The sequence below is a fragment of the Xanthomarina spongicola genome, from assembly GCF_003148645.1.
Taxonomy (GTDB): domain Bacteria; phylum Bacteroidota; class Bacteroidia; order Flavobacteriales; family Flavobacteriaceae; genus Xanthomarina; species Xanthomarina spongicola.
Genome location: NZ_QGGP01000011.1, coordinates 1 through 57,671 on the forward strand (window position 1 = coordinate 1; position 57,671 = coordinate 57,671).

The following is a 57,671-nucleotide window of genomic DNA, read 5'->3' on the forward strand; positions in this document are numbered from 1 at the left end:
AAGTGAAACAAAATCACAAGATAGGATTGAATAATTTATTTGATCAACATTACGCCTTACATAAAGTAAGGTAAGGGCTTACAAATACTGCGTCTTTCTAGACAGGAAGTTAATAAGAAAAAGACATTTGTACTGTAATATTGTAAGTAGATTAAATATATTTATAATAAATTTAGAGGTAAATGGATACATCCACAATAATTAATACCGTTGGTTTGATTTTCGATATCACTGGGGCAATACTCATGTTTAAAAATTCTATGCCAGTAAAATTTGGTTCTTACTTATACAGCTCAAAATATTTAAAATTGCAAAAGATTAAAGCCAAAAAGATGAATAGAAATATAGGGTTGGGTGCCTTGTTACTTTGTATTGGTTTTATTTTACAGCTTGTAGCAACTTTTTTAGGATAATTCAGTTTGTTAGATAGCTTTGAACTTAAAGCAAAACAGCAACCCGATTAAAGATTGTTGCTGTATTTAAAACCCGATATTGGGGGATGTTTGTAGTAGTTTAAAATAGTGAGTGCTGTTTAAAACTAAACAGGCTTTTCATAAAAAACCACAACTTTTACATTGTGGTTCTCTGTTTTAATTATTAGTTATTGCTTAATAGTTCGAAGTTATAAACCTCGAAGAGGTTCTTTGTTTTTATTACTCTTATCGGCACTCGTTACAAACGAGCAGTAGCGAGGATTTTATCTTGTTTTACAATCTAACCCCTTTATGCTTGGAAATTCATAACCATATAAAGCTTCAGCTTTTTCAGGAATTAAGCACTCAATTGATGATTTTTTAGTTTTTAAAGGATTATGAGTAATAGAAATTACTTTTAAACTATCCATGGTACTAAGATTTCTAAAATAGCGTATTTTATTTCCTTCTAAATCTAAAACTTTCAGGTTTTTAAAATTCAATATCTCTACAGGAATTGAATCAATATAGTTATCTGACAAATAAATATTCTCTAAATAAGTAAGTTGAGACAGCTGTAATGGAAACTCTATAAATTTATTATTTCTTAAATTTATAGTTTTTAAGTTTCTATATTTAAGTATTCTTTCAGGTAGTTTTTTTAGGTTTTTCCCTGAAAGATCTAATTCTTTTGTTTCATACCTCTTTGAGCTACCACAAGCTAAAAAAATAAAAAACAGCACCAAAATTACATTTTTCATATTTATTTGTCTTTAATTGCCTGAATTAATAAAGTAGGAGGTAAAGATTTATTTATTGAAACATCTAAACCATTCATGGTTCTATAGCCGCTATTCGTTTCTGAACTATTCAACCAATTATTAGCCGACTTAAAATATTGTTTGCTATTAAAAGCGCCAGATTTATAAATAGCTCTTCCATAGTTGCCTGAAATTAAATCACCTCCTTTTCTATACCCTATTCCTCCTTGTTGATGAATTATCCCTGATAATGCTTTTGCTTCAAACTCAAAATTTCCATTGTTAAAGTTTGACCCTACAAAATCAATATAAAATTCCGAAGTAGTCATTCCTGATTTAGGAAATAAAGTTTCCCATTGAGCGGCATGAACAAATTCTTCAACCAATGAGTTTTTTACAATCTCACTTTTACTTTTTAGACCTTTAAATTGCTCGAAATAATCAAAAGGTAATCTAATAGTACCACCTTTATTAGATGATTCATCGTAAGTTTCTGTAGTCTCTAAAGTATCTTCATCAAATTGAACATCAGATACTCCTGTATCAGGGTCAAAACTTGCATCTGCACTTATACCCTCATTACCAACCGTATATATATTTTCACTACTATGTAATGTTTCAAAAATATTATTAAAAACTTTTGAGTTTTTCCTTAAGTTATGTATAAAACTACCTACTATCTGCTTTTCTTCAGGACTTAAATTTTCTCCCCACTCTACTCTTTGTCCGTCAGGGTCAGTAAACACTATTGGGTTATTTAAAGTATAATTATACCCTGAATATTCATGATACTTCTCTGCCAACGGGTCGACATTCATCCAACGTCCTAAACTCGCATCATAATTCCTAGCACCATAATCATGCCAATTTAAATCTAACTCATCTTGGAACTCTTTTCCATTATAGGTTTTCTTTAAAGCTATGTTAGTAGAAGTAGCCACGTTATTATACCCTTTATGTTTGAGTCCAAAGGGATAACAGCTACCCCTCTTTTTTGAGGGCTTTTGTACTTTTTTCAACAGTAACTCATACTTCTAGCCACCTATTTTAAAGAACGTTTTTCTATTATTTTTCCTTTTACTAAAATAACTTCTTTTATGTTTTCTTCCTAATCTTTATAACTAAAAAAGAAAGATGACTTATTAGGTCATCATTTTATTCTTTACATAGATCATCTTTTCTTAAATCATTTCTTTTTCTATTATATCGGACATTTATCGGACATTTATTATCTATATCAGTCATATATCGGACATTCTAATATTTAATCTCATAACGTGTACCTTTTTTTTCTCCAACTTTTATAAGAATTTCAAGGTTAACAAGTTCATCAAGATGCCTATATGCAGTTTTATCAGAAACTTTATAAAGTTCTTTATAAATACCATTTGTTATATATCCATTTTCACGAATATATTTAACAGCATTTAATTGATTATCATTTAAATCCAATTTAGAAAGATATTCATCACTAGCTTTATCTTTAAATAATGTAACAGCAACACCTCCAGTTAATTCTTCTATTTTAGGCTCAAGTAATCCTGCCCTTTTACATTCTTCAATAATCTTAATTGTTCCTCGTCCCCAAGATTCAACATAACCTGCTCTAAAGAATGTTCTAGCAATATTTGGATTTCTAGTGATAGATGTATGATCAATTTTTAATTTTTCAGGAGTTAGTGGACTTAATAATTCTCCTTGATTCCAAAACCTAATTCGGTCAGGGTAAACGCTAATTTGTATTGGAGAGTTTTCATAAGTTCTATGGGTAAACGCATTTAATAGTATTTCACGAACTGCTTCGTATGGGTATTCATAGGTTTCTATCCTTTGAATTCCATCATAGTTAATAGAGCTATTAATAAATCGCGTGAATAAAATTTTGAGAGCTTCATCAAGTTGCTCAAAAAGATTTCCTTCTATAACTTCTTGAGAAAGTAACTCTGAACTTGATTTTCCAAATTTTCCAATTTTAAGAAATGAGCTTACATAAAACCTTAAAGGTTGTTTACCAAATAATAATATTGCTGACCGAGTTAACTTGCCGTCATTTATGATAAGTAAATTCTCAAGAACAGTCTTTGTATCTAGGTTTTCTGTTTCAGGAGGTAATCTCTTTGAAGCAATACCTAATTTTACAAATTGACGAACGGTACCTTCGTTAATATCATCAAACGAGGCATTTTCCTCTTCAATATCGTCCCACGTTTTCCCTGTTTTCCTTAATAAAAATTCTGTCAGTTCATTTCCTCGAAGCTCTTGATTGGTAGTACCTGAACGATAATAATATTTTCCATTATACGAAATACCATTATTGTAAGGGTTTGTAGTAATTTCTATATAAAATAGACCTTCTTCTTCGTGTAGATTGATATCACAAAGTACTCCTAACTTACTAGAAATTTTATTTGGAAGGTCATCCATTAATTTTTTGTAGTTACTCACTCCAACTACATTTCCCTTATCATCTTTTCCAATATATAAAACACCTCCTTTGGCATTAGCGAAACCACTAATCCATTGCAAGTATTCATCTCTCCAAGATTGTTTCCATTCTATGTTTTGTTGTTCGGGCATATCCTATTTTAAGGCATTTAAAAAGAAATTCAAAGTTAAATTTTTTCTATTAAATTAGTTCCTTCTTTTTTTTAATTCTACAGCATATGCTTTAAGAATTTCAAGGTCAGCATTTACTTCCTCTGTATCAGGCAAACTTTGTATTAATTCCCCAGCACTATCATGTCCAGAAAACATTGTAGAACACTTGGACATATTAGCTTTGATTTTTTGATAGTCTTCCTCAGTAAGGTCTATTACCTTCTTCAAGCGTAGGGTTTGAACTTCTCTCCCAAATCTTTGTATAGTACCGTTTAGAAGCAGTTCTTCCACAAGGCGTTCCCACGTTTCTCTCATTAGTCCATACATTAGTTTTACTTTTTCTCTATAGACTTCTTCGGTCTCTGTATTCTCTATTTTTTCCAAAGTCTGAAATTCTGCATTAAGAACACCAACTCTAGCTTTAACTGGCAGTGCATCCCAAGGTGGATTTTTAGCCAAAATACCTGTTTCTGTTTTCTTTCTTGTTAAGCTTTTGATTTCTATATCGCAGTCTTGTTTGTTAGCAAATTCTTGAAGTCTCATCAAAAAAGTGATGTCGTGAGTAAAAACAATAACTTGTCTTTCCTGTGATTCTTCAATAATTCTTTTAGAAATTTTATCTCTCCACCTATGGTCTAAAGAAGATACAGGGTCATCAAATATTATTGCAGATTTATGTTCTGATATTGAAAGTTCAGAGAAAAATGTAGCAAGTGAAATACAACGATGCTCTCCTTCACTTAATATATCTTTTAAACTTATATTAACTCCATAAGATGTATCCAATTGTAAATAATGATATTGTTTCCCTTTAGCTCCTTTAGTATTGGCAACAACATTTATATTCTTAAAACCGAGCTTTCTCAACTCAGCTTTAAAATTTTCTTTCAAGTTACTTGTTATATAAGTATCTGTGATACCATTACTACATATCGTAATATTTGTTGTTCGGCATTGAGATGTGCATTTTTTTAGAGATTCAATACTTCGCTTTCGATTGATTTCATCAGTAATTTGCTTTTCATACTTCTGAAGTTCTTTGATAGCTGACAAATTTCTGAACTCACTTTCTAATAATTTCAATTCTTCTTCAACGGATGCTTTACTTAATTTTATGTTTTCTTCTTGTAGTGTCTTCACAAGAGTTTCAATAACTGTAATTGGTGTACTCTCAAATTCAGGAATTTCTATAACCTCAATTATTTTAGGTGTTTCATAGAGCTTTAGTATTTTTTTTTGCTCTGTATTCAGGGCATTAATAAAACTAGCCTGTTTAACAGTAAACCCTTCAATTAATTCTTCTATCTCATCAATTGTTGGAGTGTATTCTGTAAAATCAAAATCTAGGTTCGCATAATAATTTTTCCATTCTTCTAGTTTTGTTGATGCCACATCTAATTGCTGTTGTAAATCAGCTTTTACAAAAGTTTCGAAGTTGTTAAACCTTTCTTTGGCATCATCTCCAAGGTCTTGAAGACATAGTGGGCAATTTGAATTTTCATCCGTATTAGGAAATATAGTATCTCCAACGGAATGATTATAAAACTTCCTGGCACTTTCCCATAATGTTTTCCAATATTCATTCCCAACATTTTCTATTGGTAAATTAGAAAAAGCTTTCTCAGAAGCAGTTTTTGATATTTCAGATGCTGAAAAAAAAGTATTTATAATTGTTTTTGAATCAGTGAGTGTCTTTTCTGTAAAACCAGTTTCAACAGCTCTATATCTATCTTTCAGACTATTAAATCGTCTAATCTTTTTATTATTATCTTCAATTACTTTTTTTGGGTCTTTTGCTTTGAGTTTAATAATGCTAGTCCCCAGTTCTTTAATTCGTGCTTCTGATTCTTCAGTATGATTAGTGTGTGTTTTTAACTCTTCAATTTTTGTTTTGTTACTTAATGTTTGTAGAAATTTAGAAACCTCTGTTTCGTATTCGCCAATAAGAAAGCTAAAATCAAAGGAAGAAGCTATTAATGTTCCTTTGTCTGTATTTATTCTTTCTTCAACTTTTTTACAACATTGAGCCAACTTTTCAAGTACTATTAATCCTGAAGGAATAAATGCAATTTCATCTTCATCTTCTATATAATGATTGGCACTTTGCGTATCAAATACATCAACGACTTGAAGTATACGGTCATTCAAATGGTTGTCTTTCCATACTACAGAACCAGACGAACCACTTTCGGTGTTATATTCAAGTTCAGCAACTTGTTGTTTTTGGTCACTGTTCTCAACGAAAAGATTTGAATTGATTGTTGGTCTTATTCCACGTGTATTACATATATGTTTTAAAACACTAACATAACTAGATTTTCCAGAACCATTATCTCCATAAATAACTGTTAGTCCATTGGGAGCAAACTCTAATTCCTCACCTTCTTTTAGAGCATTAATATTTTCGGTATTACATATTTTTGAAAGTGTAACTGTTTCCTCACTATCTGAATTTTCTACTAAAGCTTTAAGTTCTTCAATATCAACAACATCAAACTCTAGATCAGAAATTCCATTTTCAGACTTACAAATATTGACTAAGTCATTAATATCTCCATCTGTTAAATCATTGTTCCGAATGATTCTATTAACTGCTTCTTGCCAAAATTTAGGCTTATCTTCAATCCATTCAATTATATGTACTAGAATAGGCATATATTATTATTTTAATTATATACGAAAAAAAACAATTTAGATAAAATGAGCATCTAAATATTATGGATTTCCGTAATATCCAATAAATTAATTAGTGTTTTCTTCTAGGGAGATTAATTAAGTGCAATATACTATTTTTTATGAAATTGGATGCAAACTCTTAATAACCTCTATAGGAAGTGGAGATGTTTTGTTGTTTTTAGCTTTATGTCTTAGTTTTTCGAGTATTTCATTCATCACCTGTTTTGTCCTGTCGCTTACTTTTTCTTTAGTATTACATCTGTTTTTCAAAAAACGAGATTCTATAAAAACAGTCCCTTTAGCTGGCTATATGAGTTTGTTTTTTGCACTGGTCTATCTAGGATCTTGGACAGGTCTTATTGATTCCTTATACATCATCTAATGATAGACACATTAGATTTCCATATAGACACCAGGTTAAAGCAACTCTTAAATAGTGAGCAAGCCTATCATTATCGAATTATACCCATTGCATTTGAAAATAATACGATTGTTTTTAAAACCGATAACATAACCAATGACGTTTTACAGGAACTTCAAGTTGTTTTCGATAAAAGCGTAAAACTTGAAGAAGAAAGCCCTGAGAATATTCAAAAATATCTAGCAACTAATTTTAGAAAACAATCCAATGCTATTAAAACAGATTTGCATTATAGTACTGATTTTTTAGAAAAATTGTTAGTGTCTGCAAAAAATATAGGGAGTAGTGATATTCATTTTGAGCCTTATGAAACTCGTTGTCGCGTCAGGTTTCGACTAGATGGAAAATTAAAAGAATACTATATTATTTCATTAGACGAGTACCCTGTAATTATTAATAAGATTAAGATAAAAGCTGGACTAGATATTTCTGAAAAGCGCTTACCTCAAGATGGTCGAATAACCATAAAAGCCAACAACCAAGAATTTGATATTCGTGTGTCCACACTTCCTACACTTCATGGTGAAAAAATAGTCCTCCGTCTGTTAAGTAAGGATGCTGAAAACATTAACCTTGAAGATTTAGGTTTTACCCAAAAGGAATTAAACAGCTATTTAGAAACCATTAAAAAACCTAATGGTATCATCTTAATTTCAGGCCCTACAGGTTCTGGAAAAACAACCACACTTTATGCGACCCTAAAACTTTTAAACGATGACAAAACAAATATTCTAACCATTGAAGACCCTATTGAATATACCTTAGAAGGTGTTAATCAAGTACAGCTAAAAGAAAATATTGGACTAGACTTTGCAAGTACTTTAAGAACCTTTTTAAGACAAGATCCAGATGTTATTATGGTAGGAGAAATACGAGATGCTAAAACAGCTAATATGGCCATTCGTGCTGCATTAACAGGGCATTTAGTATTATCTACTATTCACACAAATTCAGCTTGGGCAACCATTTCTAGGCTTATAGATATGGGAATTCCTTCCTTTTTAATTGCCAGTACTCTAAATGTTAGTGTTGCACAACGTCTTGTAAGGGTTTTATGTACTCATTGTAAAGAAAAACACAAAACAACAAAAAATATACTACCTGAGAATTTTGAAATCCCAGTAGGATTAGAATATCACTTTAAAGCTGTAGGATGTCATACTTGCCATCATACAGGTTATCAGGGTAGAAAAGCGATTTATGAAATCATTCCTATTACAAAAACTATCATCTCACATATAAAACAAAACGAATTAGAAATTGATGATTATATCGGCAATCAGAATATAGCCACATTAAAAAGTAATGCTATTGAATTGCTTATTCAAGGACAGACATCCATTGAAGAAGTTTATGCCTTACTAACAGACTAAAAACCAACGCTCTATATGTATATAAAAAAGATATTCCTTTTATTATTATTTTTTAATATAACTCTGGCGTATTCGCAAAAGGAAGATCCACGTATTGACCAAATTAGAAATCAATTAACCGCATTATCTGTTGAAAATGCAGGCCTTACTGAAAATGTAAAAACTGATATTACAGTCAACAATATGACCTTAGCAAAATTTTTGCTAGCTATCTCTGAAATCCATGAAATAAACATTAGTGTAGACCCTCAATTAAATCAAATTACCATTGCTAATAACTTTCAGAATGTTCCAGTAGCTGATGTCTTGGTTTGGTTATGTAAAGAGTATGACTTAACTATAGATTTCACAGGGATTATATTATCTATTGAAAAATATAGTCCTCCAATTCAAGAGGTCGTCCAGAAAGAAATCTATGTGGCATTCGACCCTCCATCAAATTTAATATCAATCGATGTAAAAGGAGATAAACTCTATGATGTTTTTAAAACTATTATAGATAAAACAGGGAAAAATTTGGTTTTCTCTCCAGGTCTTGAAAATAAATTATTAACGGCCTATATCCTTCAAACGCCATTAGATGTTGCCATGAGCAAATTAGCCTATGCCAATAATCTGTATTATGAAAAAACGAAAGATAATTTTTATCTTTTTGAAAGTAACACAAATCCTGATATCGCGAATGGCACAGATCAAAACAGTCAGCAAACAACTATAAGACCAACTAGGAGGCGTAACTCAAATATTTATTTTAAAGTATTAGATGCAGAAAATAAATATGTTGAAGTCGATTTTGAAAACGCTCCAATCGTTGACATTATAAATGATATTGGCGTTGCGCTAGATATAAATATTTTTACTGCTTCTCCTTTAGATGCTGCTGGAACTGCCACTTTTAAAGCAAAAAACATTCATTTTGATGAATTATTAGTCAAGATTTTTGAGATGCAAGCTGCTACAAATAACCCTCAAAATACAACTTCTGGGCAAAGACCTGACAAAAGCCTTTCATCTGTCAATACCTCACCCTTTACATTTAAAAAAGAGGACAATATTTATTTTTTCGGAACGGAAGAGCAGTTAAGTGTTAGAAAGGTGGAAATTATTTATATGAGGCATCGTTCCGTATCCCTCTTAGGTGATGCTTCAAATAGTTTTAGTAATTATACAGGGTCTAATAATTTCAGTATGTCTGGGAATGATTCATTTAATCAATTTGACAATACAAATTCAAGAAACCCAAACAACTCAAACAATCAGAACAATCAGAATAATCAGAATAATACGAATAACGATTCTATGGCTAGAAGTACTTTAATTGATATTGTGCCAGTTGAAATTATTCAGGAATTAGACATAAAGGTAGATTATGAGCTTAATTGTTTTTATGTTAATGGAGCAAGTACAAATATTGAACGTCTTAAAGAGTTTTTAGTTAATATTGATAAACCTGTTCCTGTTATATTAATTGAGGTCATGTTTATAGAAGTAAACCAAAACATGAACCTTGAAGCCGGAATAAGTTGGGGTATTGGTGAAGGACCTACTACAACTCAAGGGAATATCTATCCCACTACAGATTTAACTTTAGGAGCTCAAGCTGTGAATAGCATATTAACAGGGTTTAGTGCTTTTAGTGGTTTTAATCTTGGAAAGGTTGTGCCAAACTTTTTTGCCAGTATTAAATTAGCTGAATCAAATGGAAATTTAAAAATACGTTCTACTCCTAAATTAGCTACACTAAATGGTCATAAAGCCATGTTTTCTAATGGACAAACGTCTTATTATGCTGTGACACAACGTAATATTTATGGAACGGATAACCCACAAACATCAGAAATCACCAACTATTTTCCTATTGAAGCACAATTAGGATTGATTATTAGACCGTCTGTTTCTGGTGATGGTCAAGTATTGTTAGATATCAATGTTATTCAATCTGCTTTTGGAGTAAGGATCGCTGAAGATGCGCCACCAAATATTAATTCTAGGACGTTTAGTTCGATCATTCGTATGGAAGATCAGGATATTGCCATATTAGGTGGTTTAGAAGAACAGTCACAAAATAAATCAAGTACAGGTGTTCCTGTTTTAGCCAGGATACCTATTGTAAAATGGTTGTTTAGCAAACAAACTAGAGAAGGCTTTAAATCTAAATTAACGGTTCTTATTAAACCGACTGTGATATATTAATGTTAGAAAAATTAAAACAATATCTCTTATTTGGAAACACCTTTTATGGTGTCGAGCATACCATTATTGAAAATAAAGAAACAATTATTGTTGTTTCTCTGAAGAAAAAAAAGAATGATCTTGATATTGTTTTAAAAAAAACAACAGATTCAATTGAAAGTGTATCAAGTTATATTCCAAAAAAATCTGGTGTTACTATAGTTATAAATAATGACAAGGTACTTTCTAAAAAAGTACCATTTTCAAAGGATGAAGATTCAAAATTAATTCAGAATGCTTTTCCTAATATTAATCTCAATGAGTTTTATTTTGATGTATTATGTCAAAAAAATGCTTGTTTTATTGCTATTTGTCGTAAGCAATATGTTGATACGCTTATTGAAGATTACCGAAATAAAAACCTTTTTGTTTTAAATGTTTCTTTTGGAAATCACGTATTCTCTAATATTAGTGAGTTTTTAGATTCTGAAGAGGTATTTACTTCGAATGCCTTAATTGAAAAAAACCGATTAGGCATTGAGAATATTAACAAACAATCAAATACAATAACACAGGAGTATGACATAAATGGATTGAATGTGTCTAATATGTTTTTGCTATCATTTGCAGCTATATTGGAACTGGTACTATCTAAAAAAGTGAATGAACAATCAAATTTTGATTCCAAATATGCAGCTTTAACAAATGATTATCAACAGCAACGATTTTTTAGTCAGTTTTTAAAAGTTGGATTATTGTTTGTCCTAACTATATTATTCATCAATTTCTTTATTTTTAACCACTATTTTAACAAAGTTTCAGACTTAAGACAAACGTCACAAGTCAATGAGACTTCAAGGCAACAATTGATAGCTATAAAAGAAGATGTTGACAAAAAAGAAAAGTTTATTACTGATATTTTAAAGAGTGAATCTTCAAGAAGTTCGTTCTATGCGAATGCCATTATGATTAGCTTACCTCAATCAATCAATATCTCAGAATTTAACTTTCAGCCTTTGACCAAGCGTGTAAAAGCAGAGAAACCTATAGAATATGAATTAAATACTATTTTATTGAAAGGTATTAGTTCAGTCACATCTGATATTTCAAATTGGGTTACTGAACTAGAACGATTAAATTGGGTTGAGAAAGTAATTATTACCGAATATAGTGAATCGAACATGTCATTAACAGAGTTTAGTTTATTAATCACAATCAAATGACCTCAAGAAATAAAAATATCGTTTTAGTCGTTGGTTTCATTATCATTCTTTTTGTTTGTTATCACCTGGCTATTTCAAAAACAGTCGTTTTAATTGGAGAATCAAAATCACTTAAAATAGAAGAGCTTCTTTTTAAAAATACGCCAAGAGAACTTTCGCTGTTAAAACAAAAGCAAAAATATTACGATTCCATATTTAATAAATACCAACTTAATGGATCGTCAATCCAGAATAATTTATTGAAAACGATTAACACAACTGCTGAACAAAACAATATTCAAATCATTAGCTTTTTAGAACCTCACATAGAGTTGAAAGAAGATTTAACCATAAAAACCTATCAATTTGTAATTGAAGGCGAATATAATGATATGGTACAGTTAATCTATCAATTGGAACAGAAAAGTAAATTCGGAGAAATCATAAATCTGCATTTTGAGAAGAAAAAGAACTTTAGAACTGGAAAGTCATTTTTGGAAGCCAGTGTTTTATTGAAGAGTTTTGGGTGATTATTTAGTTTCCTATAAATTATCACAAATGTTTAATTCCTTTTGTCAACAGACTTTGAATCAAAACTTATTAAGTTAAACATTTGTCGCATTCTAGAACGCACACGATTGCCATATCTCTCTTCTAATTCTTGAGCATTTAAGTTGGTTGTTGAATGGGTTTTAATGTTTCGTTTTAGGAATAAATCGTAACGAGATAAGAGAATTTCTCCCATAACATTGCAGTCTTTACCAAAATGACGACCTGTAGTTTCAACACCCAAATCATCGAAACAATAAAAATTACTATTACCATATTCTTCAATAGTTTTATATCCAAGGTTGTTAAAAGCAAATGTGATGTTACGAGCTGGTATAAGTTCATAGGCTTTTTGATGAGGTACTATGTAACGTAATAATTTCATTAAACTGGTTTTTCCACAGCCTACAGGACCAGATAACAAAATTCCTTTATTGGGATCTATTTTTAGCTTTTCGCAAGCCTCAAAATCTCTAATAAAATAAATGCATAGCTTGTAAAGAATGATCTCATCTTCCTCGTAAATTTTAAAGTGTTTGCCGAAGATCAACTTTCCTTTGGCATCGAGGTAAATTAATATTTTTTTGAAATCGTATTGAATCATGTTACCATTTAGAGACCCAAGATGGAACTCCACTCCTTTTTCGATTATTATATGTGGTTTGTTACTGCTCATGCTTTCTATTAATGAGATCTTGGATTAAAACTTCGACAAGCTCTGTGTAAAATATCTTTTTGACCTCTGGTTTATGAATCCAGAGGTCACAAGGGTTCATTGTAATTTTTATTTTTAGTTGTCTTTAGGTTGTCTTTAAAATGAGACTGTTGCTTATTGTTTGTGATTTCTTCAGCTTTTAGCATCCAATTTTTGGCTGTAGCTTTCCAATTAACAATTTTAGTTTTACCTCCTACTTTCCAACCAATGCCTTGGTAATGATTGTAAAATTTTTGTGCTTCAGTTTTTGCCCAGTTTTTCATTTCAAAAAAATCGATGACTTCTTTTTCATTTTTTGGCTGGTCAAGTTTATTTATGTTTTTATTGTTTTCTATTGTTTGTATATGTTTATATTTAGGTACCAGTGCTTGTCCAGTGCTTGTCTCATTTTTGGGACGGTTGTGTACCTCTGCTTGTCCAGAGCTTGTCTCGAATTTGAGCATCTTAATTTTACTCCCTCGATATGGATTATGAGATGGGTCATAAACAACATATTTCCAATGATGCAATTCTTTAATACATCTATGATAGGTGGATTTTGAGCCTATTTTAGAGAGTTGCATCACTTCATCACGAACTACAAAAAACTTTTCTTTAAATCGGTTTATGTTCCATAACTGAAACAAAGCCATATATAAACTTATATGGGTTGGATTTAAACGACTGTCTTTTGAGAATTGCTCGAAGACAGCGTTTAGATGTTTGATGTAATTTACTTCTTTCATAAGGCCTCCACAACCCCTCCAAAGGAGGGGCTTTATATGGGTGTGCTAAAATTTGTTATGAATTTTATTGTCCTCCATTACTTGTTGGATTTCTTCATAATCGTAATAGATAACGCCACCTACTTTGGTATAAGGTAGTGTTCCATTGATTCTAAGGTTTTGTAGAGTTCCTGGTGAGATGCTTAAATAGTCACGAACTTCTGGTGACTTTAACCATTTTTTAGTCGCGAAATCAGTTTGATTATTCACGATTGCTTTGATGTCTTCCAATAATTCATGTTTAAATTCTCGAAGATCTTCGGTAGTAATAATTGTTGCTGCCATAGTAAAAGGTTTTGATTAAAATAGCTACCACATCAAACTTTCGTTCTCAATGGCAGCTATTAAATGATTTGACTTTCGTTTAGCAAACTTGGTACTATTTGATATTAATTTATCACCATATGACCAGAGGTCAGGTCAAATTTTAACACTTTAACCCAACTATTGATATGATTTGGTGATGAACTCCTGTAAATTATATGCAAGTTCCTCCAGAAACTTAGTCTTGGTTTTTTGCCTAGTTTTTATTTCTGAAAATACTTTGTAATAATCGCCTAAATCACAATTGAAGATGTTTTGAAACATATCGGCAATCTGTTTGATTTCTGTTTGTTCGTTGTTAAATACATTCGTACAGTGAAGCGCATACACTAGCTCTATCAATGCTGATTTAGGAGCTGTCCAAACAAGTTTTGATTTCTGATTGATTAGCTGTTTTCGCTTTAAGTAAGGGTTGTCAATAGCATCATATCTGTTTCTGAGGTATTTCATAAAATATTTATAAGCTTCTATCCTTGCATACAATTCGTCATGAGAGGTATTAAAAACCGTATCATAATAACAAGCGCCATTATGAATTAGTAAGTACAGATCCTCTTTATTTCTTAAAAAATAAAGCCTGTCCAAATGCGTAAAATTCTGGTCGATGTATTGCAAAAATTCAAAGTGTTGCTTAAAGAATTTATCGATAAGATTCAATTGCTTAGAAATGTACCTTTTCTTTATATCTTGTGTTGTTTTAGGTATTGACATCTCGAAAGACCTAACTTCCTTAAAATAGATGAGTTGAGCCAGTGGTTTACTTTTAATGTTTTTAAAAAAGAATATTTCTTCTTCAGGGGTTTTGAATTTTGTAATTTCAAGGGTTTTTCTAAAACTATTTAGACAATTGTTACTTAATACGATTGCTAGATTAGATTGTTTTAGAATGTCTTCACCAGATGAACAAATTGTTTCTAAGTCATTTTGGTAGGTCTGCAAAATTTCTTTTAATTTTATCATATCGATTTGGTTTAAGTTAATGTCATAGTAAGTTACTATTAACCTTCAAAACGATAATTATCTGGCTTCCCTAATCTGATCTTTTATTTTAATTTTTTGTCTTAGGCTATTCATGTCATCGCTTACTTTTTTCTCAATTACTTTTGCATAAATTTGAGTAGTTGATATTCTTGAATGACCCAAAAGTTTAGAAACGGTTTCGATAGGTACTCCGTTTGAAAGTGTTACTGTGGTTGCAAACGTATGACGTGCCAAATGAAAGGTTAGGTTTTTTCTGATTTTGCATAAGTCGGCAATCTCTTTTAGATAAGAGTTTAGTTTTTGATTTGACATTTTAGGAAAAATAGTCCCATTGGCTAAGGATTTAGCGGTTTCTTTATATTTATTAATTAAATCCAATGCTTTAGGCAAAATTGGGATTCGTAAAGCATTATTTGTTTTCTCTCTTTTCATGATTAGCCATAGTTCACCATCTATTCCGTGATTGATGTCATTAGCAGTCAAGTTAACGACGTCTATATAGCTTAAACCCGTATAGCAGGCGAATACGAATAGATCCTTTACTAATTGTAATCTCTCAATGGAATAATTTTTATCTTCGATGTCCATCAATTCGGCTTCTGTTAAAAACCCTCTTTCTACTTTTTCAAATTTGGATTGGAAATTAATGAAAGGATCTCTATCAATCCATTCTAACTTATAGGCAAGTGTTATCATTTTTCTAAAACGCTCGATATGCTTCATTACCGTATTATTGCCCATCGGCTTTTGATGGTCTGTTGGTATGTGGTTTCTTAAATACGTTTCAAACTTTAAAATGAAGTTATAATCAAGTTGCTTTAAGTACATATCAGTTACTTTAAACTTAGTAAGTAAAAAATCTGTTATATAGCCTTGAGTCGTGTAGTAATTTTTTTGAGTGCCCCACTTTAGTTTCCCGACCATATCTTCATTATGATATTTTGTAATATCATTTATAGAATAGTTCTGCTCATCTTCTTTTAAATAGCGTGCCTTGATCGTTAGAGCTGAAATAATTTTACCTTCTGATTTTAATTCGTTTTTGGATTTGTGAAATTCTGAAGAAACCTGGTCCAAAAATTCATTAATGATTCTAGCCTCTTGGTTGGTGCCTTTGACCTTATTCTTGGCAGAGCTCCAGTATTCAATTTTGATTTTCCTTTTAAGGCTTATTTCTGCTCTTTTTCCATTTACTGTAATTCGAGCATAAAGGGGTGCTTTTCCATTTTTGGCTTTCGAAAGTTTTAGCCAAAACAGAATACTAAATGTGGTTGAAGTTTTCATGTCTTTCGTCTTTTAATTAAACATTTGTTTACTGACGAAAGTCAAATCAATTATTCGGTTACCTTTTCAATTAGTATTAAATGGTAACCGAATAGGTCACTTATTTAACCAAATAATATCAATTCTTATGATTGCTTAAAAACCATAAAACCTCGATAATCTTACGATTACCAAGGTTTTGATATTAATTGATTATTAAATTTGTCGGGGTGGCAGGATTCGAACCTGCGACCTCCGCGTCCCAAACGCGGCGCGATAACCGGGCTACGCTACACCCCGAAACAGTTATCTGTTTTAAATCAATAAAATTGCGGAGAGTGTGGGATTCGAACCCACGCGACAGTTACCCGTCGACAGTTTAGCAAACTGCTCCATTAACCACTCTGGCAACTCTCCCAATATTTAATGAACTTTGCAATAAAATTGCGGATGCAAATGTAGTGTATCATCTTTAAGAACGCAACTATTTTTTTTAATTTTTTAAATATTTATTCTGGATATTCTATACGCAAATGATAAATGTTTGCAAGCTTGTGTTTTAGTACTTTTTTAATAGACTGGATTTCTTTAAATGTAATGTTAGCATTTAAAAATTGCTCATCAACCATTTGCTTATTTATTATATTTTCTACAAAGACATCTATTTTACTTGAAGTTGGCTCCTTTAAGCTTTTAGATGCTGCTTCAACACTATCGCACATCATTAATATTGCTGTTTCTTTACTAAATGGTTTAGGTCCTGGATAAGTAAATAGACTTCTATCAATGGTACTATCTATTTCTTTTTCTTTCATATAGAAATAATAAACAACACTTGTTCCATGATGGGTTCTAATAAAATCTATTACTCTATCTGGAAGGTTATACTTTTTGGCAATTTCAATTCCGTTAATTACATGGTTTATAATAATATTTGTACTTTCTTTTGAAGATAATTCATCATGTGGATTAATTCCTGTTGACTGATTTTCTGTAAAATATGTTGGATTCATCATTTTTCCAATGTCATGGTATAATGCTCCTACTCTAACCAACATAGCATTTGCTCCAATTTCATTTGCTGAAGCTTCAGCTAAATTGGCAACGTTTAATGAATGATGAAATGTGCCAGGTGCTTTATTTGATAGCTCTTTTAATAGTTTTGTATTTGTATCAGACAATTCTAATAATGATACATCTGAAACTAATCCGAATAACTTTTCATAAGCATAAATTAATGGTTGCACGAATAAGGTGGCTAAACCACATAAAATAAACATACCAAATGTCTCCCATTTTAAAGTTTCAATACTTCCTTCATGAATTACAAAAAATGCAAAATATGCAATAATATAAATAAGCGTAATTTGACCTACAGAAATAAACAAATTAGCACGCTTATATAGTTCAGAAACGGTTAAAATAGTTACAATTCCAGCTATTATTTGAAGGAACATATACTCGTAACTGTTAGGAACAATGGATCCTAATAATAAAACGGTTATAACATGTGCAAACAAGCCTAAACGAGCATCAAAAAAAGCTTTTAACACTAATGGTAGTATACAAATTGGTACCACATAAATATATTGTGAATTGTAATTAACAACCAAGGTTGTTATAAAAACCATTAAAAACACATTGAAAAATATAAATGTGACTTTTGTGTTATTTTCAAAAATATCTATTCTATATTTTCTTAAAAATAACAATAACATCAACAGGGCTAAAGACACTAATAAAGTATATGCAAATAGAATCCAATTGTAATTAGATTTTGTCCAAACTTGCGACTCGTATTCAGATTCTAATGATTTAAGAATTTGATATTTATCTCCTTCAACAACTTCCCCTTTTGATATTATTAAAGTTTCTCTCTCTACACTTCCTCTTGTAAACGAAATTTTATCTAAATCACTTAATAATGCTTTTTCTGTAAACTCTTTATCATAAATAAGGTTAGGCTCAATAATATCGAAAAACAATGACACATAAGGCGTTACAAATTGATTAAGACTCTCTTTAGTTAATAAATTATTTATTGTATTCTTTATATCTCCTTGCTTAATTAATTGAGAGAATTTTACAGTTTGTTTTTCGGTTCTACCTTCTAATAAAACGACCTTTTTATCAATCGGTAAATCGTAATCTTCATTTAAAACACCATTAACATATAGATCATTAATTAAATCCAAGCCAATATTAAATAACTTCTCTTTATCTTGTTTTACTAAAGAATCTGGTAATTCTAATTTAAATTCAGCCTTATAATCTTCAAGAACACGCTCCTTTATTTTTGGTTCTACATTAAAATAAAGAATAGCATTATTCTTAATCTCAGTTTTTTCAGTTTCAATATCCTCTTCGGATTTTTTAATTGCAAAATCGAATGGTGCGTATAAATTTTCAGACTGCCAAGGTTTGCCTTTTTCGAAGTTGTATTTAAACTTGCCACTTTTTGGAAATAAATAAACGATTAAAAAAGTTGTACTTATAAATAGTATCAGTTTATATGCCAGAGAATGGTTTTTATATAGGAAATTAATAAAGTCTTTCATGAATAGAGTTCAGTAATTCAAATGTAATAAAAATATCACCGAAATAGATGACTTATAATAATGTAAAGATTCTAGATTCTACTAAAAATTGATTAATTTTGCAGCAATTAAAATTAAACACACTTAAAATGAGTAAAGAAGTAGTTATTGTATCTGCAGCAAGAACGCCTATTGGGAGTTTTTTAGGAGCTTTATCAACAATTCCAGCGCCAAGATTAGGTGCTATTGCTATTAAAGGAGCATTAGATAAAATTAACTTAAACCCAAACTTAGTACAAGAAGTTATTATGGGACATGTTGTGCAAGCTGGTTCAGGGCAAGCTCCTGCAAGACAAGCAGCAATCTATTCTGGTATTCCAAATACAGTACCATGTACAACTGTAAATAAAGTGTGTGCTTCTGGAATGAAAAGTGTTATGCAAGCAGCTCAAGCTATTGCTCTAGGTGATGCAGATATAATTGTTGCTGGTGGTATGGAAAACATGAGTTTAATCCCTCATTATTATCATGCACGTACAGGAACAAAATTTGGACCTGCCACATTAGAAGATGGTATGCAAAAAGATGGTTTAGTTGATGCTTACGATAAACAAGCTATGGGAGTATGTGCTGATGCATGTGCAACTGAATATAAGTTTTCACGTGAAGATCAAGATGCTTTCGCTATCCAATCATATAAACGTTCTGCTGAAGCTTGGGAAGCAGGGAAATTTGATAATGAAGTTGTTCCTGTTGAAGTACCTCAACGTCGTGGTGATGCTATTGTAGTTTCAAAAGACGAAGAGTTCTCAAACGTTAAAATAGAAAAAATACCTGCCTTACGCCCTGCTTTTACAAAAGAAGGAACAGTAACAGCTGCAAATGCTTCTACTATTAATGATGGAGCTGGCGCTATGGTATTAATGAGTAAAGAAAAAGCATTAGAATTAGGCTTAAAGCCTTTAGCAACTATAACAGGTTATGCAGATGCAGCTCACGAACCAGAATGGTTTACAACTGCTCCTGCTAAAGCTTTACCAAAAGCATTAGATAAAGCTGGTGTTTCTATAGACGATGTTGATTATTTTGAATTTAACGAAGCATTTTCTGTTGTAGGCTTAGCAAATATGAAAATCTTAGGACTTAATGATAGTAACGTCAATGTAAATGGTGGAGCAGTTTCTTTAGGTCATCCCCTAGGTTGTTCTGGTGTAAGAATACTTATTACGTTATTAAATGTCTTAGAACAAAACAATGCAAAAATTGGTGCTGCTGCTATTTGTAATGGTGGTGGTGGTGCATCTGCAGTTGTTATTCAACGAAACTAAACCTGATATTAAAAATTCATGCAATACGGAATTTGTAATCTAAGCATTGTTCCTTTAAGACTAGAGCCAACAGATACTAGCGAGCTGGTTTCGCAAGTCTTGTATGGCGATTATTTTAAAGTTCTTGAACAACGGAAGTCTTGGAGCAAAATCCGTTTAGGTTTCGATAAATATGAAGGCTGGATAGATAATAAACAATATATTGAAATTTCTGTAGAACAGTACAAATCCATTCATCAAGAAACACCCATTCTTTCAACCGATTTAGTTGAATTTGTAGAAGATACAAACCAACAACTTTACGCCATTCCATTAGGTGCTTCGTTAAATGGTCTTTCTCTTTTAAACCACACTCATGATGGTAATATAATTAATGAGCAAAGATCAAAATCTCATTTAATTGAAACAGCTTTTCTTTATTTAAATGCTCCATATCTTTGGGGAGGGAAAACGCCTTTTGGTATTGATTGCTCAGGCTTTACTCAAATGGTTTATAAATTAAATGGTTATAGACTGTTAAGAGATGCATCGCAACAAGCAACACAAGGTGAACCACTAAGTTTTATTGAAGAAAGTGAGCCTGGAGATTTAGCCTTTTTTGATAATGATGAAGGACAGATTGTTCATGTTGGGATTATTATGAAAGATAATTATATTATTCATGCTCATGGTAAAGTTAGAATAGACAGACTAGATCATTCTGGAATTTACAACCAGGAAAAAAGAATGCATACTCATAAGTTAAGAGTTATAAAAAAAGTAATATAAAAAAAGCCGCAAATTGCGGCTTTTTTATTTTATGCTTTAGTTTTTATTAACCTCCTAAAGACTCAACAGTAGCTTTCATTGCTTTAAACTTATCTGTATCTCCAGTTGCACTATAAATATTCATTAATGTTTTAGCTGCATCTACATTACTTGGATCAGATTTTAGAGCTGACTCTAAATATGGAATAGCACTTTTATAAATCTGTGCTCTTTCTAATTTCAATTCATCGTAACGCTTATTATCTGCAGGAGAACTACCAAGGCTATTCATTTCTTCAATTAACCCTTTTTCTTGGTCTAATAACATAGCAGCCATATTAATTTTTGCATTGGTATAATTTGGATCTAACTCTATAGCTTTATCATAATATTTCTTAGCAGAATCAAGGTCTCCAGATTCCTGAGATATAACTCCTAAATTAAATTGTAATTCTGGGTTTTTAGGATCTCTTTCTGTAGCTTCTTGTAATAAATCTTTAAATTTATCTTTATCTCCTAATTTGAAATATAAATTAGCTTCAGTTATTAATAAATTTAAATCGTCTGGATTTGCTTTTCTAGCTCTAGATAAAGCAGCAAGTGCTTTTTCATTATCTCCTTGATTTGTATAAATTAAAGCCATGTTTTTAACTATCTCTCCTTGTTTAGATTCAGTTTGACGTTGAGTAGGTTTTAAGTGAGTACCACCTTTTACAGAAATATCTCTAATATTTTTACTCTGAAAAACTTCTATTTCACCAGTTTCTTTATCTATAGCTAAATATTCTGTTTCAATTCCAGTATAGTTTAATTCTTCTAATTCTTCATAAAGAACTAAAGCTCTATCGAATTCTTGAACACCAGTAGCAGTTACAGCTGCATAATATAGATATAAAGTATCTTGTGGTGAAACTCTATAAGCATTTTCAAAATTCTTTGAAGAAACGCTGTAATCTTTACTTTCGTAAGCTTCATTTCCTTTTTTAACAAAAGATTGAATCATACTGTTTTTTAAGACCTTAGATTCTTCAGCATATTCACCTTGAACCAAGCCTAAACTTTTTAATGCTTTAGCAACATCGTCGTTATTTGCTGACCCATTAGCATACAAAGCTTCAGCATTTAAATAATAATATTGTGCCTTATATTTATCATCCATAGAAGACAGCATTGGCTCAACTTGACTTAATAATGTTTTAGCTTCAGCAAAGTTGTTGTCTTTAATTGCTTTTTCAGCTTCTTTTAATTCTTTTTTTTGTGCAAAAGAAAATGTAGCTACCATGATTGCTAGAGCAACTATAAATTGTTTTTTCATGTTATTAATATTAAATTATTTTGTTTTATTTATTCTTCTTCTTGGGAATTATCAAGAGTTGTGCCATCCTCATTTTGGTTACTGATTTCAGTAGATTCAGGGATTATTACATCTCCATTTTCATCTACTTCATCTTCATCATGCATAACTTTGGCTACAGCTGCAATAGAATCGTTTCCTTTTAAGTTAATGAGTTTTACACCTTGTGTTGCTCTTCCCATAACTCTTAAGTCTTCAACTGCCATTCTAATAGCTATTCCAGATTTGTTAATAATCATCAAATCATCACTATCAGTTACATTCTTTATTGCTACTAAATTACCCGTTTTTTCTGTAATAGAAATGGTTTTTACTCCTTTTCCTCCTCTATTTGTAATTCTGTAATCTTCTAGACTTGATCGTTTTCCGTAACCATTTTCTGAAACTACTAGAATGTCACTTTCCATATCGTCTACAGCTATCATACCTATAACTTCATCCGTTTTCTCATTTTGTAAACGAATGCCACGAACTCCAGAAGCATTTCTACCCATTGGTCTGGTTTTCGCTTCTTCAAATCTAATAGCTTTACCAGATTTTAAAGCTAGCATAACTTGACTTTCTCCAGTAGTTAACTTTGCTTCTAATAACATATCATCGTCCTTAATAGTAATGGCATTAATACCATTTGTTCTAGGTCTTGAATATTGTTCTAAAGACGTCTTTTTAACTTGACCTTTTTTAGTAGCCATAATTACATAATGATTATTTATGTAATCTTCGTCTTTTAGATCTTGAGTACAAATAAATGCCTTAACAGCATCGTCCTGCTCAATATTTATTAGATTTTGGATAGCTCTACCTTTTGATGTTTTACTACCTTCGGGGATTTCGTAAACACGCATCCAGAAACATTTTCCTTTTTGTGTGAAGAATAACATATATTGATGATTAGTACCAACAAATAAATGTTCTAAGAAATCTTCGTTTCTAGTTGTTGAAGCTTTTTGTCCAACTCCTCCTCTATTTTGTGTTTTGTATTCTGTAAGCGATGTACGTTTAATATAACCAGCATGAGATATAGTAATCACTACTTTTTCATCTGGAATCATATCTTCAATACTTAAATCTCCACCAGCATATTCAATTACAGAACGACGTTCGTCTCCGTACTTATGCTTAACTTCTTCAAGTTCTGTTTTAATAATTTCCATACGACGTTCTTTTTTATCAAGAATGTCTTTTAAATCTTCTATGGTAATCATTAACTCATCGTATTCAGTACGTAATTTGTCTTGTTCTAATCCGGTTAATTGACGCAAACGCATTTCAACAATTGCTTTTGCTTGGATTTCTGAAAGTTTAAAACGTTCAATTAATTTTTCGCGAGCTTCATCAGCATTTGATGACGCACGAATAAGCGCAATTACTTCGTCTATATTGTCTGAAGCAATTATTAATCCTTCAAGAATATGAGCACGTTCTTCGGCTTTACGTAATTCGTATGTGGTTCTTCTAACTACTACTTCGTGTCTATGCTCAACAAAATAATGGATTAACTCTTTTAAATTAAGCATTTGTGGTCTTCCATTTACTAGTGCAATATTATTAACACTAAATGAAGATTGTAATGCTGTATATTTATAAAGTTTATTTAATACAATATTTGGAATGGCATCTCTTTTTAATACGTAAACAACACGCATTCCGTTTCTGTCTGACTCATCACGTATAGTAGAAATACCTTCAAGTTTCTTTTCATTTACCAAATCTGCAGTTTTTTTAATCATGTCTGCTTTATTCACTTGGTAAGGAATTTCTGTAATGATGATACATTCTCGACCTTGAACTTCTTCAATATTTGCTTTTCCACGCATTACAATACGTCCACGACCTGTATGAAAAGCTTCTTTAACACCATCGTAACCATAAATAATTCCACCTGTTGGAAAATCGGGCGCTTTAACGTGTGTAATTAACTCGTCAATTTCAATGTCGTTATTATTAATGTAGGCAATAGTTCCATCTACAACCTCACTTAAATTGTGTGGTGGCATATTGGTGGCCATACCTACAGCAATACCAGATGCTCCATTAACCAATAGCCCAGGAATTCTGGTTGGTAAAACAGTTGGTTCTTGTAAAGTATCGTCGAAATTTAATTTATGATCTACAGTCTCTTTGTCAATGTCTGCTAGCATATCTTCCGATATTTTACGCATACGTGCTTCTGTATAACGCATTGCTGCAGGACTATCTCCATCTATAGACCCAAAGTTTCCTTGTCCATCTACAAGCATATAACGTAAACTCCACTCTTGAGCCATACGCACCATTGCATCGTAAACAGAGGTATCTCCATGTGGATGATACTTACCCAAAACTTCCCCAACTATTCTCGCTGATTTTTTATGTGCTCCTGTGGCTCTAACACCTAATTCATGCATACCATATAATACACGTCTGTGAACTGGTTTTAAACCATCTCTTACATCAGGTAAAGCACGTGACACAATGACCGACATTGAATAATCAATGTAAGCCGATTTCATTTCATCTTCAATGTTAATTGGAATGAGTTTTTCTCCTTCTGCCATATATAATTTTAATTAGTTTTTTTCAAGTTTTTCAAATCGTGCTAATATAACCATTTCAGTAGTAACAGTAAGTGTTTCTTGTTGTTATTTTAAAGTTTTTTATTAACAATTTTTAGGTTTTATATTTAATAAGTATGCTGTTAAATATTTTGATTTTATTAAGTTTTTTTTGTCTATTAGCATATTACCCATAAATTAAGGTATGATTTTTGTTTTTAGTCATATGAATTTATTATTTTTAATGTAGAAAGGAACAAGTATATGGACGATAATTTTTCCCCAAGAGTAAAAGATGTTATTGCTTATAGCAAAGAAGAAGCACTACGTTTAGGTCATGATTTTATTGGCACTGAACACTTAATGCTTGGTTTATTACGCGATGGTAGTGGCAAAGCAATAAATATATTAAATGCGTTAGAAATAGATTTAAATCATTTAAGACGAAAAGTAGAAATTTTAAGTCCTGCAAATCCTAACATTGCTGTAGTGTCAAACGAAAAAAAGAATTTACATCTAACTAGACAAGCAGAACGTGCTTTAAAAACAACATTTTTAGAAGCTAAACTTTTTCAAAGTACTTCTATTAATACAGCACATTTACTTTTGTGCATTTTAAGGAACGAAAATGATCCCACTACAAAACTTTTAAATAAACTTAAAATTGATTACGATAACGCTAAAGAACAATTTAAACATATGATTACTAATGACGACGAATATATAGAACCAAAAGCTGAATCTTTTCAAGACGATGATGATGCATCTTCAGAAGACGATGGTTCTAAAGAGAATTTATTTAATTCTCCAACTTCTAAAACAAATAAAAAATCTAAAACTCCTGTTTTAGATAATTTTGGACGTGATCTTACAGCTATGGCTGAAGAAGGCAAACTTGATCCTGTAGTTGGAAGAGAAAAAGAAATTGAACGTGTCTCACAAATATTAAGTAGAAGAAAGAAAAACAATCCTCTTCTTATTGGAGAACCAGGTGTTGGTAAATCTGCTATTGCAGAAGGTTTAGCAAACAGAATTATTAGCAAAAAAGTTTCAAGAATATTATTTAATAAACGTGTTGTAACTCTTGATTTGGCAAGTTTAGTTGCTGGAACAAAATACAGAGGACAGTTTGAAGAACGAATGAAAGCTGTAATGAATGAACTTGAAAAGAATGATGATATTATTCTTTTTATTGATGAAATACACACCATAGTTGGTGCAGGTGGAGCTACTGGAAGCTTAGATGCTTCAAACATGTTTAAACCTGCTTTAGCTCGTGGAGAAATTCAATGTGTTGGAGCAACAACTTTAGACGAATACAGACAATACATTGAAAAAGATGGCGCTTTAGAACGTCGTTTTCAAAAGGTAATAATTGAGCCTACTACTGTTGAAGAAACAATCGAGATACTAAATAACATAAAAGATAAATACGAAAGTCATCATCATGTAGATTATACACCTGAAGCTATTGAAGCTTGTGTAAAATTAACTAATAGATACATGACAGATCGTTTTTTACCAGACAAAGCTATCGATGCTTTAGATGAAGCTGGTTCTCGTGTTCATATTAAAAACATTAATGTTCCAAAACAAGTTTTAGATTTAGAGAAACAATTAGAAGCTGTTAGAGAAACAAAATCTTCTGTTGTTAAAAAGCAAAAATATGAAGAGGCAGCTAAATTAAGAGACGACGAGAAACGTCTTGAAAAAGAATTAGCTATTGCTCAAGAAAAATGGGAAGAAGAAACTAAGTTGCATAGAGAAATTGTTACCGAAGATAATGTAGCAGATGTTGTTTCTATGATGACTGGTATTCCTGTTAATAGAATAGCGCAAACAGAAAGCAATAAACTAGCACTTTTACCAGATTTAATTAAAGGAAAAGTTATTGGACAAGATGAAGCTGTTGCCAAGGTTGTAAAAGCAATTCAAAGAAACAGAGCTGGACTTAAAGACCCAAACAAACCAATTGGTTCGTTTATATTTTTAGGGCAAACTGGTGTTGGAAAAACGCAATTAGCTAAAGTGCTTTCTAAACAATTATTCGACAGTGAAGATTCTTTAATTAGAATTGATATGAGTGAATACATGGAGAAATTTGCAATCTCAAGATTGGTTGGAGCTCCTCCAGGATACGTAGGTTATGAAGAAGGTGGTCAATTAACTGAAAAAATAAGACGTAAACCTTATTCAGTTGTTTTACTTGATGAAATTGAAAAGGCACATCCAGATGTATTTAATATGTTACTTCAAGTATTAGACGATGGCTTTTTAACAGATAGCTTAGGTAGAAAAATTGATTTTAGAAATACGATTATTATAATGACTTCGAATATTGGTTCTAGAAAATTAAAAGACTTTGGAACTGGTGTTGGTTTTGGAACTGCTTCGCAAAAAGCTCAAGAAGATGCTAATGCAAGAAGTGTTATTGAAAATGCACTTAAAAAAGCATTTGCTCCAGAATTTCTAAACAGAATTGACGATGTAGTCGTGTTTAACGCATTAGAAAGAGAAGATATTGATAAGATAATAGATATTGAGTTAGAGCAATTAGTTAATCGTATTAAATCTCTTGGCTATACGCTTAAATTAACAAAAAAAGCTAAAGATTACATTGCTAATAAAGGTTTCGATAAACAATATGGAGCTAGACCTTTAAAGAGAGCTATTCAAAAATATATTGAAGATAAATTAGCAGAAGAAATTATCAACGCTAAAATCCATGAAGGAGATATAATAAATATGGATTTAGACTCAAAAACAAAAGAATTAACAGTTAAAATTGAAAAGGCAAAAAATACAACTAAATCTTAACTGTTAGACCTTACTATACTTGAAAACGTCATTAATTACTTTTAATGGCGTTTTTTTATATTTACATAAATATATTCTGTAATTTTGCAAATAAATTAATACTTACAAACATATGTCAAATATGTTATCATTTTCATTTGGCAAAGTAACCATTTATGACAATTACTTAGTATTTGTTATGAACGAAGGCATTACAGTAACCCCAGAATATAACGATGTTTTAGTGGACATTGCTGATACTTACTTTAGTAATAAGAATTTTGTTTATATTACTCATAGAATTAATTCTTATTCTGTAGACCCTAATATCTATTTTAAAACATCTCAAATAAAAAACCTTATTGGTTTTGCTGTAGTAACTGGAGATAAAATTTATAGAGATAATATCTCGTTAGAAAAGACCTTTTTCTCGAAACCATTTAAAAGCTTTAATAAGCTAGAAAAAGCTATAGAATGGGCAAATAAACTTTGCGAAGAAAGCAGTAAATAAATTACATTAATTCATTGGCATCAATAGAAAGCGTCTCAATAAAGTTTATAGATGCTTCAATATCTTTAAATAACTCTCTATCGAAAGCTACAAAAGGGACTTCGTTTCTATAGACAGTTAAAAAAGACTCAATGAATTCTGAAGATTTTAAAGGCGTTCTTAAACTTAATGCTTGAGACCCATTAAATAATTCTATTGCTAAAACTCGTTTTACATTTTCAATTAATTTAGAGGCTTGTGTTGCAGCATTGGCTCCCATACTTACATGGTCTTCCTGTCCATTACTAGAAACAATACTATCTATACTTGCTGGAGTTGCTAATTGTTTATTAGCACTAACAATACTTGCAGCTGTATATTGAGGAATCATAAACCCAGAATTTAGCCCAGGACTATCAACTAAAAAAGCTGGTAAACCACGTAAACCAGACACTAATTGAAACACACGTCTTTCAGAAATGTTTCCTATTTCAGCCATAGAAATTTTTAGATAATCTAATGCCAGAGCTAAAGGTTGACCATGAAAATTACCACCAGAAATAATTTCATCTTCTTTTGAAAAAATATTTGGGTTATCTGTTACCGAATTAATCTCTGTAATAAATGTTTTTTCCACAAAAGCTAAAGTATCTTTTGTTGCTCCATGAACTTGAGGGATGCATCTAAAAGAATAAGGGTCTTGAACATGAACTTTCTCTTGTTCAATCAATTCACTTCCTTCAAGAAACTCTCTAACTCGTTCGGCAGTTTTTAATTGCCCATTATGAGGTCTCACTAAATGAACTAACTCATTAAACGGTTCTATTCTACCATCAAAAGCATCTAAAGAAACACTTCCTATTAAATCTGCTAAATAAGATAATTTATAAGATTCTAAAAGTAAATGAATACCATAAGCACTCATAAATTGTGTTCCATTTAAAAGCGCTAATCCTTCTTTAGATTGCAGTGCTATTGGTTCCCAATTAAAAGTCTTTAAAATTTCTTCACCAGAAAAAAGTTTGCCTTTATAAGTTACTTCTCCCTTTCCAATTAATGGTAATGCCAAATGTGCTAAAGGTGCTAAATCTCCTGATGCACCCAAAGATCCTTGAGTGAAAATTATTGGCGTAATATTATTATTATAAAAATCAATTAAGCGTTCAACAGTAAGTAATTGAACACCACTATGTCCATAACTTAAAGACTGTATTTTAAGCAAGAGCATGAGTTTTACTATAGCTTGAGGCACCAAATCTCCTGTGCCACAAGCATGAGACATCATTAAATTCTCTTGAAGTTTTGTTAGATTTTCTTTAGAAATCTTCACATTATATAACGATCCAAAACCAGTATTAATACCATAAATAGGTTTATCTTGATTCTTTAATTTATCGTTTAAATAATTTCTACAATTTGAGATTTTTTCAATCGATTCTTCAGAAAGTTGCAACTTTTTTTCTTCATAAATTATAGTATGAAGAGTTTTTAAATCTAGAGTTTTCGAAGATATATAATGAATGTTGTCCATAGTATTTGTAATAGATTCCAAAATTCAACATTACAAACCTTTTATGCAAACATTTGTTAATAATTAATGGTTTTGATGAAAAATCTAAAATATCTTCTATTTTTGATGAAAAATAAACAAACACAATGAAAAAAATTCTATTTCTATTTAGCTTAATTGCTGTAATTTCTTGTAAAGAAGAGCAAAAACCAAAAGACTTCATGACTTTCTCAGGAAAAATCATTGATAAAAATAGTGATTCTATAGTCATTAGAAATGAAACCTATTCTAAAACCATAAAAGTAAATGAAGATGGAACATTTAAAGATACTTTAAAGGTTAAAACTGGTAATTATAGTTTTTATGATGGAGGAGAAAGTACTAGCTTATTCTTACAAAATGGTTATGACCTTTCAATGTCTTTAGACACCAAAATGTTTGATGAAACTATTAAATACACAGGCATTGGCTCAGAATCTAATAACTATTTAGCTGAAAAATCTTTAATGCAAGAAACACTTTTTCCTCCAAGCCTTTTTGATTTTGAAGAAACTGAATTTAAATCTGCACTTTCTAATATAAATTCTAAAAGAATTAGCTTTTTGAATGAAAACAAGAATATAGATTCAACACTATATCGTATTGAAAAAGAAAATATTGACAAATTCGAAGGTGAATACTTAGAATACTACTCGAAGCAAGAAGAAATGAATAAGGCAAGAGCAGCTAAGTTTGCTGACTTTATTGGACAGCCTTCACCAATTTTTACTAATTATGAAAATTATGAAGGAGGCAATTCATCCTTAAACGACTTAAAAGGTAAATATGTATATATAGATATATGGGCAACGTGGTGTGGACCATGTATTGCTGAGATTCCTTCTTTGAAAAATGTAGAAAAAGAATATCATGATAAGAATATTGAATTTGTAAGTATTTCTGTAGACAATGGAAGAGGATACAAAAACAGATCTAAAGAAGCTGCCAAAGAGGGTTGGAAAAATATGATTGCTGAAAAAGAATTAGGAGGTATTCAATTATATGCTGATAAAGATTTTGAATCAGATTTTATACGTGAATATAGAATTAATAGTATTCCTCGTTTTATCTTAATTGATCCTGATGGGAATGTTGTAAATGCCGATGCGCCTAGACCATCGAGCCCTAAATTAAAAAAGTTATTTGATACCTTAAGTATCTAAAAAATATAAGTTCACAACTAAAAAAGCCACTCAAATTGAGTGGCTTTTTTTTATTTTTCTTTAGCTTCTGATTCTGAATTTGGTTGTGGTTGCTCTGGTTGTTTAAATAAATCTAAATAAGCATTACCAATTGTTTCAATAACATGACTAGCAATTAAACTTTCAAAACCTTTTTCCTCAACTGCAATATCTGCCGATTTTCCGTGTAAATAAACACCAAATATACTAGCTACTAATGGATTATATCCTTGTGCAATTAATCCAGTTAAAATTCCAGTTAAAACATCTCCAGTTCCTGCTGTAGCTAACCCTGGGTTACCTGTTAAATTAACATACAACTTGTCTTCTAAAACAGTAATAGTATGTGCTCCCTTTATAACAATTATAACCTTATGTTTTTTCGAAAATGCTTTGACTTTCTTTAGTTTATCAAAATCGTCTTTCCATGTTCCAATTAAGCGTTCCAATTCTTTTGGATGCGGTGTTAATACAGAGCCTTCTGGAATGTGCTTTAAAAATCCTTTATTTTCAGAAAGTATATTTATGGCATCTGCATCAATAATTAAGGGCACTTTATTTTCCTTTAAGAAATCACCAAATGCTTTTGCAGTTTTTGTATTTGTACCTAACCCAATTCCTATACCAATAACTGTTGGACTTATATTAAAATCAATATTGGTAATTATATTTTCATCTATATCTGTAATTACCATAGCCTCAGGAAAAGAAGATTGGAGAACATTATAACCACATCTAGGAATATAAGAAGTTACTAATCCAGCTCCAGTTGATAATGCTGAACGACTTGCTAAAGTAACAGCTCCTATTTTACCATAACTTCCACCAATAATCAATGCATGGCCAAAATTACCTTTGTTAGAAAACTTATTTCTTGGAATGTAATTTGGAATTACTTCTTGCTTTCCTATTAACTCAGCCTCTGTATGTATTTTGATTAAAAAGTCTCTGTCTATACCAATATCTAAAACTTCCCATTGAATAGAATATTTAGCTGTGTCTGGTAAAAAGAACACCAGTTTTGGCGATTGAAAACTAAGTGTATGATTTGCCCAAACTACGCCATTTTCATCTTCTGGCACTTGATTAGTATGTAATCCTGACGGAATATCTATTGCTAATGTAAAGGCTTTCGATGCCTTAAAATGCTGAAACAATTGTTTTACCCATGAATCTACTTCTCTATTTAATCCAATACCAAAAACGGCATCAATTATTATATCATCTACTCCAATTGGTGGAAAATCGCCTTTACAATCTAATAACGTTGGCCACTCTTTTGTAACGTGTTTAATTTTATCATAATTAACTAAAAAATCTTTCGAACGTTTATCGCTACAATTAACCACATAAGTATTTACATTATAACCATGTATTACCAAATGTCTTGCTACAACTAAACCGTCTCCACCATTATTGCCAATGCCACAAAATACATGGATAGGTACTTGAGCTCCTTGCATTCTTACATGAAGCCAATTAAAAATTTGTAATCCAGCACGTTCCATCAATTCTGTAGATGTAATGTTCTGCCTCTCTGCAGTTAATCTATCTCCTTCGTAAACTTGCTCTTTAGATAATATTTTCATTTATATTCAATTGATTTATATGAAGTAAAAATAATACTTTTGAAATCATAAACATATTTATTCTGTTTTTCTAATGACAACAATTGTAAAAGCAACTATCAAAGATGCCAAAATACTTTCAAAAATTGGAACACAATCTTTTATAGAATCTCATGGTATAAGTGCTCCAGAAAAAGATATTTCTAATTACGTAGCATTAAAATTCACTAAAGAAGTTTTTGAAACAGAATTGAAAGATTTGAATAACGTATTTCATGTTTTGTATTATAATGAAAAACCTATTGGATATTCTAAAATTATATACAATATTTCACAAGATAATATTCCCTTTAAAAACGTTACAAAATTAGAAAGACTCTATGTTTTAGAAGAATTTCATCATTTAAAATTAGGCTTACAACTTTTTAATTTTAATATCCAAGAGTCTAAAAAACATCATCAAAATGGCATGTGGTTATATACTTGGATAGAAAACCAAAAGGCTATTAATTTCTATAAAAAAGCTGGTTTTAAGATTGTTGGTAGTTATAATTTTAAAATTTCTGAAACCCACTCAAACCCAAACCACCAGATGCTTTTGGAGTATTAACCTTACTTGACCATTTCAATAAAATAGACTAACTTGGTTCCTGCCTATCAATAAGATAATACACTATTTATTAATTAATTGCTGACCTTATTTCAGTATTAAAATGGATTTATATTTGTATGTTATAAGTATATTTGAAAAGAAACATTGGAACAATTAATTCACATAAGCGAAAAATTCAAAATTCCGAAAATTGGTAAAATACCTTTGTATTTGATTATTGTAATTTTTATTTTTCTATTGGCAGTCCTTCAAGACTATATATACAGTAGTATACAACAAACTGGGTTTTATCTATCAGAATCATTACTCTATAATACGTTTTGGGTGTTTTTTATACCTCTTACCATTTTCATAAATCAACTCATTAAAATCATTAATCCTAAAAACAAATTAGTCAAACTACCTTTAAATTTAGGAGTTGGAATAACTTTTAGTTTTCTGCATTTAGTATTGTTCACATCTTTATTTGTGTTCGTTAGCCATTTGGTATTTACACCTCCACATTATTTTTCAAATATTTTTAATGCTGCTTTTTCAAATCAATTTTATATTGCTTTATTATGGTATGTAATTTTTCCTGCAATTTATATTTCAAAGCTTAAACAAACCAATTTAAACAATATTTATCCCGAAGAAATTAAACTAAAAGTTGGTTCAAAAATTATAATTGTTCCAACTTCATCAATTCAGATTATTTCGACTGACAAACCATATTCTGTTATTCACACAAACGACCAAAAAATTTTAGACAATAAAAGTTTAAAGGAATTTGAAACCAAACTCGACCCAACTATTTTTTTAAGAGTACATCGCTCAATAATTATAAACGCTTCATACATTAAGGAAATAAAGTCAAGAAGTAATGGCGATTATGACGCTAAACTTGAAAATGGCCAAATTATTAGGTTAAGCAGACATTATAGAAGTAATTGGCAGCAACTACTCCAGTAAACTATTTATTCACTCCACACAGATAATTAACAGCAAAATGCAAAGTAAACAGCCTATTAAATAACTACATTTATTGAAAAACTTCAAAAATGCTACGAATATTTAAAATTGGATTTCTACTATTAACGTGTATAAATTTGTTAAACTGTAATGGACAAACTCCCAAAAAACAGACAAATATACTACCTGATGATTTTGATAAATCGCCACCATTTTATTATAAAATGCCAGAAAATTTATCTTCAAGTGATACAAGTCCTGCTTTAGACCAAAAAGGACAGAAAATTTTGCTAACAGGGACAGTGTATCAAATAGATGGAAAAACACCTGCTCCAAACGTCATTTTATACTATTATCAAACAAACATTAACGGGGTTTATGCCACAAAAGAAACTGAGAAAAGAAATATGCCTAAAAATAAATTGGGACAAACTCATGGCTATATTAGAGGCTGGATAAAAACTGATGAACAAGGTAAATATTCTATTTACACAATAAAACCTGGAACATATCCAAGTAGAGACGAACCTGCACACATACACATCACTATTAAAGAGAAACATATGAAAGATATCTATTATATAGATGATTTTGTATTTGATGATGATTCTCTATTAACAACACAAAGGAGAAAAAAAATGAAAAATCGTGGTGGAAGTGGTGTCATTCGATTTGTTGAAAAAGGAGATATGTGGATTGGCGAACGTAATATTATTTTGGGTCTAAATATTCCTAATTACCCAAAACAAAATACAAGTTTTATCAATTCAGGTAAAAACATTGGCGAAGAAATAATTTCCTTTACGCCATTTCATGCTTATGGAGCAGATAAAGGCACAAAAACCTGTCCAATTTGCAAATACGGTTGGTTTCATGGCATTATATATTTTGTGGGTAATAAGCCTAATTGGAAAGACGTAAAAGAATGGCTTGTTTTTTTAGAAAACGAAAGCGAAAAAAGAGAAAAATATTTGAAAGTTTATTTTGTATATGGTAATGAAGCAAACTATGATAAAACCCAAAGAATACAAGAATTGGAAAAACTTGGAACTAAACTTGATTTAAAAAAAGTAGCCTTAACTTTTGTGCCCTCTTTTAAAGATAAAACGTCAGAAATATATTTGAACAAAATCAATCCAAATGTAGAAAACACCTTTCTAGTATATAAAAGAAGTAACATTATTGATAAATACGTTGACCTTAAACCCAATCAAGAGAATTTTAAAAAAATAACAAATCAACTCGATAATTCAGCGAACGAATATTTTAAGTTTTCAAGACCAAAACAGGAATAAAGCTAGCGTACAACAAAGCAATGTTATAAAAAAACAGAATATTTTATTTTAAGAAGTTATAAAAATTCCCTTCATACAGCCTTGGAGCTGCAATCATTTTCTGCTTTTCTTTTGCCTCTTTATCTTCCCAAATCAATTTTACGCCTAATTGCTTACTCATGTCATAAGAGTCATAACGTGAGGTCAATAAGGCATAAATATAGTTTTTCAATGGAGTGTCTCGAAAAAACTTAAGTACTGCTCCAATTATAAAAAAAAAGTTTTCGTTACAATCTGCAGTTATACTATGGCAATAAAAAACGGGTGTTTTTTGGTGTTTATAATTTACTAAATCACCAACATTTAATTGTTTTTCTTTAATCTCACGTCTTTTTATTTTTTCATAAGTTTCGAGACTTAGAGGTAAATAAACACAATGCCCAGCATAATTTCCAGAAGTGTCAGACACAATAATATTAAGCTCTGGCAACATGTTGCTTGCAGCTCTAATTAACTCTTTAGAAGTTGCTTTTTGATTATTATTCTGAAGATTTGTAAACCGAATGATATAATCAATATCTACATCTGTATTTATACTTCTAATTCTATCTGTAGTTTTATCAATTTTATCCTTAATCCAATCTGCATCTGGTAGGTCTTTAGAGATTGAAGAAAGAGAATATTTTCTAAGATCAAAATCGTAATAAGTAGGTATAGCAACAGGAGCATTTAAGTTTCTAATTACTTGATATGGAATAAAAGTGATGTCTGCTAACAGTTTCTCTTTTTCTGGTTTTAAAAGAGTTTCATTTTTTTCCCATCTTAAAATAGTTCGTATATCTACATCAAACAAAGTTGCTAAATCAATTTGAGACATCATATTGATTCGCCTATACTCCATAAGTAACTCTCCTAAAGTTGAATATTTTTTCATGAATTTAAAACCATAAACCTATTTATAGACAATTTTAATTACTTAATCTAAACTAGGTAAAGTAAAATCGTCTAAAGCACTTTTTTCTTTCATGAGTTTTTCTATTTCTTCAGATTTACGTGGTGCTTCAGCAGAAAGGTTTATTGGTCCATTTTCAGTAATTAGAATATCGTCTTCAATTCTAACTGCAATTCCCCACCATTTCTCATCACAATCGCTTCCTTCAGGAATATAAATTCCTGGTTCCACAGTAATTACCATATTTGGTTCAAAAGCACCATAAAGTCCAGCGTCATGCACATCTAGCCCTAAATAATGCGATGTTCCATGGGGAAAGTATTTCCATGATTCCTCATTGCTTTTTATTAAACCAAGCTCAATTAAACTGTCAGTAATTACTTTTCTACATGCAGCATCTGTAGCAGAATATGCGTTCCCAACTGTAGCAGCTGCAATACCAGCTTCTTGAGATTGATAAACAATATCATATATTATTTTTTGCTCTTTTGTAAACTTACCATTTGCAGGAATGGTTCTAGTAACATCTGCTGTATAACCATGATATTCTGCACCTAAATCCATTAACACTAAATCGTTTTCCACTTTCATTTTATTATTTTCAATATAATGTAGCACACAACCGTTATTTCCAGCTCCAACAATACTTGGATAGCCTTCATACTCGCTACCATATTTTTTATAAACATACTCATGTACACCTTGAACTTCAGTTTCTGACATCCCAGGATGCATGGCTTTCATTATTTCACGTTGTCCCATAGCAGAAATACGAATGGCTTTAGTAAGCAACACCATTTCTTCTTCCGTTTTTATTTGGCGTAATCCTCCCATAATGGTCGATAAAGATTGTGTATCTAAATTACTTTTAGGTGTTTCGCTCTCTATTTTAATAACTTGTTGTTTTAATTCTATACGTGTATTATCATCAGTTGCATTTACATAAGCCTCAATAATTTTATCATCTTTTAAATCTGGATAATATTCTAAAGCACGACCTAAGTTTTGAGCCACATTAGCACTGTTTTCAATTTCAGTAGCCTTAATCATTTCGTAAGCTCGTTCTTTTATTGGGTCTGGAATAGCAACTTCGCTATAATTTGCTTGAGTTTTAAAAGTTTCAATCAAACTATATAAATCTGCCTGATTTCTTTTAGAGTCTCTATAATCGTTTTCGAAATTAATAAACATCACTTTATCAAACGAAGCATAATCTATTCCAGAATTACTAAAATCACTTCCATTATAAGCAGCCTGAAATCCTAATTTTTCTTTTGCTCCTTCTGTTCCTAAACGAGTTCCATTCCATTGTTCTGCTCTAGGATCCTTTTCTTGTACATAAATAATTTCGTTATAATTTATTCCAGCATCATTTACTTGTTCTTCAGAAAAAATAACTAAAACACCATTTGGCTCTTTATAACCTGTTAAATAATAGAAATTTGGGTCTTGATGATAAATATAATCTACATCATTTGCTCTATTTCTCACTGGATTTGTAAACAAAACAGCAATACTATTTTCTGGCATTTTTTCTCTAAAAGCGTCTCTTCTGCTCTTATGAAATTCTGAATCTAAATAATCGGTTGGAATACCATCTTGCGCTAAAATAAGTGCAGAAAATAAAAAAAGACAAATTGTGGTTAGTTGTAGTTTCATGTTAGTGTTTTTGTTTGATTTAACTAAAATAAATGTTTGTCACTTGTTTTAAGGCCTATCTTGAAAATTTAACAAATTTTTAATCAACCTACTTCTTAAAAGAAACAGATAATTTTCAATACTTTTGTCTATCAAAATTTGAAAGACCATAAATATGAAAAACACTGCATTATCATCCACACACGAAGCTCTAGGAGCAAAAATGGTTCCTTTTGCTGGCTATAACATGCCAGTTCAATACGAAGGTGTAAACATAGAACATGAAACCGTTAGAAATGCTGTTGGTGTTTTTGATGTTTCGCATATGGGAGAATTTTTAATTGAAGGACCACATGCACTTGAATTAATTCAGAAAGTTTCTAGTAACGATGCTTCGAAATTGACTATTGGAAAAGCGCAATACAGTTATTTACCAAATGAAGATGGTGGTATTGTGGACGATTTAATTATCTATCGAATTGAAGAAAATCAGTATTTATTAGTAGTAAATGCTAGCAATATTGAGAAAGATTGGAATTGGATTTCATCTAAAAATGATGTTGGAGCCCAAATGAAAGATTTAAGTGAAGATTATTCACTACTCGCTATTCAAGGTCCAAAAGCAGTAGAAGCTATGCAGAGTTTAACCAGTCATGATTTATCTCAAATAGACTTTTATAATTTTATAGTAGGAGATTTTGCTGGTATTGAACATGTTATTATTTCTGCAACAGGCTATACTGGAAGTGGTGGCTTTGAAATTTATTGTAAAAACAGTGAAGTAAAACAAGTTTGGGACAAAGTTTTTGAAGCTGGAGCAGATTTTGGCATTAAACCAATTGGTCTTGCTGCTAGAGATACATTACGTTTAGAAATGGGTTATTGCCTATACGGAAATGATATTGACGATACTACGTCTCCGTTTGAAGCTGGTTTAAGTTGGGTGACTAAATTCACTAAAGAATTTACAAATTCTAAAGCTTTAGAAGCTGAAAAAGCTCGTGGTTTAGAAAACAAGTTAGTAGCATTTAAATTAGACGAACGTGGTGTACCAAGACAAGGTTATGATATTGTTGATGGTCAAGGAAAGAAAATTGGTTATGTAACTTCTGGAACCATGTCTCCTTCTCTAGGTATTGGAATTGGTTTAGGCTATGTGCCTAAAGTTTTTGCTGCTGTAGATAGTAAAATACATATTCAAATTAGAAAAAATGCTGTTCCTGCAACAGTTATAAAACTTCCTTTTTACAAAGGTTAATGTATGATTGATTATCAAAGTATTTTAAACAGCATCTATAATAAAGTAATTCAGGATAAAGACAAAGGGCAAATTGCTACTTACATTCCAGAACTAGCAAACGTAGATAAAAATAGCTTTGGAATCCATTTACAATTAATTTCTGGTGAAACCTTTTCGGTTGGAGATTCTGAAAAGAAATTTTCCATTCAAAGTATTTCAAAGGTTTTAAGCTTGGCTTTTGCTATGTCTAAAGTTGGCACAGATATCTGGAATCGATTAGATGTAGAACCTTCCGGAAACCCGTTTAACCATATGTCTTTATTAGAACTGGAAAAAGGCATTCCTAGAAATCCATTTATAAATTCTGGAGCTATTGTTATTGCAGATATTTTGGTGTCTTTATTAGATAACCCAAAAGAAGATTTTTTGACATATGTTAGAGATTTAACTGGAGACGCAAGTATTGATTACAACTACAAGGTGGCCAATTCTGAAAAACAGACTGGTTTTACCAATTATGCAGCAGCAAACCTTTTAAAATCTTTCGATAATTTAAATAATGACGTAGTTGATGTTTTGGATTTTTACTTCCATCAATGTTCACTAGAAATGAGTTGCGAGCAACTAACAAAGGCATTTTATGTGTTTGCCAATAAAGGAAATTGTTTATTTGAAAAAACAAGACTTACAAAAAGCCAGGCTAAGCGAATTAATGCCATTATGCTTACATGTGGTTTTTATGATGAAGCTGGAGAGTTTGCTTTCGAAGTTGGTCTTCCTGGAAAAAGTGGTGTTGGTGGTGGTATTGTGGCTTTACTTCCAAACAAATTTATTATTTCGGTTTGGTCTCCAGGCTTGAACGAAAGAGGGAATTCTAAACTAGGCATGCAAGCACTCGAACTATTTACTACACAAACTAATCAATCTATATTTTAATACAAAATCTTCCGTTTTAGAGCTATATGAAAGAAAGAGAAGATAAACATCGTGTGTTAATATTAGGTGCAAGTGGCTTTCTTGGAAATGCCATTTACAAAGAGCTTTGCTCCTATTTCAATACGTTTGGCACTTATAATACAGAAAATATACTCTTTGAAAACAATAAACACTTTCTTCAATATAATGTAGAAGAAGACGATGTTTTCGAAATTCTAGAAGCTGTAAAACCTACTATCATTATTTCCTCTATAAGAGGCGATTTTTCAGCACAAGTAATTGCTCATTCTCATATTTGCGATTATTTAAAATCTCATAGAGAATGTAAATTAATCTTTTTGTCTTCTTCAAACGTTTTTGATGGTTACAGTAAATTTCCAAGTTACGAAACAGACAAAACATTAAGTCATAGTATTTATGGGCATTTTAAAATTAAAATTGAAAACATGCTCATGCGTTTACCTAAGAGACAAATAGTTGTCCTTAGATTGCCAATGATGTTTGGGGTTCAATCTCCAAGAGTTCAAGAAATAAGAATGTTACTTAACGAAAAAGAACCTGTTGAAGTTTTTCCTAATTTAATTATTAATGTTTCTACAGACTCAAAATTAACACAACAAATTCATTACATCATTAACAGAAATAAAAAAGGAATTTTTCATTTAGGTAGTAATGATTTAGTGCATCATGATGAATTTATAGAAGACATTATTAAGACACTAAATATAGAAAAATATACACTTAAACAAGTCTATACTACTAATGATGAGCGTTATCTAGCCGTTTTATCGAAATACAATTTATTACCAAAACATCTACACTTTTCAAGTCAAGAAGTGCTATTTGAATTGTCCGTTTAGTTGAATTTTACACAATAATTGTGTAAATTTAAGTACATATATAAAACCAAATAACATGAGTAAATTATCAGAACAAGACATAGAAAAAAAATTATTGCGTTTTCCTGATTGGGAATATTACGAGAATGCCATTCATGCAGAATTTGAATTTGATAATTTTAGAGATTGCTTTAGTGCAATGAGTAGAATTGCTTTCGAATGCGAATCACTAAACCACCATCCAGAATGGACAAACGTATACAATATTCTATCCATTTCACTATCTACACATGATGCTGGAGGTGTTACAAACAAAGATTTTCAGTTAGCAGAAGCTATTGAAATGATTGTTGAAGTTCAAGAGTAATTCTAGTGTTTCCCCTTCGATTCAGCTTCTAAAGGGCATACCGTTAGCAGTTGCAATATTCAGTTGACTTGTCATACTGAGCGCAGTCGAAGTGCATCAATAAGGCACTAAAGTAATTCACTTAACCTAATGGTTTAGCGAATTATAAAAATTGATAATTTTCTTCATACAATCACATTCAATTATCTTATTTTTTTACATTTGTGATGCAAACAAATTATTAAATAAGATTTCCACTTTCGTGGAAACTAAAAATAAAATTTTTTAAATGGGAAGAGCTTTTGAATTTCGTAAAGCACGTAAAATGAAACGTTGGTCTGCCATGAGTAAAGCATTTACTCGTATTGGTAAAGATATTGTCATGGCAGTAAAAGAAGGAGGTCCAGATCCTGCAAGTAATTCCAGATTGCGAGCTGTGATACAGAATGCCAAAGCTGTAAACATGCCAAAAGACAATGTGGAACGTGCCATTAAAAAAGCAAGCGATAAAAATCAAGGCGATTATAAAGAAGTTATTTTTGAAGGTTATGCACCACATGGAATTGCAGTTTTAGTTGAAACTGCTACAGATAACAACACTAGAACAGTTGCCAATGTGCGTAGTTATTTTAATAAATGCGATGGTAGTTTAGGCACTTCGGGTTCAGTTGTTTTTATGTTCGACCATACTTGTAATTTTAGAATTCCAAATGAAGGTATCGATCCAGAAGAATTGGAATTAGAATTGATTGATTTTGGAGCTGAAGAAGTTTTTGTGGATGATGATGGCATATTAATCTATGCTCCTTTTGAAAGTTTTGGAGCTATTCAAGCAGAACTAGAATCTCGTGAGATTGAGATTCTTTCTTCAGGGTTTGAACGTATACCACAAGTTACTAAAGGATTAACTCCAGATGAAGCTGCAGATGTTGAAAAACTTCTTGAAAAATTAGAAGAAGATGACGACGTGCAGAATGTGTATCATACTATGGAAGAAAGTTCTGAAGATTAAATAAAAACAGCCAACCTTGAATTACTCCAAATCACTTATTATATTCTTTATTATTATTTGTTCTGTTCCTAAAAATGTATTGGGACAAGACTCTAATAAAGATGTGAAATATGCTGATGCCAAAGGAGTCTATATCTCTGAAAAGAAATTCAATGAATGTTTAAAAGCAGGATATCCAACTAAAACCATTGAAGAAGATGGAATTACAATACATTTTCTAAGCCAAAATTTTATTGTAGATAAATTGACTCAAACAGAAAACGAACAAGTTCGGTTAATAATTGATAAGATTGTTGGCAAGGACATAGATAGAAATAAAGCCATTAGTATTCATCTATATAAAAAAAATGATAAAAAGCTACAGCACGATATTAAATACAAGAGATATTGGAGATGGATCAAGAAAAACCCAAACAGAATTGAAGCTTTTTTAATAGGTGATAAAAATTCAGGAATTACTCCTAATCCTGAAAAACATGTGTATATTGATTCTTATAATTTTTTTTATAATACGTTTTTCAATAATTCAGAATTAGATTATAATCATATAATTTTTAAACCAGATGGCACTTACAAACTGTACCATGGCAATTATGACAACTTAGGTGTTATAGATGGGGCTTTCTAAAAATAAATTCATAAATCTTTCTAAAAGTCCTAAACAAATTGTTTGGGATTTTTAATCTTTATAGGTAACAAATCAAGAAGTCAATCGTTTTAAAAATAAAACTTATGCTTAAAAAGTCTTTAACCATCCTATTTTTATTTGGCTATATCTATTTTAGTTTTGCACAGCAAGTCTCTGGAAAAGTACTAACTATAGCCAATGAACCAATTCAGTTTGCAACTATTCAAATTGGTGAAAACTATGGTGTTATTACAAACGAAGAAGGTAATTTCTCTATTGCTACAGATGGTTTTAAACCTACAGATTCTGTTTATATTTCTTGTTTAGGATATGAAAAATCTGGACATCTGTTAAAAGATTTTGTGTCTAAAGAATATAAGTTAGCTGAACAGGTAAACGAATTATACGAAGTTTACTTAACCAACAAGCCATTAACATTAGATTCTATAATGTATTATGTAAATAGAAACTTAAAAAAGAACTATAAAAACAATCTTGTAGAATACAACATTTTTAGTAGACGTACAGAATATATTGTTGGTAAAGATGCTGATTTTGAAATAGATAAATCTACCGGTTTTAAGAAAAAACAACTAGAAGCCTTTAATAAAGATTTCGACGAATTAGAAACATCCTTATTAAATAACAAATCCAAGCAATACACAGAATTTGTTGGAAAACTAAACATTAAAGATGAAGAATCTTCCAAATTAGAAGTTGATAAAGCTATTCGATTACTGGATGAACGCAACAACCAATCTGTCGAGAAACTTACTGAAAAGGCTAAAGAAATTGTTTTAAAACACTTAGATAAAGACAAAGTATATACTGTAAAATCAGGTTTATTTAAGATGTCAGATTCTGTATCTCTAAATGAAGATAACAGCAAAATGGAAGATACTATGAACTCTCTAAAGTTTATTAGAAAAATGGTTCATAATATGGTAGAAAGTCATGGTTTTAGTTCTAAAACTATTTTAAACTTTATTACAGATACTAGAAAATACGAATACGAAATTAAAGACATTACGTTTATTGGTTCGGAAATGGTTTATGTAATTAGCTATGCACCCAGAAGAAGTTCAGCAGATTTTGAAGGTACATTCTATGTGTCTAATCAAACTTTTGCAATCTTAAAAGCCGATTACAAGTTTGCTAAAGGACGTGTTGGAGAGAAATTAAATTTAAAATTAGTTTTAGGTGTTAAATACATAGAACAGAACAAAAAAGGGTCTGTAATTTATAAAAAACATCCAGATGGTTATTATTATCCAAACTACATGACAGATCAGTTAGACAGGTATTTTTATGTGGATAGACCAATAAAATTTAAAGACAATAACAGTAGCGAAAAAGTAGCATTCGACTTTAAAATTGAAGGGGTTTTTAAAGAAAAGAACGAGATTTTAATAATGAGTGAGAGAGAGATAACAGAATCTGAATACAATGCTACCAAAGAAAAAAGAAAAATTGATTATGAAGAACTAAAAGCTTTCGATCCTGAATTCTGGAAAGATTATAATGTGTTGGAACCTTTAAAAGAAATGAAAGAATTTAAAGTTGAATATTAATATCTACTTGAATAATAAAATTTAAAAAGCTACTTTGTTCAAGTAGCTTTTTTTTATTAGCAAATGTTTCTTTTTAGGGACAAAAAGTTTACTGTATGTTTCATTTACTAATGTATATTTTTAGATTCAAAATTTATGCCAAAAGTTTATGAATACTCAGGTATTTTACCCACAACACCTTTATAAAACTGTTTCATAAATCTAAAATCAGCTTCAATATCATCAGTCGTATAGAAAGGTTCTGATATTTTATTTTGTTTATTTTTAAAATCCAGAGTAAACATGATAATTGGGACTTTAGCAGCTTTAGCTATATAATAAAAACCTGTTCGCCACTCGTCTACTTTCTTTCGTGTTCCTTCTGGCGCTAAAGTCAATCTAAACTCATCATTATCATCAAAAAGCTTTGCAATGGCTTCTACTTTATTTTGACCTGACGTTCTGTCTAATGGTTTGCCTCCAATGGCTTTAAAATAGTAGCCAAAAGGCCAAACAAAAAGTTCTTTTTTACCAACAAAATTTGATCTAATTCCAATCACTTTTCTTAACAATAATCCAATATAGAAATCATGCCAACTCGTGTGAGGAAGGGCTATTACCACAGCTTTTTTAACAGTATCTTTAGACATAGTTGTATTTCCAACCAGCTTCCAGCCTAATAGTTTAAAATAAATAAATTTGGCAAGTTTTTGCATATTACATTCTAAGGTAGAGTTCTTTTAATTTGTCGCGTGTAATAGTTTTTCTCCAATGCTTGCCTAAGGCATTTTCCCAAAGAGGTTCTAAACTTAAAGCAACATCTATCATGATATCTAATTCACTATCAGATAAATTAGCACATAATCCTTGAGGTAGATTAATATCATGTTTTGCTTTCATTTTTTTGAAAAGCGCTACGCCTTCAGGATAAAACTCCTCTAATTGATCGAAAACAATACAGTTACCAATTCCATGTTTGGTTCCAAGTAAATATCCTAAACCATAACTCATAGCATGAGCTACTCCAACTTGCGAATAAGCTATACTCATACCTCCATGCCATGAAGCCATCATGAGTTTGTCTTGTGCTTCTTCATCAGACAGATTGTTATCTAAAAACAATTCTTCACATAATTCATAAGCTTTTTCGCCATATGTCTTACTAAATGCATTAAGGAATGTACCATTTAAAGATTCAATACAGTGAATAAAGCAATCCATTCCAGTATAAAACCATTGGTCTTTAGGAACATCTTTAGTTAATTCTGGATCTAAAACTACTTGATCGAAAGGTGTATAATCTGAATTAATTCCTAATTTTTTTTCTGGACCAGTTAAAACAGTTGTTCTTGAAACTTCGGCTCCAGTTCCAGAAATTGTTGGAACTCCAACATGATAAATTGCTGCGTGTTTAACAAGATCCCAACCTTGATAATCCTTAGATTCTCCATCGTTAGTAAGCATAATAGAAATGGCTTTAGCTAGATCCATTATGGTTCCTCCTCCTATTCCAATAATTCCTGATGGTCGTTCTTTATAAGCTAGTATAATTTCTTCAACTAGCTCATCTACTTGAGAAGTCTTTGGTTCCTGGTCAGCAGAAATGTAATATATTTTATCATCGTAAGACAAAGGTATTCTAGATGTTAACCAAGAATTACCTTTAAACACGTCGTCTACAATATAAATAAATGGTGCTTTCGAATTTAATCTTTTAGGCGAAAGAATATCTCCTAATTGATTAAAACAGCCACGTCCAAAAACGACTTTGGACACCATTGGGAAATTTTTATAACTCATGTATTTATTGTAACTATAATTATAAAATTAATTAAATAATGGCAAAATATCTAATAAGCTACTTACCGTTCTATATGTTTTACCATTTGTTTCACTCTCATCAACCTGTTCGTGAGTCCAAGTAGTGTGAAAAGGGACATGTATGGCATGTGCTTTAATATTTACTAAAGGCAATATATCTGATTTTAACGAATTTCCAATCATTAAAAACTCTGATGGTTTAACATCTAAACGATTTAATAATTTAGAGTAATTTAATTCTTGTTTATCGCTTAATACCTCAATATGATGAAAATAATCAATTAATCCAGATTTTTCTAATTTACGTTCCTGGTCTAACAAATCTCCTTTTGTTGCTAAAATTAATCGGTAATTATTAGATAGTGTTTTTAAAACAGTTTCTACACCTTCTAGTAATTCTACTGGCTTATTAATCATGTCTTTACCAATATCCAAAATTGCTTGAATAGCTCTATTAGACACGTTATTATTAGATAATTCTAAAGCCATTTCAACCATTGATAGAATAAAACCTTTTACACCATAACCATAAAGTGGCAGGTTTTTCATCTCCATTTTAAAAAGCTCTTGATCAATTTTATTCAAAGTTTCATATTGCGCCAACAATTTAGCAAAAGCAACTTCAGCATCACGAAAATAAGTTTCGTTTACCCAAAGTGTATCATCTGCATCAAAACCAATGACTTTAATATTTTTATAATCTTCTTTCAATTAATTTACTTCCAAAGTTTTTTAGCGCGTTCTAAATCTTCAGGAGTATCTATTTCTACTCCTTGAACATTAGTTTCAACCATTTTTATTTTCTTACTGTATTCTAAATAACGAATACATTCTATTTTTTCTGAAGCTTCCAAAGAAAGCATTGGTAATCTATAAAAATCTAGCAAAGCGTCTTTTCTAAAAGCATAAACACCCTTGTGTTTATAGTATTTTACATCAACTGTTTCATCTCTTGGGTATGGAATTGGGCTTCGTGAAAAATAAAGCGCAAAATTATTTTTATCTACAATAACTTTTACAGTATTTGGATTTTTAATTTCATCCCAATCTGTAATATGTACCATCAACGATGCTAAATCGATTTCTTTATTGACATCATTTTTAAAAACATGAATCAATTTTTCTAAAGAAGATACTTCTGTAAAAGGTTCGTCTCCTTGAACATTTACCACAATATCAATATCCATAAACTCTACAGCTTCGGCAATTCTATCGCTTCCACATTCGTGTTCTTTGATACTCATTATAGCTTTTCCTCCATTACTTGTAATTTCATCGAAAATAATCTGACTATCTGTTACCACAAAAACATCATCAAACAAATTAGTATTAACAGTCGCTTCATAAGTTCTTCTAATAACAGATTTCCCTTCTAAATCCTGCATAAGTTTGCCTGGAAATCTTGATGCACTATATCGTGCAGGTATCATGGAGATTATTTTCATTTAGTATTTTAACTTTAATAGATTCAAAAATAGGATTTTTAAAATATATTTTAAGGTTTCGATGGTTTAAACTTTTTGTAAATCCTAAAAATCATGAAACAAATGATGCTAACCAAAATAATAGCTACTATTGGCAGAAAAATAGAAATAATAGATAAAAAAACCGAAGTACCAGTTTCTATGGTTGAAACAACAGGGTTTCCAATTCCAGCAGTTGTAGATGTTGATGCTAATCTAGTAGCAGATGTTGTTCCAGCTATGGCAGCAGCTGTTCCTCCACCTGCTATTATAGCTAAAGCCCAAGTAAATACTGGACTTAAATCTATTGCAGTAGAAACCATTATAGCTGTTCCAGCTATGGCTGCCAAAGGTATTGCTATGGTGTCTAAAAGGTTATCTACAAAGGGAATATAGTATGCAAAAATCTCAACTACTGTTGCAACTCCTAGAACTATTACAGCTGGTAAACTGCCTATCCATATCCAAGATTCGTTTAATTCCCATACTTGAAAATAAGCTGCTAAACTTAAAACAAACAATGGCACAAAAACACGAAAACCAACTGATGCAGCCAGACCAATACCCAAAAAAATACTTAAAATGGTTTCTATAGACATGGTTATTAATTTCTAAAATTATTCTTCAAAAAATTCACCTTTAAAACCAATAAGATACAATTTTTCTTTGGCACGAGTTACTGCTGTATATAACCATCGTAAATAATCTTTTGTTATCCCTTCGGGTAAGTAAGGCTGCTCCACAAAAACTGTATTCCACTGACCTCCTTGTGATTTATGGCAAGTAATTGCATAAGAGAACTTTACCTGTAAAGCATTAAAATGTTTATTATTCTTTACACTTAAAAACTTCTTATAATTACTACTTTCATTTTCATAATCTTTCATCACTTCTTGATACAATTTGTTTGAATCTTCATAAGTAAGCGAAGGTGTTTCTGCAGAAATAGTATCAAGAAGTAAAACCGTTTCAAAAGGTCTCATTTTTGGGTAATCGACCATTCTAATTTTTACTTCAGCAAAACGAAAACCATACAATTCTAATATATTAAATATCTCTAAAACTTCAATGATATCTCCATTAGCTATAAAACCAGCTTCGGTTGTAGGTTTAATCCAAAAATAATTATTCTTTACAACCATTAAATAATCTCCAGGCGTTAACTCGTTTTCATTAAAGAGTATTCTGTTTCTTATTTGTTCGTTATACAAATTAGCACGCTTATTACTTCTAACAATTATGGCAGTTTCTTCGTTACCTAACTGACTATAAGAATCGTTAATAGCATCCATTATTTCTTGACCATCTATAAGTCTAACAATATCTGTGTAGCCTTTTAAATTAAATTTAAACGTATCGAAAAAAGCATTGGATAAAGACTCTCTTAAATTTGTTGCATTCTCTAAAATTCCAGAATTTTGTACCTGTCTTACTACTTCATCAAGTTCCATTTTTATAACCTGCTTGTTGTAATTCAAGCTAAGTGTATTAGCATCTAATGCTGGACTTAAATCTAATTTTACAGGTGGGAGTTGTGCAGTATCTCCTATTAGCAACAATTTGCATTTATGTCCAGAATAGACATATTGCATTAAATCGTCAAGAAGGGAACCATTTTCGAATAATTTCGATTCGCTAGGTGCATCTGGAATCATTGAGGCTTCATCTACTATAAAAATGGTGTTTTTATGCTTATTAGGTTGTAAAACGAATTTCACATTGCCACTTTTTTCTTTTTTTGGAAAATATATTTTTTTATGAATTGTAAACGCTTCTTTTCCTGAATAATTTGAGATTACTTTTGCTGCACGTCCAGTTGGAGCCATTAATACAGCACTCTTTTTTGCCTTCCAGAGATTAGATACTATAGTACCAATAATGGTTGTTTTTCCTGTTCCAGCATAACCTTTAAGCAAATACAAGTCGTTTGGTACATTGCTAAAAATAAATTCAGATAATTGTAATAAAACAATATCTTGCTTTGTTGTAGGATTAAATGGAAACTGCTGTTTTATAAGAAAATAAAATTCCGAAGGACTCATGAAACGTGTTAAATTTTAATATTTCATCAAAGATAGCAATGATTTTTACCTACTTTGGTTTTTACGATTAAAAAAAAATTGTAGATTTGCGTTGTACCTTAATTAAATTTAATAACTAACACTATGTTTAAAATAATTCTTATAGCTGTTGCTGTAATACTAGTTACAATTGGTTTAGTATGGCTAATTGACAAATTTATTCCTTCTAAAATGAAACCTGTATTAACTATTGCACTATGGGTTTTAATTTTCTTTTTAGGATACCAGACGTTTATGTCTGTTTATGAACCTATTCAATTTAACAAAATAAAGAATAATCGTTACAAAGCAGTTATAGAAAATTTAATTGACATTAGAGATGCACAATTAGCGCACCAACAAGTTACTGGTAAGTTTGCTCCTAATTTCGATAATTTAGTTAAATTCTTAGACACTGCACAATATACTATTACGCAACGTAGAGATTCCACTATTATAGATGAAGAATTAACAAAACGTTATGGTGGTGTTGAAACTACTAAAGAAATTACAATTATTGATACGCTAGGATTTAAATCTGTTAAAGATTCTTTATTTAAGAATTCAGATAGATATAGAACCATGATGAATGTTCCTAATACAGATGCTCAATTTGAAATGAAAGCTGGCTTATTAGAACAAAACGAAATGCAAATTCCAGTTTTTGAAGCAAGTGTTAAGAAAAAAGTTATTTTACACGATCAAAATAAAGATTTAATTGCTCAAGAAAATCAAGTTATTGCTGTTGATGGTGTTAATGGAGATGCTCTAAGAGTAGGTTCTATGGACGAAGTTAAAACCAATGGGAATTGGCCAAAAACTTATGGAGATAGCGAATAAAACCAAAAATATTTCAACTCATATAGATTTGTCCATTCAAATAAGTTTGAATGGACTTTCTTTTTGTATCTTAAATAGAGATACAAATACCATAACTTATTTAAAGCATTTTAAGGAAAATAAAAAACTTAATCCTTTTGATGCCTTAGATCTTTTAAAACACCTTTTTAATACTGAAATAGAGTTACAGCAAGATTTTGCAAATATTCATGTTATTTATATAAACGAATTAGCCACCATAGTTCCAAAATCTTTATTTAATGAAGACCTTCTTGCAGACTATTTAAAGTTTAATTCAAAAATTCTAAAATCAGATTTTATTGCTTTCGATTCTTTAGAGATAAATGATAGCGTAACTGTGTATGTACCTTATGTAAATATAAATAACTATATATTTGAAACGTTTGGTAGTTTTACTTACAATCATTTTTCTTCTATTTTAATTGAAAAAATACTCCAAATTGAAAAACATGCTGAAGATGCTAAACTATATGTGCATATAAACAAAGAACATTTTGAACTAGTAGTCACAGACAAAGGGAAATTAATACTTTACAATACATTTGATTATTCAAGCAAGGAAGATTTTATTTATTACATCTTATTTACTTTAGAGCAACTAAAGTTAAATCCAGAAAAGATTAAACTAATACTTTTAGGCGATGTTGATAAAGACTCAGAATTATATACAATAGCTTATAAATATATTAGACACATAAGTTTTGGAGCTAGAACAGATTCTTACAATTACACTAATAATCCAAAATCTAATTATTCAGATTTTGTACTAACACAAAGTTTCTAATGCGCATAGTTTCTGGACAATTTAAAGGCAGACGAATTACTGCTCCAAAAAAATTACCTGTTCGGCCTACAACAGACATGGCTAAAGAGGCTTTGTTTAATATTTTAAACAATCAGTATTATTTCGATGAAATTTCTGTACTAGATCTTTTTGCAGGAACTGGAAACATAAGTTATGAGTTTGCTTCAAGAGGCACAAAAAATATTACAAGTGTCGATCAAGACTATGGCTGTATTAAATTTATAAACGAAACTGCTACTAGCTTTGGCATGTCTATACAAACTATAAAAAGCGATGTGTTTAAATTTCTTGAAAAAAATATACTAAAAGCAACCATTATTTTTGCCGATCCTCCTTATGGGTTTTCTATAGAAGATTTTTCTAAAATACCAGAATTAGTTTTTCAAAATAATTTATTAGAAGAAGATGGTGTTTTGATTGTTGAGCACTCTAAACACACAGACTTATCTAATCTTGAAAATTATAGCCATTCTAAAGGTTATGGAGGTAATATGTTTTCGTTTTTCGAATTATAATGTATAAGAACACTATATAATTCGATTTTTTTTCATTACTTTAGTAACCTCTTCCCTAAAGAGTTAAGCCTCTAATTTTTGCTTTCTACTATTACCCCTTTTCTATAATACCTTTTTATGCATGGTTAATTTATAAATTAATTCAACAATTATATTAACCAAAACCAATTATTATGAAAACTATTAAAAGTGGATTATTTTTCTATGTATTTGTCTTATTTGCATTTTTTAATGTTACAGCACAAGACAGCCAACCAACCATGTTTACAACCCATACAGACAATGTAAACTTCGACAAGATTATGGAATATGAAGGAATAATTAAAGAACTCAACGAAAATTTAGTAAAGCATAACGTAAAAGGTACTAGCTGGACAGCTATAAACTTAATAGATGGACGCTATATTTATGCTTCGCCAATTAGCAATATGGCAGACTTAGATAAAAATCCTATGGCTGATCTTTTTGAAAAAATGGGAAAAGAAGCAGCTGGAAAATTATTTGAAAGGATGAATGAATGCTATGACTCTCATTCTGATGCTGTTATTCATCATATTCCAGAGTTATCTTATATGCCAGAAGGCTATTCTACAGACGGAAAAAATTATAGAGAATATCACATTATGTATTATTCACCAAAGAACAGTAAAGCATTAGGTGATGCTATGGAAAGTGTAAAAGAACTTTTTGAATCTAAAGGCATTAAAAACGGTTACAACATGTATCATAGTGGTTTTGGTAGCGAACAAGGCTATTATATGGTTTCGATTGCTGCTGAAGACCAAATGGATTTAGCAAAAAGTGGACAAGAAAATGATGCTGCTTTTGGACCAGAAGGCCAAGCCGTATTTTATGAAGTTATTAAACTTACTAGTGATTATGAAAAAATAGAAGGAAGAGTAAGACCGGATTTAAGTTATTCTCCAAAAGAATAAATTTCTCAAAGCTTTAATTAAAATATGCCCTTATAAAAATAAGGGCATATTTAATAAAAACTACCAATCCATCAAGGCTTTCTCAGGTAGTTTATAAGAATTAAACTCTCCTAATTCTTTATAATAATTACCATTTGGTTTTAGAACCACAGCACTACCACAACATACATTTGGAATAAAAAATGTTTGTTTTACTACATCTAATGAATCTTCATAGAAAATATGTTTCCTGTTTTTAAATTGAAACCCTTTTTCGGTCATATAAAAAGTTTCAACAGCTGGATTGTTGTTGAGCTCTATTAATCTTTTGGTATTCGCATAATGTTTTGCTAATCGCTTATCACTTTCATAAAAAAAGTAAATAACCAATGTTTTAGTTGTGTCAACTTTAGTTTTTATGGTTTTTTCTAAAAAGGACATAAAATTGGTATAAGAGGGCTTATCCAATTGTCCTTCAAAAATTCTTACATATAGTCTTGCTAAAACAGCTGTATCATTAACAACTGCCCTTTTATAATAGGTTTCAGAATTTAATTTACTAAAGAATTCTTTTTGACCAATAGCATTTCCGTTTTCATCAAACATATAGGCTTTTTTGCCTTCATCTTGAGCGAAAGTTAAAAATGTAAAAAAGAAAACTGATATAAGCAGGTATAATTTCATTTTATAAAAATAAAATAATTTTAATATAAAACCCCTCAAAAATTTGAAGGGTTTTTAATATGTAAGCAAATCTATAAGCCGAATTCTGTACTCTAAAAGAGTCCTTATCATTTATCTGAGTGTACTGTTACCAATACACTTTAGCTGTCTACCCTCCAACATCAAGCGTGCAGCCTTCAAACGTTGGTTTACATGACATTGCACCACATAGAGTTTACCTGATTTCACTACAGCATTACCTGTACATACTTTCTGTTGCACTTTTCCTAGCCTCACGACTGGTGGCCATTAACCACTATGTTGCACTATGGTGTTCGGACTTTCCTCCATTCGACTAAACGAACAGCGATAAGACAATCTACTTATTGCAAAAGTACATAAATTGTTAATAAATACTATTAAATACTGAATCCAGAATTCAAAAATTTGAATTGAATTTTTAACTTTGTTGTATGGAACACTTTGTAGTATCTGCACGTAAATATAGACCCCAAACATTTAAGGATGTTGTGGGTCAGCAAGCTATTACAAATACGTTACTAAATGCTATTGAAAATAATCATTTAGCACAAGCCCTACTTTTTACTGGTCCTCGTGGTGTTGGTAAAACGACATGTGCTCGTATTTTGGCAAAAATGATTAATAGTGATGGTACAGAAAAAGAAGATGAGGATTTTGCCTTTAATATCTTTGAATTAGATGCAGCTTCCAACAATGGAGTCGATCAAATTAGAGAATTAACAGATCAAGTTCGCATACCTCCACAAGTTGGAAAATACAAAGTGTATATTATTGACGAGGTACATATGCTTTCTCAAGCTGCTTTTAATGCTTTTCTAAAAACATTAGAAGAACCACCAAAACATTGCATTTTTATTCTTGCAACTACTGAAAAACATAAGATTATTCCAACTATTCTATCTCGTTGTCAGATTTTTGATTTTAAAAGAATTTCTGTAAAAGATGCCAAAGAATATTTAAAATATATAGCTAAAGAACAGGGTATTACTGCAGAAGACGATGCACTACATATTATTGCCCAAAAAGCAGATGGAGCCATGCGTGATGCACTTTCCATATTTGATCGTGTAGTTAGTTTTTCTGGAAAAAATTTAACCAGACAAGCAGTAACCGAAAACTTAAACGTACTTGATTACGAAACATATTTTACAAGTACAGATTACATTCTAGAAAACAATATTCCAAGTTTATTAATTCAGTTTAATAATATATTATCAAAAGGATTCGATGGCCATCATTACATTGCTGGTTTAGCCTCACATTTTAGAGATTTATTAGTTTGTAAGAATTCTGAAACTATAGAATTACTAGAAGTTGGAGAAGAAACAAAGGAAAAATATCTTATCCAATCTAAAAAAGCTTCTCAGCCATTTCTACTACAAGGAATAGAACTGGCAAACGATTGTGATTTAAAGTTTAAATCCAGCAAAAATCAACGGTTACTTGTTGAATTATGCCTTATGCAGCTTGCCTCTATCACTTTTGATGGAGAAAAAAAAAAATAGCAAAAACTTCATAATTCCAGCTAGTTATTTTATCAATAAAGGCATTACACCTGTTCCAGTTTCTATTCCAGAAAAAAAGGAATCTATTGTAAGAGATACTAAGACACAAACTTCTAATAACACAGAAAAAACTGTTATAGCTCCTAAGGAAATTGAAACTCCAAAAATAACCTTAAACACTGGAAAAAAAGCTACTTCTGGTCTATCGTTAAAAAGTATTAAGGCTAAAAAAGAACATCAAATAAAACAAATGGAAGTTATAATTGATGAAGAAAATTTGCCAAAAGATGATTTTACTGAAGACCAATTAATTTCTTACTGGAATACATTTATTAAACAACTAGAAGTTAAAGGCCAATTTAATTTAGCATCCATTTTATCTATAGACACTCCCAAAGTAACGGGAACAACCATTTATTTAGAATTTCCTAATGCAACAAATAAAGTAGAAGTTGAGCGTCAGCAATACGATTTGATGATGTTTTTAAAGAAGTCACTAAATAATTACGATCTTCATCTATCTATTGAAGTTAATGAAGAAATGGAAAAACAATATGCGTTTACTCCAATGGAAAAATATTTAAAACTAAAGGAGAAAAACCCAAATATTGAGGTGTTGAAAAAAACCTTTGGATTAGATTTATAAGAGACTTTAAAATTATTAATATGAAAAAATTTATTTGTTTACTATTATTAATTAGTATTGCTTTTGTTAGCTGCGATGGCAGAAAAACCCAAAACGATTTATTGAATAAAGCTATTACAGAATTTAATAACAAAGAGGCTAATTTAGAGACTTTTACAATCTATCCTAGAGAATACACAGAGGTTATTACAGATACGCTTATTTCAAATAAAGTAAATGTGCGTATCAAAAATTTTACATCTTTAAACGAAACTGTACTTATTGCTTCAACTGAAAATCAAACCAGCTATCATCGTGTTTTTAAATCTGAGATTAGCATTAAATCTGACAATAAAAATATTTTAAAAGCTACAATTAATGCTGAAGATTTTGCAAATCCAGAAGAAATATTCTGGAATAATGCCACGTTACAACAAGTTTGGGTAAATCAAGATTTAACAACAGTTGAAGAAATAAACCTCGATATGTCGTTTATCAACCCTTTAGATAAATCTTATAAATTATATCGTATGTCTGTTAACCAAGATGGACAACAACAAATAAATTTAATTGAAGAACAAAGTTAAGATGCTAGGCTTAAAACTACCAACAGATCCACGATGGGTAAACATTGTAGAGAAGAATATTGAAGATATATTAACCGATCATGCTTATTGCGAACAAAAAGCTGCAAGTACTGCCATTTCTTTAATTGTAGGATTTCCAGAATATACCGAGCTTGTTCAAGAAATGATTGCTTTGGTTAAAGAAGAAATTAGTCATTTCAAAATGGTTCATGATCGTATTTTAGAAAATGGCTGGACTTTAGGTCGTGATAGAAAAGACGATTATGTTTTAAAACTGATTACATTTTTCCCCAAAGGAGGCAGTAGAACCACTCAATTAGTACATAGACTGCTATATGCTGCTTTAATTGAAGCTAGAAGTTGTGAACGTTTTAGATTGCTTTCAGAAGAATTAGAAGACAAAGAACTTGCTGAGTTTTATAGAAAATTAATGGTTAGCGAAGCAAACCACTACACCATGTTCTTAGGTTTTGCTAGACAATATGGAGACCGAAAAGAAGTAGATGAAAAATGGCAGCAACTCCTTGATTTTGAAGCAGACATCATGAAAGATTTGGGGAAAAAAGAAACCATTCATGGATAAGATTTTGTATCTTAGATATACAAATCTACCTTATGAAAATATTACACCTTATTTACTTACTATTTATAAGCTTAAATTTATCTGCTCAAGATGAACTTTTAGGTGAATGGTTTTTGCATACAATTACTGCAAATGGTAATCCACCTATAACAACCTCTCCATATAATTACAATTTAAACTTCACTATTAATAGTACTAATAACAACATATATGACATTGATGGAGGTATGCAATGTAATGGGTATTGGGCTTCAACAACATTTCCATCTCCAACTATATTAGAGGTTGCATTTGAAGGAGTGACTCTTGCTTTTTGCGAACCATCAGAAGAAGGTTTATACCTAGAGCTTTTAACAGATTCTTATAATACAGGCAGCATGTTACATTCTTACAATATTACAGGAACTAGTGATGATGCAATATTAACATTAACAAACAGTAACAATAATGTACTTGTTTATGGTAGACAAACACTTTCAAATCCTACGTTTACTAAAAGTACTACAATTAAAATAACACAAAATCCAGTACAAAATGAATTGAAAATTTCGGCAGAAAATGATGATTTTAAAGACTTATCTTATTCAATTCACTCTATGGAAGGTAAAATCATTATTGAAAAAGAAGTGTTAAATCAAAATAAAATTAATGTTTCATATTTAGAAACTGGTGTTTATTTTTTAGTTATTACAGACAAAAACAGTCAACAACAGGTTTTAAAATTTATCAAAGAATAATAATTCTTAATCTTGATAAACAAAAAACTCCGATACTATTAATATCGGAGTTTTTTTATGTTTTAAAATTTGTTTAAATCTTTACACCAACACCTAATTGGATGTTACTGTTATTGGCTTCGAAAGTTGACTCATTATCGACTACATTGGTAAATCCATAATGGTATCTAGCATCGATAAAAATATCGTTAGTAATAAAAAATTCTAAACCACCA

51 protein-coding genes, 2 tRNA genes, 1 other RNA gene and 1 pseudogene (1 of these 55 running past the window's edge) are annotated in these 57,671 nt (G+C 30.8%); 28 read left to right on the top strand and 27 right to left on the bottom strand.

Annotation, left to right across the window (positions count from 1 at the left end):
• Positions 1–182: 182 nt before the first annotated feature.
• Positions 183–413: a hypothetical protein gene (locus LX78_RS14075; protein WP_109683422.1), complete on the top strand. Its 231-nt coding sequence runs from the start codon at positions 183–185 to the stop codon at positions 411–413.
• 284 nt (positions 414–697) lie between these two features.
• On the opposite strand, the gene LX78_RS14080 is transcribed toward LX78_RS14075, so the two are convergent.
• The 4 genes from LX78_RS14080 to LX78_RS14095 all read right to left on the bottom strand — a co-directional run bounded on the left by LX78_RS14080 (position 698) and on the right by LX78_RS14095 (position 6,427).
• The gene (locus LX78_RS14080) at positions 698–1,174 is read right to left on the bottom strand and encodes a leucine-rich repeat domain-containing protein (protein ID WP_109683423.1); all 477 of its coding nucleotides are present in this window, start codon (positions 1,172–1,174) and stop codon (positions 698–700) included.
• Between the two features lie 2 nt (positions 1,175–1,176).
• The gene (locus tag LX78_RS14085) at positions 1,177–2,115 is read right to left on the bottom strand and encodes an RHS repeat-associated core domain-containing protein (protein ID WP_245881544.1); all 939 of its coding nucleotides are present in this window, start codon (positions 2,113–2,115) and stop codon (positions 1,177–1,179) included.
• A 316-nt stretch (positions 2,116–2,431) separates the two neighbouring features.
• On the bottom strand, positions 2,432–3,751 hold the full coding sequence (locus LX78_RS14090; RefSeq protein ID WP_109683425.1) for an ATP-binding protein: 1,320 nt from the start codon (positions 3,749–3,751) through the stop codon (positions 2,432–2,434).
• A gap of 54 nt (positions 3,752–3,805) precedes the next feature.
• Positions 3,806–6,427, bottom strand: coding sequence for an AAA family ATPase (locus LX78_RS14095; RefSeq protein ID WP_109683426.1), 2,622 nt, complete (start codon positions 6,425–6,427; stop codon positions 3,806–3,808).
• Between the two features lie 402 nt (positions 6,428–6,829).
• Between LX78_RS14095 and LX78_RS14100 the strand changes: the two genes are divergently transcribed.
• The 4 genes from LX78_RS14100 to LX78_RS14115 are packed head-to-tail and all read left to right on the top strand — an operon-like array spanning position 6,830 to position 12,146.
• Complete coding sequence (locus LX78_RS14100) at positions 6,830–8,242, top strand: GspE/PulE family protein (RefSeq protein WP_109683427.1); 1,413 nt, start codon at positions 6,830–6,832, stop codon at positions 8,240–8,242.
• Between the two features lie 15 nt (positions 8,243–8,257).
• Positions 8,258–10,435 (top strand): type II secretion system protein GspD, encoded by a 2,178-nt coding sequence (locus tag LX78_RS14105; protein WP_109683428.1) that lies wholly within the window; start codon positions 8,258–8,260, stop codon positions 10,433–10,435.
• Positions 10,435–11,637, top strand: a complete 1,203-nt coding sequence (locus LX78_RS14110; RefSeq protein ID WP_109683429.1) for a hypothetical protein — start codon at positions 10,435–10,437, stop codon at positions 11,635–11,637. The genes LX78_RS14105 and LX78_RS14110 overlap by 1 nt, the downstream gene beginning before the upstream one ends.
• On the top strand, positions 11,634–12,146 hold the full coding sequence (locus tag LX78_RS14115) for a hypothetical protein (RefSeq protein ID WP_245881545.1): 513 nt from the start codon (positions 11,634–11,636) through the stop codon (positions 12,144–12,146). The genes LX78_RS14110 and LX78_RS14115 overlap by 4 nt, the downstream gene beginning before the upstream one ends.
• A 32-nt stretch (positions 12,147–12,178) precedes the next feature.
• Here LX78_RS14115 and LX78_RS14120 read toward each other — a convergent pair whose 3' ends face one another.
• From LX78_RS14120 to LX78_RS14155, 8 genes are all read right to left on the bottom strand, one after another.
• Positions 12,179–12,841, bottom strand: a complete 663-nt coding sequence (locus LX78_RS14120) for a P-loop NTPase family protein (RefSeq protein WP_109683430.1) — start codon at positions 12,839–12,841, stop codon at positions 12,179–12,181.
• Positions 12,842–12,927: 86 nt separating this feature from the next.
• On the bottom strand, positions 12,928–13,605 hold the full coding sequence (locus tag LX78_RS14125) for a hypothetical protein (RefSeq protein WP_109683431.1): 678 nt from the start codon (positions 13,603–13,605) through the stop codon (positions 12,928–12,930).
• A gap of 45 nt (positions 13,606–13,650) precedes the next feature.
• Entirely contained in the window at positions 13,651–13,929 is a 279-nt protein-coding gene (locus tag LX78_RS14130; protein WP_109683432.1) for a helix-turn-helix domain-containing protein, read from the bottom strand.
• 159 nt (positions 13,930–14,088) lie between these two features.
• Complete coding sequence (locus LX78_RS14135; RefSeq protein ID WP_109683433.1) at positions 14,089–14,928, bottom strand: RteC domain-containing protein; 840 nt, start codon at positions 14,926–14,928, stop codon at positions 14,089–14,091.
• Positions 14,929–14,985: 57 nt separating this feature from the next.
• Entirely contained in the window at positions 14,986–16,233 is a 1,248-nt protein-coding gene (locus LX78_RS14140) for a site-specific integrase (RefSeq protein ID WP_109683434.1), read from the bottom strand.
• Between the two features lie 204 nt (positions 16,234–16,437).
• Positions 16,438–16,512, bottom strand: a tRNA-Pro gene (locus LX78_RS14145).
• A 32-nt stretch (positions 16,513–16,544) separates the two neighbouring features.
• Positions 16,545–16,629, bottom strand: a tRNA-Ser gene (locus LX78_RS14150).
• A 92-nt stretch (positions 16,630–16,721) separates the two neighbouring features.
• Positions 16,722–18,770, bottom strand: coding sequence for an HD family phosphohydrolase (locus LX78_RS14155; protein WP_109683435.1), 2,049 nt, complete (start codon positions 18,768–18,770; stop codon positions 16,722–16,724).
• 128 nt (positions 18,771–18,898) lie between these two features.
• Between LX78_RS14155 and LX78_RS14160 the strand changes: the two genes are divergently transcribed.
• The gene (locus LX78_RS14160) at positions 18,899–20,077 is read left to right on the top strand and encodes an acetyl-CoA C-acyltransferase (protein WP_109683436.1); all 1,179 of its coding nucleotides are present in this window, start codon (positions 18,899–18,901) and stop codon (positions 20,075–20,077) included.
• 18 nt (positions 20,078–20,095) lie between these two features.
• Positions 20,096–20,845 carry a C40 family peptidase gene (locus LX78_RS14165; RefSeq protein WP_109683437.1) on the top strand — a complete coding sequence of 250 codons (750 nt, stop codon included), beginning with the start codon at positions 20,096–20,098 and terminating at the stop codon, positions 20,843–20,845.
• Between the two features lie 46 nt (positions 20,846–20,891).
• Here LX78_RS14165 and LX78_RS14170 read toward each other — a convergent pair whose 3' ends face one another.
• Together LX78_RS14170 and gyrA are read right to left on the bottom strand one after the other, a co-directional pair.
• The gene (locus LX78_RS14170; protein WP_109683438.1) at positions 20,892–22,139 is read right to left on the bottom strand and encodes a tetratricopeptide repeat protein; all 1,248 of its coding nucleotides are present in this window, start codon (positions 22,137–22,139) and stop codon (positions 20,892–20,894) included.
• A 29-nt stretch (positions 22,140–22,168) separates the two neighbouring features.
• The gene (gene gyrA / locus LX78_RS14175; RefSeq protein ID WP_109683439.1) at positions 22,169–24,715 is read right to left on the bottom strand and encodes a DNA gyrase subunit A; all 2,547 of its coding nucleotides are present in this window, start codon (positions 24,713–24,715) and stop codon (positions 22,169–22,171) included.
• Positions 24,716–24,976: 261 nt separating this feature from the next.
• Here gyrA and LX78_RS14180 point away from each other — a divergent pair, with 261 nt between their 5' ends.
• Positions 24,977–27,529 carry an ATP-dependent Clp protease ATP-binding subunit gene (locus LX78_RS14180; protein WP_109683440.1) on the top strand — a complete coding sequence of 851 codons (2,553 nt, stop codon included), beginning with the start codon at positions 24,977–24,979 and terminating at the stop codon, positions 27,527–27,529.
• A 121-nt stretch (positions 27,530–27,650) separates the two neighbouring features.
• Positions 27,651–28,019 (top strand): hypothetical protein, encoded by a 369-nt coding sequence (locus tag LX78_RS14185; protein WP_245881546.1) that lies wholly within the window; start codon positions 27,651–27,653, stop codon positions 28,017–28,019.
• A 1-nt stretch (position 28,020) separates the two neighbouring features.
• Here LX78_RS14185 and hutH read toward each other — a convergent pair whose 3' ends face one another.
• A complete protein-coding gene (gene hutH, locus LX78_RS14190) occupies positions 28,021–29,529 on the bottom strand; it encodes a histidine ammonia-lyase (protein ID WP_109683442.1) in 1,509 nt (502 codons plus the stop codon).
• A 125-nt stretch (positions 29,530–29,654) separates the two neighbouring features.
• Between hutH and LX78_RS14195 the strand changes: the two genes are divergently transcribed.
• Positions 29,655–30,710 carry a TlpA family protein disulfide reductase gene (locus tag LX78_RS14195; protein WP_109683443.1) on the top strand — a complete coding sequence of 352 codons (1,056 nt, stop codon included), beginning with the start codon at positions 29,655–29,657 and terminating at the stop codon, positions 30,708–30,710.
• 50 nt (positions 30,711–30,760) lie between these two features.
• Here LX78_RS14195 and LX78_RS14200 read toward each other — a convergent pair whose 3' ends face one another.
• Positions 30,761–32,317: an NAD(P)H-hydrate dehydratase gene (locus LX78_RS14200; RefSeq protein ID WP_109683444.1), complete on the bottom strand. Its 1,557-nt coding sequence runs from the start codon at positions 32,315–32,317 to the stop codon at positions 30,761–30,763.
• Positions 32,318–32,390: 73 nt separating this feature from the next.
• Here LX78_RS14200 and LX78_RS14205 point away from each other — a divergent pair, with 73 nt between their 5' ends.
• The 3 genes from LX78_RS14205 (at position 32,391) to LX78_RS14215 (ending at position 35,155) form a co-directional block, all read left to right on the top strand.
• Entirely contained in the window at positions 32,391–32,906 is a 516-nt protein-coding gene (locus LX78_RS14205) for a GNAT family N-acetyltransferase (RefSeq protein WP_109683445.1), read from the top strand.
• A gap of 147 nt (positions 32,907–33,053) precedes the next feature.
• Positions 33,054–33,860, top strand: a complete 807-nt coding sequence (locus LX78_RS14210) for a LytR/AlgR family response regulator transcription factor (RefSeq protein WP_109683446.1) — start codon at positions 33,054–33,056, stop codon at positions 33,858–33,860.
• Between the two features lie 89 nt (positions 33,861–33,949).
• On the top strand, positions 33,950–35,155 hold the full coding sequence (locus LX78_RS14215) for a dioxygenase family protein (RefSeq protein WP_109683447.1): 1,206 nt from the start codon (positions 33,950–33,952) through the stop codon (positions 35,153–35,155).
• Positions 35,156–35,198: 43 nt separating this feature from the next.
• Here the strand turns inward: LX78_RS14215 and LX78_RS14220 are convergent, their stop codons facing one another.
• Both LX78_RS14220 and LX78_RS14225 read right to left on the bottom strand, forming a co-directional pair.
• Positions 35,199–36,068 carry a helix-turn-helix domain-containing protein gene (locus LX78_RS14220; RefSeq protein WP_146192593.1) on the bottom strand — a complete coding sequence of 290 codons (870 nt, stop codon included), beginning with the start codon at positions 36,066–36,068 and terminating at the stop codon, positions 35,199–35,201.
• Positions 36,069–36,110: 42 nt separating this feature from the next.
• On the bottom strand, positions 36,111–37,745 hold the full coding sequence (locus tag LX78_RS14225) for an aminopeptidase P family protein (protein ID WP_109683449.1): 1,635 nt from the start codon (positions 37,743–37,745) through the stop codon (positions 36,111–36,113).
• Positions 37,746–37,899: 154 nt separating this feature from the next.
• On the opposite strand from LX78_RS14225, the gene gcvT reads away from it, so the two are divergent.
• The 7 genes from gcvT (at position 37,900) to LX78_RS14260 (ending at position 44,296) form a co-directional block, all read left to right on the top strand.
• Complete coding sequence (gene gcvT, locus LX78_RS14230; protein WP_109683450.1) at positions 37,900–38,982, top strand: glycine cleavage system aminomethyltransferase GcvT; 1,083 nt, start codon at positions 37,900–37,902, stop codon at positions 38,980–38,982.
• 3 nt (positions 38,983–38,985) lie between these two features.
• Positions 38,986–39,900, top strand: coding sequence for a glutaminase (locus LX78_RS14235; protein WP_109683451.1), 915 nt, complete (start codon positions 38,986–38,988; stop codon positions 39,898–39,900).
• A gap of 26 nt (positions 39,901–39,926) precedes the next feature.
• The gene (locus tag LX78_RS14240) at positions 39,927–40,760 is read left to right on the top strand and encodes a sugar nucleotide-binding protein (RefSeq protein WP_109683452.1); all 834 of its coding nucleotides are present in this window, start codon (positions 39,927–39,929) and stop codon (positions 40,758–40,760) included.
• Between the two features lie 55 nt (positions 40,761–40,815).
• Entirely contained in the window at positions 40,816–41,106 is a 291-nt protein-coding gene (locus LX78_RS14245; protein WP_109683453.1) for a 4a-hydroxytetrahydrobiopterin dehydratase, read from the top strand.
• 268 nt (positions 41,107–41,374) lie between these two features.
• Entirely contained in the window at positions 41,375–42,097 is a 723-nt protein-coding gene (locus LX78_RS14250; RefSeq protein WP_109683454.1) for a YebC/PmpR family DNA-binding transcriptional regulator, read from the top strand.
• A gap of 16 nt (positions 42,098–42,113) precedes the next feature.
• Positions 42,114–42,725, top strand: coding sequence for a hypothetical protein (locus LX78_RS14255; RefSeq protein WP_146192594.1), 612 nt, complete (start codon positions 42,114–42,116; stop codon positions 42,723–42,725).
• A gap of 104 nt (positions 42,726–42,829) precedes the next feature.
• Positions 42,830–44,296, top strand: coding sequence for a peptidase associated/transthyretin-like domain-containing protein (locus LX78_RS14260; protein ID WP_109683456.1), 1,467 nt, complete (start codon positions 42,830–42,832; stop codon positions 44,294–44,296).
• A 146-nt stretch (positions 44,297–44,442) separates the two neighbouring features.
• Here LX78_RS14260 and LX78_RS14265 read toward each other — a convergent pair whose 3' ends face one another.
• From LX78_RS14265 to LX78_RS14290, 6 genes are read right to left on the bottom strand one after another with little or no spacing between them, the layout of a single operon-like run.
• Positions 44,443–44,991 carry a 1-acyl-sn-glycerol-3-phosphate acyltransferase gene (locus tag LX78_RS14265; RefSeq protein ID WP_109683457.1) on the bottom strand — a complete coding sequence of 183 codons (549 nt, stop codon included), beginning with the start codon at positions 44,989–44,991 and terminating at the stop codon, positions 44,443–44,445.
• Position 44,992: 1 nt separating this feature from the next.
• Entirely contained in the window at positions 44,993–46,075 is a 1,083-nt protein-coding gene (locus LX78_RS14270; RefSeq protein WP_245881547.1) for an iron-containing alcohol dehydrogenase family protein, read from the bottom strand.
• A 27-nt stretch (positions 46,076–46,102) separates the two neighbouring features.
• On the bottom strand, positions 46,103–46,807 hold the full coding sequence (locus LX78_RS14275; protein WP_109683458.1) for an HAD family hydrolase: 705 nt from the start codon (positions 46,805–46,807) through the stop codon (positions 46,103–46,105).
• Positions 46,808–46,812: 5 nt separating this feature from the next.
• The gene (gene kdsB / locus LX78_RS14280; protein ID WP_109683459.1) at positions 46,813–47,541 is read right to left on the bottom strand and encodes a 3-deoxy-manno-octulosonate cytidylyltransferase; all 729 of its coding nucleotides are present in this window, start codon (positions 47,539–47,541) and stop codon (positions 46,813–46,815) included.
• Between the two features lie 50 nt (positions 47,542–47,591).
• The gene (locus LX78_RS14285) at positions 47,592–48,158 is read right to left on the bottom strand and encodes a DUF4126 domain-containing protein (RefSeq protein ID WP_109683460.1); all 567 of its coding nucleotides are present in this window, start codon (positions 48,156–48,158) and stop codon (positions 47,592–47,594) included.
• Positions 48,159–48,176: 18 nt separating this feature from the next.
• The gene (locus tag LX78_RS14290; protein WP_109683461.1) at positions 48,177–49,601 is read right to left on the bottom strand and encodes an ATP-dependent DNA helicase; all 1,425 of its coding nucleotides are present in this window, start codon (positions 49,599–49,601) and stop codon (positions 48,177–48,179) included.
• A 123-nt stretch (positions 49,602–49,724) separates the two neighbouring features.
• Here LX78_RS14290 and LX78_RS14295 point away from each other — a divergent pair, with 123 nt between their 5' ends.
• From LX78_RS14295 to LX78_RS14310, 4 genes are all read left to right on the top strand, one after another.
• Complete coding sequence (locus LX78_RS14295; protein ID WP_245881548.1) at positions 49,725–50,459, top strand: hypothetical protein; 735 nt, start codon at positions 49,725–49,727, stop codon at positions 50,457–50,459.
• Positions 50,422–51,264, top strand: coding sequence for a DUF3822 family protein (locus LX78_RS14300; RefSeq protein ID WP_245881549.1), 843 nt, complete (start codon positions 50,422–50,424; stop codon positions 51,262–51,264). Before LX78_RS14295 ends, LX78_RS14300 begins: the two co-directional genes overlap by 38 nt.
• Positions 51,264–51,800: an RsmD family RNA methyltransferase gene (locus LX78_RS14305; RefSeq protein ID WP_109683462.1), complete on the top strand. Its 537-nt coding sequence runs from the start codon at positions 51,264–51,266 to the stop codon at positions 51,798–51,800. The genes LX78_RS14300 and LX78_RS14305 overlap by 1 nt, the downstream gene beginning before the upstream one ends.
• Positions 51,801–51,973: 173 nt before the next feature.
• Complete coding sequence (locus LX78_RS14310; RefSeq protein WP_109683463.1) at positions 51,974–52,735, top strand: hypothetical protein; 762 nt, start codon at positions 51,974–51,976, stop codon at positions 52,733–52,735.
• Positions 52,736–52,795: 60 nt separating this feature from the next.
• Here LX78_RS14310 and LX78_RS14315 read toward each other — a convergent pair whose 3' ends face one another.
• Positions 52,796–53,398, bottom strand: coding sequence for a hypothetical protein (locus tag LX78_RS14315; protein ID WP_109683464.1), 603 nt, complete (start codon positions 53,396–53,398; stop codon positions 52,796–52,798).
• A gap of 58 nt (positions 53,399–53,456) precedes the next feature.
• Positions 53,457–53,763: RNase P RNA component class A (gene rnpB, locus LX78_RS14320), an RNA gene on the bottom strand.
• 87 nt (positions 53,764–53,850) lie between these two features.
• Between rnpB and dnaX the strand changes: the two are divergent.
• The 4 genes and pseudogenes from dnaX (at position 53,851) to LX78_RS14340 (ending at position 57,456) form a co-directional block, all read left to right on the top strand.
• A pseudogene (gene dnaX / locus LX78_RS14325) lies at positions 53,851–55,570 on the top strand (DNA polymerase III subunit gamma/tau).
• Between the two features lie 20 nt (positions 55,571–55,590).
• Positions 55,591–56,136, top strand: coding sequence for a hypothetical protein (locus LX78_RS14330; protein WP_109683465.1), 546 nt, complete (start codon positions 55,591–55,593; stop codon positions 56,134–56,136).
• Position 56,137: 1 nt separating this feature from the next.
• Positions 56,138–56,719, top strand: a complete 582-nt coding sequence (gene miaE / locus LX78_RS14335) for a tRNA-(ms[2]io[6]A)-hydroxylase (protein ID WP_109683466.1) — start codon at positions 56,138–56,140, stop codon at positions 56,717–56,719.
• A gap of 32 nt (positions 56,720–56,751) precedes the next feature.
• Complete coding sequence (locus LX78_RS14340; RefSeq protein ID WP_109683467.1) at positions 56,752–57,456, top strand: T9SS type A sorting domain-containing protein; 705 nt, start codon at positions 56,752–56,754, stop codon at positions 57,454–57,456.
• A 73-nt stretch (positions 57,457–57,529) separates the two neighbouring features.
• Here LX78_RS14340 and LX78_RS14345 read toward each other — a convergent pair whose 3' ends face one another.
• Positions 57,530–57,671 carry the end of a porin family protein gene (locus LX78_RS14345; RefSeq protein ID WP_109683468.1) on the bottom strand. 383 nt of this gene lie beyond the right edge of the window, so only the last 142 of its 525 coding nucleotides appear in the window; its start codon lies off the right edge, out of view; it ends in the stop codon at positions 57,530–57,532.

What these genes read in the sequence shown, in the direction of transcription:
- LX78_RS14130 (WP_109683432.1), bottom strand. Translation starts at nt 13,929, where the DNA reads ATGGCAGCAACAATTATTACTACCGAAGATCTTCGAGAATTTAAACAT.
- LX78_RS14110 (WP_109683429.1), top strand. Translation starts at nt 10,435, where the DNA reads ATGTTAGAAAAATTAAAACAATATCTCTTATTTGGAAACACCTTTTAT.
- LX78_RS14235 (WP_109683451.1), top strand. Translation starts at nt 38,986, where the DNA reads ATGATTGATTATCAAAGTATTTTAAACAGCATCTATAATAAAGTAATT.
- LX78_RS14265 (WP_109683457.1), bottom strand. Translation starts at nt 44,991, where the DNA reads ATGCAAAAACTTGCCAAATTTATTTATTTTAAACTATTAGGCTGGAAG.
- LX78_RS14135 (WP_109683433.1), bottom strand. Translation starts at nt 14,928, where the DNA reads ATGATAAAATTAAAAGAAATTTTGCAGACCTACCAAAATGACTTAGAA.
- LX78_RS14120 (WP_109683430.1), bottom strand. Translation starts at nt 12,841, where the DNA reads ATGAGCAGTAACAAACCACATATAATAATCGAAAAAGGAGTGGAGTTC.
- LX78_RS14290 (WP_109683461.1), bottom strand. Translation starts at nt 49,601, where the DNA reads ATGAGTCCTTCGGAATTTTATTTTCTTATAAAACAGCAGTTTCCATTT.
- LX78_RS14205 (WP_109683445.1), top strand. Translation starts at nt 32,391, where the DNA reads ATGACAACAATTGTAAAAGCAACTATCAAAGATGCCAAAATACTTTCA.
- LX78_RS14300 (WP_245881549.1), top strand. Translation starts at nt 50,422, where the DNA reads ATGGGAATTGGCCAAAAACTTATGGAGATAGCGAATAAAACCAAAAAT.
- LX78_RS14100 (WP_109683427.1), top strand. Translation starts at nt 6,830, where the DNA reads ATGATAGACACATTAGATTTCCATATAGACACCAGGTTAAAGCAACTC.
- LX78_RS14200 (WP_109683444.1), bottom strand. Translation starts at nt 32,317, where the DNA reads ATGAAAATATTATCTAAAGAGCAAGTTTACGAAGGAGATAGATTAACT.
- LX78_RS14180 (WP_109683440.1), top strand. Translation starts at nt 24,977, where the DNA reads ATGGACGATAATTTTTCCCCAAGAGTAAAAGATGTTATTGCTTATAGC.
- LX78_RS14140 (WP_109683434.1), bottom strand. Translation starts at nt 16,233, where the DNA reads ATGAAAACTTCAACCACATTTAGTATTCTGTTTTGGCTAAAACTTTCG.
- LX78_RS14225 (WP_109683449.1), bottom strand. Translation starts at nt 37,745, where the DNA reads ATGAAACTACAACTAACCACAATTTGTCTTTTTTTATTTTCTGCACTT.
- LX78_RS14310 (WP_109683463.1), top strand. Translation starts at nt 51,974, where the DNA reads ATGAAAACTATTAAAAGTGGATTATTTTTCTATGTATTTGTCTTATTT.
- LX78_RS14185 (WP_245881546.1), top strand. Translation starts at nt 27,651, where the DNA reads ATGTTATCATTTTCATTTGGCAAAGTAACCATTTATGACAATTACTTA.
- LX78_RS14330 (WP_109683465.1), top strand. Translation starts at nt 55,591, where the DNA reads ATGAAAAAATTTATTTGTTTACTATTATTAATTAGTATTGCTTTTGTT.
- LX78_RS14215 (WP_109683447.1), top strand. Translation starts at nt 33,950, where the DNA reads ATGCTACGAATATTTAAAATTGGATTTCTACTATTAACGTGTATAAAT.
- LX78_RS14155 (WP_109683435.1), bottom strand. Translation starts at nt 18,770, where the DNA reads ATGAAAGACTTTATTAATTTCCTATATAAAAACCATTCTCTGGCATAT.
- gcvT (WP_109683450.1), top strand. Translation starts at nt 37,900, where the DNA reads ATGAAAAACACTGCATTATCATCCACACACGAAGCTCTAGGAGCAAAA.
- LX78_RS14115 (WP_245881545.1), top strand. Translation starts at nt 11,634, where the DNA reads ATGACCTCAAGAAATAAAAATATCGTTTTAGTCGTTGGTTTCATTATC.
- LX78_RS14240 (WP_109683452.1), top strand. Translation starts at nt 39,927, where the DNA reads ATGAAAGAAAGAGAAGATAAACATCGTGTGTTAATATTAGGTGCAAGT.
- LX78_RS14125 (WP_109683431.1), bottom strand. Translation starts at nt 13,605, where the DNA reads ATGAAAGAAGTAAATTACATCAAACATCTAAACGCTGTCTTCGAGCAA.
- LX78_RS14095 (WP_109683426.1), bottom strand. Translation starts at nt 6,427, where the DNA reads ATGCCTATTCTAGTACATATAATTGAATGGATTGAAGATAAGCCTAAA.
- gyrA (WP_109683439.1), bottom strand. Translation starts at nt 24,715, where the DNA reads ATGGCAGAAGGAGAAAAACTCATTCCAATTAACATTGAAGATGAAATG.
- LX78_RS14315 (WP_109683464.1), bottom strand. Translation starts at nt 53,398, where the DNA reads ATGAAATTATACCTGCTTATATCAGTTTTCTTTTTTACATTTTTAACT.
- LX78_RS14105 (WP_109683428.1), top strand. Translation starts at nt 8,258, where the DNA reads ATGTATATAAAAAAGATATTCCTTTTATTATTATTTTTTAATATAACT.
- LX78_RS14075 (WP_109683422.1), top strand. Translation starts at nt 183, where the DNA reads ATGGATACATCCACAATAATTAATACCGTTGGTTTGATTTTCGATATC.
- kdsB (WP_109683459.1), bottom strand. Translation starts at nt 47,541, where the DNA reads ATGAAAATAATCTCCATGATACCTGCACGATATAGTGCATCAAGATTT.
- LX78_RS14260 (WP_109683456.1), top strand. Translation starts at nt 42,830, where the DNA reads ATGCTTAAAAAGTCTTTAACCATCCTATTTTTATTTGGCTATATCTAT.
- LX78_RS14270 (WP_245881547.1), bottom strand. Translation starts at nt 46,075, where the DNA reads ATGAGTTATAAAAATTTCCCAATGGTGTCCAAAGTCGTTTTTGGACGT.
- LX78_RS14170 (WP_109683438.1), bottom strand. Translation starts at nt 22,139, where the DNA reads ATGAAAAAACAATTTATAGTTGCTCTAGCAATCATGGTAGCTACATTT.
- miaE (WP_109683466.1), top strand. Translation starts at nt 56,138, where the DNA reads ATGCTAGGCTTAAAACTACCAACAGATCCACGATGGGTAAACATTGTA.
- LX78_RS14285 (WP_109683460.1), bottom strand. Translation starts at nt 48,158, where the DNA reads ATGTCTATAGAAACCATTTTAAGTATTTTTTTGGGTATTGGTCTGGCT.
- LX78_RS14220 (WP_146192593.1), bottom strand. Translation starts at nt 36,068, where the DNA reads ATGAAAAAATATTCAACTTTAGGAGAGTTACTTATGGAGTATAGGCGA.
- LX78_RS14090 (WP_109683425.1), bottom strand. Translation starts at nt 3,751, where the DNA reads ATGCCCGAACAACAAAACATAGAATGGAAACAATCTTGGAGAGATGAA.
- hutH (WP_109683442.1), bottom strand. Translation starts at nt 29,529, where the DNA reads ATGGACAACATTCATTATATATCTTCGAAAACTCTAGATTTAAAAACT.
- LX78_RS14195 (WP_109683443.1), top strand. Translation starts at nt 29,655, where the DNA reads ATGAAAAAAATTCTATTTCTATTTAGCTTAATTGCTGTAATTTCTTGT.
- LX78_RS14295 (WP_245881548.1), top strand. Translation starts at nt 49,725, where the DNA reads ATGTTTAAAATAATTCTTATAGCTGTTGCTGTAATACTAGTTACAATT.
- LX78_RS14160 (WP_109683436.1), top strand. Translation starts at nt 18,899, where the DNA reads ATGAGTAAAGAAGTAGTTATTGTATCTGCAGCAAGAACGCCTATTGGG.
- LX78_RS14080 (WP_109683423.1), bottom strand. Translation starts at nt 1,174, where the DNA reads ATGAAAAATGTAATTTTGGTGCTGTTTTTTATTTTTTTAGCTTGTGGT.
- LX78_RS14165 (WP_109683437.1), top strand. Translation starts at nt 20,096, where the DNA reads ATGCAATACGGAATTTGTAATCTAAGCATTGTTCCTTTAAGACTAGAG.
- LX78_RS14305 (WP_109683462.1), top strand. Translation starts at nt 51,264, where the DNA reads ATGCGCATAGTTTCTGGACAATTTAAAGGCAGACGAATTACTGCTCCA.
- LX78_RS14245 (WP_109683453.1), top strand. Translation starts at nt 40,816, where the DNA reads ATGAGTAAATTATCAGAACAAGACATAGAAAAAAAATTATTGCGTTTT.
- LX78_RS14340 (WP_109683467.1), top strand. Translation starts at nt 56,752, where the DNA reads ATGAAAATATTACACCTTATTTACTTACTATTTATAAGCTTAAATTTA.
- LX78_RS14250 (WP_109683454.1), top strand. Translation starts at nt 41,375, where the DNA reads ATGGGAAGAGCTTTTGAATTTCGTAAAGCACGTAAAATGAAACGTTGG.